This is a genomic window from Pseudomonas sp. B424, assembly GCF_055408345.1.
In genome coordinates this window covers 57672-110692 of sequence record NZ_JBUZTL010000004.1, presented here as the reverse complement: position 1 = coordinate 110692, position 53021 = coordinate 57672, and the positions used below count along the sequence as shown (strand labels likewise).

67 protein-coding genes, 1 tRNA gene and 1 pseudogene (2 of these 69 cut by a window edge) are annotated in these 53021 nt (G+C 57.7%); 48 read left to right on the top strand and 21 right to left on the bottom strand.

Annotated elements, in window-relative coordinates; all coding sequences use genetic code 11:
* Positions 1–836, bottom strand: the 5' portion of a protein-coding gene (locus ACZRMS_RS07170) for a thiamine pyrophosphate-dependent enzyme (protein WP_463994722.1). It extends 397 nt beyond the left edge of the window; only the first 836 of its 1233 coding nucleotides appear in the window; its start codon is at positions 834–836; its stop codon lies off the left edge, out of view.
* Between the two features lie 206 nt (positions 837–1042).
* Between ACZRMS_RS07170 and bkdR the strand changes: the two genes are divergently transcribed.
* Positions 1043–1531 (top strand): Bkd operon transcriptional regulator BkdR, encoded by a 489-nt coding sequence (gene bkdR, locus ACZRMS_RS07165; RefSeq protein ID WP_016781430.1) that lies wholly within the window; start codon positions 1043–1045, stop codon positions 1529–1531.
* Between the two features lies 1 nt (position 1532).
* Here bkdR and ACZRMS_RS07160 read toward each other — a convergent pair whose 3' ends face one another.
* Positions 1533–2078 carry a histidine phosphatase family protein gene (locus tag ACZRMS_RS07160; RefSeq protein WP_463994721.1) on the bottom strand — a complete coding sequence of 182 codons (546 nt, stop codon included), beginning with the start codon at positions 2076–2078 and terminating at the stop codon, positions 1533–1535.
* Positions 2079–2195: 117 nt separating this feature from the next.
* Here ACZRMS_RS07160 and copC point away from each other — a divergent pair, with 117 nt between their 5' ends.
* Both copC and copD read left to right on the top strand, forming a co-directional pair.
* A complete protein-coding gene (copC, locus tag ACZRMS_RS07155; protein ID WP_463994720.1) occupies positions 2196–2570 on the top strand; it encodes a copper homeostasis periplasmic binding protein CopC in 375 nt (124 codons plus the stop codon).
* A gap of 4 nt (positions 2571–2574) precedes the next feature.
* Positions 2575–3435 carry a copper homeostasis membrane protein CopD gene (gene copD, locus ACZRMS_RS07150; protein ID WP_463994896.1) on the top strand — a complete coding sequence of 287 codons (861 nt, stop codon included), beginning with the start codon at positions 2575–2577 and terminating at the stop codon, positions 3433–3435.
* A 112-nt stretch (positions 3436–3547) separates the two neighbouring features.
* Here the strand turns inward: copD and lpxO are convergent, their stop codons facing one another.
* From lpxO to ACZRMS_RS07110, 8 genes are all read right to left on the bottom strand, one after another.
* A complete protein-coding gene (gene lpxO, locus ACZRMS_RS07145; protein ID WP_463994719.1) occupies positions 3548–4447 on the bottom strand; it encodes a lipid A hydroxylase LpxO in 900 nt (299 codons plus the stop codon).
* Positions 4448–4668: 221 nt separating this feature from the next.
* Entirely contained in the window at positions 4669–5610 is a 942-nt protein-coding gene (locus ACZRMS_RS07140) for a PfkB family carbohydrate kinase (RefSeq protein ID WP_463994718.1), read from the bottom strand.
* Complete coding sequence (locus ACZRMS_RS07135) at positions 5603–7066, bottom strand: purine-cytosine permease family protein (RefSeq protein ID WP_463994717.1); 1464 nt, start codon at positions 7064–7066, stop codon at positions 5603–5605. The genes ACZRMS_RS07140 and ACZRMS_RS07135 overlap by 8 nt, the downstream gene beginning before the upstream one ends.
* Positions 7067–7168: 102 nt before the next feature.
* Positions 7169–8173, bottom strand: a complete 1005-nt coding sequence (locus ACZRMS_RS07130; protein WP_463994716.1) for an ADP-ribosylglycohydrolase family protein — start codon at positions 8171–8173, stop codon at positions 7169–7171.
* Positions 8170–8883, bottom strand: a complete 714-nt coding sequence (locus ACZRMS_RS07125) for a GntR family transcriptional regulator (protein WP_463994715.1) — start codon at positions 8881–8883, stop codon at positions 8170–8172. The genes ACZRMS_RS07130 and ACZRMS_RS07125 overlap by 4 nt, the downstream gene beginning before the upstream one ends.
* Before the next feature lie 156 nt (positions 8884–9039).
* Complete coding sequence (locus ACZRMS_RS07120) at positions 9040–9729, bottom strand: endonuclease (RefSeq protein ID WP_463994714.1); 690 nt, start codon at positions 9727–9729, stop codon at positions 9040–9042.
* 4 nt (positions 9730–9733) lie between these two features.
* A complete protein-coding gene (locus tag ACZRMS_RS07115) occupies positions 9734–9985 on the bottom strand; it encodes a DUF1654 domain-containing protein (RefSeq protein WP_048360888.1) in 252 nt (83 codons plus the stop codon).
* A gap of 175 nt (positions 9986–10160) precedes the next feature.
* Positions 10161–11240: an asparaginase gene (locus tag ACZRMS_RS07110; protein ID WP_463994713.1), complete on the bottom strand. Its 1080-nt coding sequence runs from the start codon at positions 11238–11240 to the stop codon at positions 10161–10163.
* Positions 11241–11616: 376 nt separating this feature from the next.
* Here ACZRMS_RS07110 and ACZRMS_RS07105 point away from each other — a divergent pair, with 376 nt between their 5' ends.
* The 7 genes from ACZRMS_RS07105 to ACZRMS_RS07075 are packed head-to-tail and all read left to right on the top strand — an operon-like array spanning position 11617 to position 18577.
* Positions 11617–12570, top strand: a complete 954-nt coding sequence (locus ACZRMS_RS07105) for a substrate-binding domain-containing protein (protein ID WP_463994712.1) — start codon at positions 11617–11619, stop codon at positions 12568–12570.
* Between the two features lie 54 nt (positions 12571–12624).
* A complete protein-coding gene (locus ACZRMS_RS07100) occupies positions 12625–14178 on the top strand; it encodes a sugar ABC transporter ATP-binding protein (RefSeq protein ID WP_463994711.1) in 1554 nt (517 codons plus the stop codon).
* Positions 14175–15152 carry an ABC transporter permease gene (locus ACZRMS_RS07095; RefSeq protein WP_463994710.1) on the top strand — a complete coding sequence of 326 codons (978 nt, stop codon included), beginning with the start codon at positions 14175–14177 and terminating at the stop codon, positions 15150–15152. The genes ACZRMS_RS07100 and ACZRMS_RS07095 overlap by 4 nt, the downstream gene beginning before the upstream one ends.
* A 3-nt stretch (positions 15153–15155) precedes the next feature.
* Positions 15156–16193: a LacI family DNA-binding transcriptional regulator gene (locus ACZRMS_RS07090; protein ID WP_463994709.1), complete on the top strand. Its 1038-nt coding sequence runs from the start codon at positions 15156–15158 to the stop codon at positions 16191–16193.
* Between the two features lie 10 nt (positions 16194–16203).
* Positions 16204–17124 (top strand): ribokinase, encoded by a 921-nt coding sequence (rbsK, locus tag ACZRMS_RS07085; RefSeq protein WP_463994708.1) that lies wholly within the window; start codon positions 16204–16206, stop codon positions 17122–17124.
* A complete protein-coding gene (gene rbsD, locus ACZRMS_RS07080) occupies positions 17121–17525 on the top strand; it encodes a D-ribose pyranase (protein WP_463994707.1) in 405 nt (134 codons plus the stop codon). Before rbsK ends, rbsD begins: the two co-directional genes overlap by 4 nt.
* Positions 17526–17548: 23 nt before the next feature.
* The gene (locus ACZRMS_RS07075) at positions 17549–18577 is read left to right on the top strand and encodes a nucleoside hydrolase (protein ID WP_463994706.1); all 1029 of its coding nucleotides are present in this window, start codon (positions 17549–17551) and stop codon (positions 18575–18577) included.
* Between the two features lie 17 nt (positions 18578–18594).
* Here ACZRMS_RS07075 and ACZRMS_RS07070 read toward each other — a convergent pair whose 3' ends face one another.
* Positions 18595–18795, bottom strand: a complete 201-nt coding sequence (locus ACZRMS_RS07070; RefSeq protein ID WP_463994705.1) for a hypothetical protein — start codon at positions 18793–18795, stop codon at positions 18595–18597.
* Positions 18796–18964: 169 nt separating this feature from the next.
* Here ACZRMS_RS07070 and ACZRMS_RS07065 point away from each other — a divergent pair, with 169 nt between their 5' ends.
* Together ACZRMS_RS07065 and ACZRMS_RS07060 are read left to right on the top strand one after the other, a co-directional pair.
* Positions 18965–19270 (top strand): hypothetical protein, encoded by a 306-nt coding sequence (locus tag ACZRMS_RS07065; protein ID WP_463994704.1) that lies wholly within the window; start codon positions 18965–18967, stop codon positions 19268–19270.
* Between the two features lie 161 nt (positions 19271–19431).
* On the top strand, positions 19432–19740 hold the full coding sequence (locus ACZRMS_RS07060) for an I78 family peptidase inhibitor (protein WP_048360898.1): 309 nt from the start codon (positions 19432–19434) through the stop codon (positions 19738–19740).
* Positions 19741–19809: 69 nt separating this feature from the next.
* Here ACZRMS_RS07060 and ACZRMS_RS07055 read toward each other — a convergent pair whose 3' ends face one another.
* Both ACZRMS_RS07055 and ACZRMS_RS07050 read right to left on the bottom strand, forming a co-directional pair.
* Positions 19810–20022, bottom strand: a complete 213-nt coding sequence (locus ACZRMS_RS07055) for a cold-shock protein (RefSeq protein WP_003179963.1) — start codon at positions 20020–20022, stop codon at positions 19810–19812.
* A 292-nt stretch (positions 20023–20314) separates the two neighbouring features.
* Positions 20315–20617 (bottom strand): hypothetical protein, encoded by a 303-nt coding sequence (locus ACZRMS_RS07050; RefSeq protein WP_463994703.1) that lies wholly within the window; start codon positions 20615–20617, stop codon positions 20315–20317.
* Positions 20618–20980: 363 nt separating this feature from the next.
* On the opposite strand from ACZRMS_RS07050, the gene thrS reads away from it, so the two are divergent.
* The 9 genes from thrS to ACZRMS_RS07005 all read left to right on the top strand — a co-directional run bounded on the left by thrS (position 20981) and on the right by ACZRMS_RS07005 (position 28434).
* On the top strand, positions 20981–22903 hold the full coding sequence (gene thrS / locus ACZRMS_RS07045) for a threonine--tRNA ligase (protein ID WP_463994702.1): 1923 nt from the start codon (positions 20981–20983) through the stop codon (positions 22901–22903).
* Positions 22903–23454 (top strand): translation initiation factor IF-3, encoded by a 552-nt coding sequence (infC, locus tag ACZRMS_RS07040; RefSeq protein ID WP_171970586.1) that lies wholly within the window; start codon positions 22903–22905, stop codon positions 23452–23454. The genes thrS and infC overlap by 1 nt, the downstream gene beginning before the upstream one ends.
* Before the next feature lie 59 nt (positions 23455–23513).
* Positions 23514–23708 (top strand): 50S ribosomal protein L35, encoded by a 195-nt coding sequence (gene rpmI / locus ACZRMS_RS07035; RefSeq protein WP_003442181.1) that lies wholly within the window; start codon positions 23514–23516, stop codon positions 23706–23708.
* 28 nt (positions 23709–23736) lie between these two features.
* Positions 23737–24093 (top strand): 50S ribosomal protein L20, encoded by a 357-nt coding sequence (rplT, locus tag ACZRMS_RS07030; protein ID WP_003442184.1) that lies wholly within the window; start codon positions 23737–23739, stop codon positions 24091–24093.
* A gap of 109 nt (positions 24094–24202) precedes the next feature.
* Positions 24203–25219, top strand: coding sequence for a phenylalanine--tRNA ligase subunit alpha (pheS, locus tag ACZRMS_RS07025; protein WP_019829200.1), 1017 nt, complete (start codon positions 24203–24205; stop codon positions 25217–25219).
* Positions 25220–25245: 26 nt separating this feature from the next.
* Positions 25246–27624, top strand: coding sequence for a phenylalanine--tRNA ligase subunit beta (gene pheT, locus ACZRMS_RS07020; protein WP_463994701.1), 2379 nt, complete (start codon positions 25246–25248; stop codon positions 27622–27624).
* Positions 27625–27627: 3 nt separating this feature from the next.
* Entirely contained in the window at positions 27628–27930 is a 303-nt protein-coding gene (gene ihfA, locus ACZRMS_RS07015; RefSeq protein ID WP_002553164.1) for an integration host factor subunit alpha, read from the top strand.
* Entirely contained in the window at positions 27911–28267 is a 357-nt protein-coding gene (locus ACZRMS_RS07010) for a MerR family transcriptional regulator (RefSeq protein WP_016781403.1), read from the top strand. The genes ihfA and ACZRMS_RS07010 overlap by 20 nt, the downstream gene beginning before the upstream one ends.
* A gap of 90 nt (positions 28268–28357) precedes the next feature.
* Positions 28358–28434, top strand: a tRNA-Pro gene (locus tag ACZRMS_RS07005).
* An 87-nt stretch (positions 28435–28521) separates the two neighbouring features.
* On the opposite strand, the gene ACZRMS_RS07000 is transcribed toward ACZRMS_RS07005, so the two are convergent.
* The 7 genes from ACZRMS_RS07000 to ACZRMS_RS06970 all read right to left on the bottom strand — a co-directional run bounded on the left by ACZRMS_RS07000 (position 28522) and on the right by ACZRMS_RS06970 (position 31835).
* Positions 28522–29634 carry a phage integrase Arm DNA-binding domain-containing protein gene (locus ACZRMS_RS07000; protein WP_127196304.1) on the bottom strand — a complete coding sequence of 371 codons (1113 nt, stop codon included), beginning with the start codon at positions 29632–29634 and terminating at the stop codon, positions 28522–28524.
* Entirely contained in the window at positions 29634–29846 is a 213-nt protein-coding gene (locus ACZRMS_RS06995) for a hypothetical protein (RefSeq protein ID WP_060693524.1), read from the bottom strand. Before ACZRMS_RS06995 ends, ACZRMS_RS07000 begins: the two co-directional genes overlap by 1 nt.
* 261 nt (positions 29847–30107) lie before the next feature.
* Positions 30108–30245 carry a hypothetical protein gene (locus tag ACZRMS_RS06990; RefSeq protein ID WP_463994700.1) on the bottom strand — a complete coding sequence of 46 codons (138 nt, stop codon included), beginning with the start codon at positions 30243–30245 and terminating at the stop codon, positions 30108–30110.
* A gap of 42 nt (positions 30246–30287) precedes the next feature.
* Positions 30288–30614, bottom strand: coding sequence for a pyocin activator PrtN family protein (locus ACZRMS_RS06985; protein WP_463994699.1), 327 nt, complete (start codon positions 30612–30614; stop codon positions 30288–30290).
* 158 nt (positions 30615–30772) lie between these two features.
* Entirely contained in the window at positions 30773–31057 is a 285-nt protein-coding gene (locus ACZRMS_RS06980; protein ID WP_463994698.1) for a phage antirepressor KilAC domain-containing protein, read from the bottom strand.
* A gap of 8 nt (positions 31058–31065) precedes the next feature.
* Positions 31066–31659: a hypothetical protein gene (locus ACZRMS_RS06975; protein WP_463994697.1), complete on the bottom strand. Its 594-nt coding sequence runs from the start codon at positions 31657–31659 to the stop codon at positions 31066–31068.
* Positions 31656–31835, bottom strand: coding sequence for a hypothetical protein (locus tag ACZRMS_RS06970; RefSeq protein ID WP_463994696.1), 180 nt, complete (start codon positions 31833–31835; stop codon positions 31656–31658). The genes ACZRMS_RS06975 and ACZRMS_RS06970 overlap by 4 nt, the downstream gene beginning before the upstream one ends.
* Positions 31836–32042: 207 nt before the next feature.
* On the opposite strand from ACZRMS_RS06970, the gene ACZRMS_RS06965 reads away from it, so the two are divergent.
* Positions 32043–32930: a hypothetical protein gene (locus ACZRMS_RS06965; protein WP_463994695.1), complete on the top strand. Its 888-nt coding sequence runs from the start codon at positions 32043–32045 to the stop codon at positions 32928–32930.
* On the opposite strand, the gene ACZRMS_RS06960 is transcribed toward ACZRMS_RS06965, so the two are convergent.
* Complete coding sequence (locus ACZRMS_RS06960; RefSeq protein ID WP_463994694.1) at positions 32917–33648, bottom strand: LexA family protein; 732 nt, start codon at positions 33646–33648, stop codon at positions 32917–32919. The genes ACZRMS_RS06965 and ACZRMS_RS06960 overlap by 14 nt on opposite strands.
* Before the next feature lie 79 nt (positions 33649–33727).
* Here ACZRMS_RS06960 and ACZRMS_RS06955 point away from each other — a divergent pair, with 79 nt between their 5' ends.
* The 26 genes and pseudogenes from ACZRMS_RS06955 to ACZRMS_RS06830 all read left to right on the top strand — a co-directional run.
* On the top strand, positions 33728–33988 hold the full coding sequence (locus tag ACZRMS_RS06955; RefSeq protein WP_463994693.1) for a hypothetical protein: 261 nt from the start codon (positions 33728–33730) through the stop codon (positions 33986–33988).
* A 337-nt stretch (positions 33989–34325) separates the two neighbouring features.
* On the top strand, positions 34326–34844 hold the full coding sequence (locus ACZRMS_RS06950; RefSeq protein ID WP_048383174.1) for a phage regulatory CII family protein: 519 nt from the start codon (positions 34326–34328) through the stop codon (positions 34842–34844).
* Complete coding sequence (locus tag ACZRMS_RS06945) at positions 34828–35055, top strand: TraR/DksA family transcriptional regulator (protein ID WP_463994692.1); 228 nt, start codon at positions 34828–34830, stop codon at positions 35053–35055. Before ACZRMS_RS06950 ends, ACZRMS_RS06945 begins: the two co-directional genes overlap by 17 nt.
* Positions 35045–37261: a VapE domain-containing protein gene (locus ACZRMS_RS06940; protein WP_463994691.1), complete on the top strand. Its 2217-nt coding sequence runs from the start codon at positions 35045–35047 to the stop codon at positions 37259–37261. Before ACZRMS_RS06945 ends, ACZRMS_RS06940 begins: the two co-directional genes overlap by 11 nt.
* Positions 37254–37610, top strand: a complete 357-nt coding sequence (locus ACZRMS_RS06935) for a PA0613 family protein (RefSeq protein WP_369781826.1) — start codon at positions 37254–37256, stop codon at positions 37608–37610. Before ACZRMS_RS06940 ends, ACZRMS_RS06935 begins: the two co-directional genes overlap by 8 nt.
* A 522-nt stretch (positions 37611–38132) precedes the next feature.
* Entirely contained in the window at positions 38133–38477 is a 345-nt protein-coding gene (locus ACZRMS_RS06930; protein WP_029611475.1) for a phage holin family protein, read from the top strand.
* 160 nt (positions 38478–38637) lie between these two features.
* Positions 38638–39246, top strand: a complete 609-nt coding sequence (locus ACZRMS_RS06925) for a terminase small subunit (RefSeq protein ID WP_463994690.1) — start codon at positions 38638–38640, stop codon at positions 39244–39246.
* A gap of 3 nt (positions 39247–39249) precedes the next feature.
* Positions 39250–41265: a phage terminase large subunit family protein gene (locus ACZRMS_RS06920; RefSeq protein ID WP_463994689.1), complete on the top strand. Its 2016-nt coding sequence runs from the start codon at positions 39250–39252 to the stop codon at positions 41263–41265.
* A 2-nt stretch (positions 41266–41267) separates the two neighbouring features.
* Positions 41268–41474 (top strand): phage head-tail joining protein, encoded by a 207-nt coding sequence (locus ACZRMS_RS06915; protein ID WP_016781386.1) that lies wholly within the window; start codon positions 41268–41270, stop codon positions 41472–41474.
* The gene (locus tag ACZRMS_RS06910; RefSeq protein ID WP_095032269.1) at positions 41474–42958 is read left to right on the top strand and encodes a phage portal protein; all 1485 of its coding nucleotides are present in this window, start codon (positions 41474–41476) and stop codon (positions 42956–42958) included. Before ACZRMS_RS06915 ends, ACZRMS_RS06910 begins: the two co-directional genes overlap by 1 nt.
* On the top strand, positions 42955–44091 hold the full coding sequence (locus ACZRMS_RS06905) for a head maturation protease, ClpP-related (RefSeq protein WP_463994688.1): 1137 nt from the start codon (positions 42955–42957) through the stop codon (positions 44089–44091). Before ACZRMS_RS06910 ends, ACZRMS_RS06905 begins: the two co-directional genes overlap by 4 nt.
* Complete coding sequence (locus tag ACZRMS_RS06900) at positions 44088–44432, top strand: head decoration protein (RefSeq protein ID WP_463994687.1); 345 nt, start codon at positions 44088–44090, stop codon at positions 44430–44432. Before ACZRMS_RS06905 ends, ACZRMS_RS06900 begins: the two co-directional genes overlap by 4 nt.
* A gap of 64 nt (positions 44433–44496) precedes the next feature.
* Positions 44497–45492 carry a major capsid protein gene (locus ACZRMS_RS06895; protein WP_463994686.1) on the top strand — a complete coding sequence of 332 codons (996 nt, stop codon included), beginning with the start codon at positions 44497–44499 and terminating at the stop codon, positions 45490–45492.
* Between the two features lie 2 nt (positions 45493–45494).
* Positions 45495–45815, top strand: coding sequence for a head-tail joining protein (locus ACZRMS_RS06890; protein ID WP_463994685.1), 321 nt, complete (start codon positions 45495–45497; stop codon positions 45813–45815).
* Entirely contained in the window at positions 45812–46477 is a 666-nt protein-coding gene (locus ACZRMS_RS06885; protein WP_463994684.1) for a hypothetical protein, read from the top strand. The genes ACZRMS_RS06890 and ACZRMS_RS06885 overlap by 4 nt, the downstream gene beginning before the upstream one ends.
* Positions 46470–46979: a hypothetical protein gene (locus ACZRMS_RS06880; RefSeq protein ID WP_463994683.1), complete on the top strand. Its 510-nt coding sequence runs from the start codon at positions 46470–46472 to the stop codon at positions 46977–46979. Before ACZRMS_RS06885 ends, ACZRMS_RS06880 begins: the two co-directional genes overlap by 8 nt.
* A complete protein-coding gene (locus ACZRMS_RS06875; RefSeq protein ID WP_463994682.1) occupies positions 46976–47569 on the top strand; it encodes a phage baseplate assembly protein V in 594 nt (197 codons plus the stop codon). The genes ACZRMS_RS06880 and ACZRMS_RS06875 overlap by 4 nt, the downstream gene beginning before the upstream one ends.
* 220 nt (positions 47570–47789) lie before the next feature.
* The gene (locus ACZRMS_RS06870) at positions 47790–48023 is read left to right on the top strand and encodes a hypothetical protein (RefSeq protein ID WP_463994681.1); all 234 of its coding nucleotides are present in this window, start codon (positions 47790–47792) and stop codon (positions 48021–48023) included.
* Between the two features lie 6 nt (positions 48024–48029).
* Positions 48030–48356, top strand: a complete 327-nt coding sequence (locus ACZRMS_RS06865; protein ID WP_463994680.1) for a GPW/gp25 family protein — start codon at positions 48030–48032, stop codon at positions 48354–48356.
* Positions 48353–49240 carry a baseplate assembly protein gene (locus ACZRMS_RS06860; protein WP_463994679.1) on the top strand — a complete coding sequence of 296 codons (888 nt, stop codon included), beginning with the start codon at positions 48353–48355 and terminating at the stop codon, positions 49238–49240. The genes ACZRMS_RS06865 and ACZRMS_RS06860 overlap by 4 nt, the downstream gene beginning before the upstream one ends.
* Positions 49237–49839, top strand: coding sequence for a phage tail protein I (locus ACZRMS_RS06855; RefSeq protein ID WP_463994678.1), 603 nt, complete (start codon positions 49237–49239; stop codon positions 49837–49839). The genes ACZRMS_RS06860 and ACZRMS_RS06855 overlap by 4 nt, the downstream gene beginning before the upstream one ends.
* A pseudogene (locus tag ACZRMS_RS06850) lies at positions 49836–50307 on the top strand (phage tail protein); the annotation flags it as partial. The gene ACZRMS_RS06855 and the pseudogene ACZRMS_RS06850, both read left to right, overlap by 4 nt.
* A 170-nt stretch (positions 50308–50477) precedes the next feature.
* Entirely contained in the window at positions 50478–50948 is a 471-nt protein-coding gene (locus tag ACZRMS_RS06845) for a gp53-like domain-containing protein (protein ID WP_463943509.1), read from the top strand.
* Positions 50949–50958: 10 nt separating this feature from the next.
* A complete protein-coding gene (locus ACZRMS_RS06840) occupies positions 50959–51348 on the top strand; it encodes a hypothetical protein (RefSeq protein ID WP_463994677.1) in 390 nt (129 codons plus the stop codon).
* 63 nt (positions 51349–51411) lie between these two features.
* Positions 51412–52584, top strand: a complete 1173-nt coding sequence (locus ACZRMS_RS06835; protein ID WP_463994676.1) for a phage tail sheath subtilisin-like domain-containing protein — start codon at positions 51412–51414, stop codon at positions 52582–52584.
* Positions 52585–52596: 12 nt separating this feature from the next.
* Positions 52597–53021, top strand: partial view of a phage major tail tube protein gene (locus tag ACZRMS_RS06830; RefSeq protein WP_095032254.1) — the 5' portion only. The gene runs 79 nt beyond the window's last position; 425 of the gene's 504 nt are visible here — the first part of the coding sequence; its start codon is at positions 52597–52599; its stop codon lies beyond the right edge, outside the window.

Below are 53021 nucleotides of genomic sequence, written 5' to 3'. Positions count from 1 at the left end.
AAGTCGTTACCGTCAACCCGCAGCGAAGCAATACCACAGCCCACGCCACGCCCGGCGAAGGTGGTGGATTCACCGCCGGCAATGGCCTGGAACGTCGAAATCGCCCATTGGTTGTTCACCACGTTGAGGATCACCGGGGCGCGGTAAACGTGGGCGAAGGTGAGGGCGGTGTGGAAGTCGGATTCGGCGGTGGCGCCGTCGCCAATCCAGGCCGAAGCGATTTTGGTGTCGCCCTTGATTGCCGAGGCCATGCCCCAACCGACCGCTTGCATGAATTGGGTGGCGAGGTTGCCGGAAATACTGAAAAAACCGTAGTCGCGTACCGAATACATGATCGGCAATTGCCGTCCCTTGAGCGGGTCACGTTCGTTGGAGAGCAACTGGCAGATCAGGTCCACCAGGGGCACGTCCCGGGCCATCAGAATGCTCTGCTGGCGATAGGTCGGGAAACACATGTCGTCGATGTTCAAGGCCAGGGCCTGGGCGCTGCCGATGGCTTCTTCGCCAAGGCTCTGCATATAGAACGACATTTTTTTCTGACGCTGGGCGACCACCATGCGGGTGTCGAAGATGCGGGTCTTGAGCATGGCGCGCATGCCGGCGCGCAGCACCTCGGTCGATACGCCTTCGGCCCACGGACCAAGGGCCTGGCCTTGGTCATCGAGCACGCGAATCAAGCCTTTGGCCAGGTCGGCCGTGTCGGCAGGTTCTACGTCGATGGGAGGTTTGCGCACCAGACCTGCATCGGTCAGGCGAAGGTAACTGAAGTCGGTCTTGCAGCCTGGGCGGCCAGAAGGTTCGGGAACGTGCAGGCGCAGCGGTGCATATTCATTCATGGCTTTCTCTACGCTCGATCTTGTCGTGTTTATTAGGCGCGGGAGCTAGGTATTACGTCGAAGATCGGTCTGATAAAAGATCGCGATCTTGTCCTACAACAATCATATTCCTGACAGTGAAGAATATTTATCTGTAGTTCGTTGTGCTTTGTGGCATTTAAGGATAAGAATTCTGCATAAACATAAAAAACAGGTGCTTTTGTCTCATGCGCAAGCTAGATCGAACCGATATAGGGATTCTCAACAGCCTCCAGCAGAATGCGCGCATCACCAATGCGGACCTTGCGCGCTCGGTAAACCTGTCGCCGACGCCGTGTTTCAACCGGGTCAAGGCCATGGAAGAACGTGGCCTGATCCGGGAGCAGGTGACCTTGCTCGACGCCGACATGCTGGGGCTGCACGTCAACGTCTTCATCCATGTCAGCCTGGAAAAACAGGTTGAAGAGGCCTTGCAGCATTTTGAGGCGGCGATTTCCGATCGCCATGAGGTCATGGAGTGCTATTTGATGGCAGGCGACCCGGACTATCTGATCCGGGTGCTGGTGCCGAGCATTCAGGCACTGGAGCGTTTCATGATGGACTTTTTGACCAAGGTGCCCGGGGTAGCCAACATTCGCTCCAGCTTCGCGCTCAAACAGGTGCGTTACAAAACCGCGCTGCCGCTGCCGCCTGGCGGGCTCACCCTGGAAGAGTGAGTCAAACCCGCAGTCGCCAGCGCTCATTGAAGCGCAGGTCAACCACCGACAGCGGTTCAACGTCAATCAGGTTGAACGAGGCCGTACTCGCTGCCAGCGCATGCAGAATGGCGGCGCGGATGACGAAGGGGTGAGTCACCACGGCAAAATGGCCTTCTTCACGGAACTCGTCGAGCCAGGCGCTGACCCGCAGGCAGAGGTCTTGCACGGACTCGCCGCCATGGGGCGCTGAAAACGGGTTGTTGATCCAGTTTGTGAGCACCTGCGGCATGCTTTGCTGCAGGTCTGACAGGCGCTGACCCTGCCAGTCGCCGACGTCGTAATCCCCCAGCGCGGGCACGATTTCAATATCGCCACCCAGTGCATGGGCGGTTTGCAAGGCCCGGGTTTCGGGTGCGCAGAGTATGCGGACCGGCTTTTTCAGCCGCGCACTCAGTTCGGCTGCCAGCAGCAACCCCTTGGGCTCTACCGGTTCGTCCAGTGCAAAGCGCCCCAGACGTTGGGCTTCAGTGCGGGCGTGACAAATAAAGCTGAGGCGGATGGGCATGCTGAGGTCCTTGCGGGGGCGACGTAGTGTTTAGTTCCGGGTTACTGCGTGCGCTCGCCCTACAGTCAGTTTAGGCGAGTATTATGACCGCGTATTTCACTCTCAAGGTACTTTGCAATGGCTGCTGCTCTCCTGAAAAAAGTCCTCAATACCGCTGCGTTGCTGACGCTGATGGCCGGTGCCAGTGCGGCGTTTGCCCATGCCCACCTGGAACAGTCGACACCGGCGGCCGACAGCACTGTCAACAGCGCTGACCAACTGCGGCTGGTCTTCACCGAAGGCGTGGAGCAGGCGTTCACCAAGGTCGTTGTTACCCATGACCAGGCACCGGTGGCGGTGAGCAGCATCAAGACCGAGCCTGCGAACAAGAAAGTCCTGATCGTTACACCGGCCCGGCCCTTGCCCGCGGGCACCTATCACGTGAAGTGGAATGCCGTGTCGGTCGATACCCACAAGAGCGCAGGCGATTACAGCTTTACGGTGAGCAACTGAGTTGATCGTCAGCGAAATGGTCATCTGCCGTTTTGTGCATTTTTGCGCTGTGTTGCTGATGTTCGGGGGCTGTGCATTCAGGCCCTTGCTGCTTGGCGCCTGGCCGGCCGGCGGGATTGACCGGGCATTGCGCACGGTCAACCGCGGGTTGGCCTGGGTGGCACTGGGCAGTGGCCTGGTCTGGTTATTGCTGACCACCCATTCGATGGCCGGTAGCTGGCCCGAAACCCTGGACCCCGCCACGTTGTGGCTGGTGTTGGGCAGTACCTTTTTCGGGCAGGTCTGGACCTGGCACTTGCTGTTTAGCGTGTTGCTGTTGATCGCCCTGTATACCCAGAGCCGTTTTTACGTAACGTGGCTATTGAGCTTCGTGTTGTTGGCCACTCTTGCCCCGGTCGGGCACGGTGCGATGCTGGATGGCTGGCGCGGGCAATTGCTGATGCTCAACCAGTTGATTCATCTGGTGTGTGTGGCGGCCTGGGTCGGTGGTCTGATGGGGTTGCTGCTGATCCTTGTGCGCCCGCCCGGGCAAGCGGTGGCCGTGGTGTTGCGGCGCTTCAGCAACCTGGGTTTCGGGCTGGTGGCCGGGATCATTCTGACGGGGCTTATCAATACCCGGGTGCTGACCGGTGCGCTCTGGCCTACGCCTTTGTTTGAAGGTTTCGCACTGATCCTGTTGATCAAAGTGACGCTGGTGGGGGTGATGCTCGTGCTCGCGCTGTTCAATCTGGTGATGAGCCGCCTGGGGCACTTCGTGCTGTTGCGCAGCAGCGTGGCGTTTGAATGGCTCTTCGGGCTGGCGGCAGTGGCGGCAGTTTCATTGCTGGGCACCATGCCGCCGCTGGTGGTGAGCCAAGTGCTTTAAATTCCTGTAGACACTCTGTTACCGGTGATGACCCCTGCTCGCGAGTGCTCTTCGTGATCAGGCTCGCTCCCACGGTTGAAGTATCTCTGTAGCCTCGGCAGCGGCTACAGGTTCAGATCAATAAAAACGCCCCCAGCAAACCGCCGAAAATCAGCCACTTCTCCAGGTAGTAACGCGTACGGTTGCGCTTTTTCAGTGCCTTGCCACGCAGGCGAATCTTGTACAACCGGGTAAATGCCCGGTTCAGGGCGCCGGTTTTATCACTGGCATCGTTGGGTGAGCTGGCGGATGCCATGACCGTGCGGCTGAACCACTGGTTGAAAGCGGTTGCCCAGCGGTATTGCATCGGGCGTTCTACATCGCAGAACAGGATGATGCGGTTTTTATCGGTGGTGTTTTGGGCGTAATGAATGAAAGTTTCGTCGAACATCACGGCTTCGCCGTCACGCCACGTGTAGTTTTGCCCGTCGACGTTGATATAACAGCCCGGGTCCTCGGGGGTGTCCAGGCCCAAATGAAAGCGCAGCGAACCCGCATAAGGGTCGCGATGACGCACCAGTTTTGAGCCAGGGGGCAACTCGGCAAACATGGCAGCCTTGATGGTGCCGATGCCGTTGAGCAACTCAATGGTCCGCGGGCACAGTTCGACAGCCGAAGGGTGATTGTCGCCATACCACTTCAGGTAAAAGCGCTTCCAGCCACTCTTGAAGAACGAATTGAACCCTACATCGTTGGGCTGCTCGGAGCGTTTGATTTCACCTGCCTGCATCAGGTTGCGCGCTTCTTCGCGGATCTCCTGCCAATGATCCAGCAAGGGCTGCAGCTCGGGGAAGTCCGCCGGCTTGAGGTACGGCTGGTTGGGCACTTTGGAGAACAGGTACAGGAAGCAGTTGATCGGTGCCAGAAAAGTCGAGTGGTCGCTCAGCTGGCGCCCCAGCTTATGGCGAACCTTGCCCCGCAGGTGGACATAGGCAATGGACAAAACATAGACAGCAATAATGATGAGTTTCAAGAGAATCGTCACAAGTCAGGAGAAACGCAGGCCGCATACATGCACGTGGCGCGACAGCTTCCAGGAGCTATCAGGGCCGGTGTCGCTTGATGGGAACCACGGTGTAATTAAAACAGCACTTGAGCCATTTTCCAGCTTTTGGGCTCGTTTTTGAACATGTTTTGTTACAGCCTTTGGTCGTGTTGCGCGTAGGGCTTTAGCCGATTCTTTGTGCTACACCACTACTCCTGCGTGCCGAAAATGCCTGATTTCGCCAGTAATGCATCGACTTCGCGGGTGCCGGGGGCAGTGGCGGGGCCTCGGCGGGTAACGGCTATAGCGGCGGCGGCATTGGCCCGTGTTGCCGCCTGTGCGGCGCTATGCCCGCCGGCCAGTGCGGCAATCATTACCCCTGTGTGAGCATCACCGGCTCCGTTGCTGTCAACGGCGTGCACCTTGAAACCGGCGATATGCTGCTGGCCATGACCATCACTGATCCAGCAGCCCTGCGGGCCATCGCGTACAACCGTGAGGCAGTCGTGGGGCAGGCGTGCCGTCAGTGCGGGCAGGGCCTTAACCAGCGAGGTGAGGCGGGTAAAGCCCTGTGCTTCCGCACTATTGCTGGTCCAGAGGTTCAGGCGCGGCAGCAGGGCGTTGAGCAGATGCGGGTCGATATCGGCCAGTAACGGACCGGGGTCGAAGGACAGGTGCACGCCGGGCGCCAGGCCCAGTATCCAGTCCAGCAGTGACTGGGCCTTGTCGGCATGGAGCAGGCTGTAGCCGCTGACATACACATAGTCATCAGGCAGGACGATGGCCTGCGCCAGGTCTTGGGCAGACAACCCGCCTTCGGCCCCGATACAGGAAATGAACGTGCGTTCGGCGCTGGCTTCTGTCAGGGCGACGCACAAACCGGTGTCCTTGTGCAGGTCGACGGGCAAGGTCATCTGTATGCCTTCGGCGTGCATGGCCGCGCGGGCCAGTTCACCGAACTGACCCTGGCCATGGCGGCCCAGATACAGGGTCGCCATCCCGTTGCGCCGGGCCGCCGCCATCACATTGAAGCCGCCACCGGCGTGAAAGCTGGCGCTATGGGCCAGTGCGTCGCCGCCGGAGCTCGGCAGGGTGTCGAGGGCCATGGCCAGGTCGACGATGACCTGACCGGTATGCAGCAGCCTAGACATGAGCGGTATCCGGAGCAGGCTGGCGACGGTCTTTCGCACCGCCCATCAGGGCATACAAACCGCCTGCCACGACGAATGTCACCACCCAGCCCAGACCGTTGTGACCCAGCCAGGAATCTGCCAGCGGCCCGGCAAACCAGTTGGCGCCCGTGCTGCCCACGCGGGTAAAGCAAAAGCCCAGCACCAGCGCCACGGTCCAGGCGCTCAATGCCCGCCATTCGATGCCCCCCTTGTACCAGTAAGCACTGCTGGCGCTGACATCCAGCAAGTCTTTGGCGCTGTAGTGCTGGCGATGGATAAGGTCGACAACAAAGATGGCCACCCACGCAGTAATCGGAATGGCCGTCAGCGAGATGAAGGTGATGAAGGGGCCGTAAAAGCTGTCGGCGTACAGCATGAAGTAAATCGAGCCACAGAAAATCGCGACAATATCGACGACAACGGCTTGCACCCGCTTGATCTTCACGCCCAGGGTCAAGGTGGTCAGGCCGGCGGAATAGACGGACAGGTGATTGGACAGCAGCAGGCCGCCAAAGGCGCTGAGCAGGTAGGGGACAGCCATCCAGGAAGGCAGCATGTTGCGGATTGCGGCAATCGGGTCGGTGGTAGCGGCCAGGTCGTGATTGCCGACGGCCAGCAAGCCGCCGAGGGTAATCAGCAGCACCAGCGGGATCCCTGCGCCCCAGGCGGCGGAGGCCACCAGTTGCGATGCGCTGACACTGCGCTTTTGATAGCGCGACATGTCAGCTCCGGCGTTGGCCCAACCGATGCCGGTGCCGGCGGCCATGATGCCAATCCCGATAATCATTGCGCTCACGGGCGCAGGTTCGGCGCTGAACACGCCTTGCCAGTCGATCGTGGCGCACAGAAAGCCGCCGACCAACAGATTGAGTGCGCCAAAAACGTAAGTGGCCCATTTTTGAATGATCAGCAGCGTCGCATGCCCCAGGCCGGAAACCGAAAGGGTCAGCAGGGTGAAAATACCGATAAACACCAGGGTGAGCATTGGCGCGTTCTTGGCTTCGGTCGGGGTGTTGAACAGGATTGAGCACAGGGCCAGCAGCACAAAAGCCGCGGTGGTGGTGTTTACGGTTTCCCAGCCGACGCGTGAAACCAGCGAAACCAGCGTGGGGCCAATGTTGCCGCGCACCCCGAAAATGGCCCGTGACAGTGTCAGGCTTGGCGCCCGGCCTCGACGTCCGGCAATGGAAATGACCCCGACCACGGCGAACGAGCCGGCCGCGCCGATCAGGGCAACGATGATGACTTGCCAGATGGCCAGTTGATGAAAGGCCACCAGGGTTGCACCCAATGGCAAGCCGAGGATGCTGATATTGGCCGCAAACCAGACCCAGAACAGTTGCAGGGGATTGCCATTGCATTCGTTTTCGGGGACAGGCTCTATGCCTCGGGTTTCCAGTTGCCCGGCACTGTGCCCGGCGTTTGGGGTGCTCATGGGGGATGGCTCCTGATGCTGTTGTTTTCGTTGCAAGCAGCGTATGTGTGGCACTGGCCTCGGGGGTGAGGCCAGTCGCTTTGCTGTTTGTGGCAGGGGCTTCTATGTGTGGCGAAGGGTTAGCAGATCGCGTACCAGGGGTTCCAGTTGCAGGCTATTGACCTCGGTTATTTGCTCGATCAGTGCAGCCGGCCATAGCTCCAGCCCGCCACAGGCACCCAGCATGGCGCCGAGAATGGCGGCAATGGTATCGGTGTCACCGCCCAGGCTGGCGGCCATGCACAGAGCATCGAAACTGTTGAGCCCGGCGCTTGCGACCCGTTGTGCCAGAGCGAAGGCCGTGACCACGGACTCCTGGGACGCGACTGATGTGCCGATCACGTCATACAGCAGGTCGCCAAGGTTGTCGGGGTTGCACTCGCTGCTTGCCTGTCGGGCCCAGCGGATGCGCGGGCCCATGCGGCCACCGGCGACCCAGTGGCCGTGGTGCTCTGCGATAAAGGCCATTTCGGTGCCCGCATTGAGGGCGTGTTCAAGTTTTTTGCCATTGATCCCGCTGGATACCACAGCCGCTACGGCGGCTGCGCTGGCAATCCCCAGGCTGGTGTTGTGCGTGACCTGACAGGCCTGAACCACGGTATTGATAAACCGTTCCGGTTGCACAATGTCGCTGGCGATGCCCACCGGGGTAATGCGCATGGCGGCGCCGTTGGTGGTTCCATAGCGCCCTGACTGCTCCGGGCTGTGGCCGGCGAGGATCATTTCGATCGCCCGCTTGGTGGAGGGCCCGAGCAGGTCTTGAGAGCCTTTGGCCTGCATGCCGGACTCCCAGGTGATCAGGCGCCGCGCAAGCTGGTTCGGGTCAATGCTGCCGTTGCCTTCGACCAGTAGCTGCCCGACCAGGATGGCTTGTTCGGTGTCGTCGGTGATCGAGCCTGCCACCATGCCCGGCGCAATGGGTTGATCGGCCGGTGCGTTCTCCAGGGTGGTGATGTGCCCGAAGCGGGTCAGGATTTGACCGCGGCTAAATGATTGGGTCGGCATGCCCAGAGCATCGCCCAGTGCCAGCCCGTAAAATGCGCCAAGGGCCCGATCAGTCGGTGTCATGACGGCGTTCCAAACGAGTGGTACATGCGAAAGTGCACAGGATCAAGCCAGCTTTCCACCAGCTCCATGAAACGGCCGTTTCGGTCGAAAGTTGTACGTAGCGCCCGGAGAAAAACGGTTCCGGCGGGGCGGCCGAGCAAGAGTGCATCTTCTTCGTTGAGGGGTTCTGCACCGATCCACTGATCGCCGCGATCACCGACAAAACCATAGGCCGCAAGGGTGATGGTGAGTGAGTCGTCTATCAGGCCTACCCGCGGCAGGCCTTCGAGGCCGCCGGTGGCGGGCATGAGTGAGCGCTCCAGGGAGATGGCGGTGCCATCGTCCCGGCGGCGTCGACGATCCAGGGTAATGAACTGGCTTAAACCGAATTGATGAAGCAGGTCCGGGCGCTCTATGGCCTGGAGTCGTAGCAGTTCTGTGTGGATGCGGGCACCGGTACTGGCCAGGGCCTGGGTCCAGCCGTTGTGCTGGTCGAGCGTTATGCCGTCATACGTAACGATGGCACCGCCTTCGGTTCGCTTGGCAATATATTTTCGCCTTTCCAGTTCGGCCAGTGCGGCACGCAGCGTACTGTGGCCGACGCCCAGCTCTTGAGCCAATTGGTCTTCACCTGGCAGTAGATGACCGTCTGTCAGAAGCCCGCTTTCGATACGGTGGACGAGCTCGTCGACCACCCGTTGTTTTTTATTGAATCGAATCTGTTTAATCATCCACAGAGTAATAGCTCAGCAATGGAGGTTCGGCAATTAATGAGCAGCTGGATGAGCCACAAATTATCAGGTGCAGCAGTGGCTTAACGATCAGCAAAGGCGCCTTGAGCCACTGTTGTCATCAGGGCTCCAGGCGGGTGCAGGCAGGGGTTGGTGTCAGCCGCAGGCCTTGAGGTTGACCGGCCCGACGAAGTCGTTGCCGCGGCCCATGACGCACGCGACCGCTTGGTTGCGTTGACGCTCCCAGGCCTGAACGGGATAGGTTTTGTCCCACGCCTCATAGAGCTGGCGGTCTTGCTTGGACAGACGCAAGTTGTAGCGCTTGCTCATGTAAAAGTAAGTGCGTGCGATCATGCCGCGGATGGAAGGGCGGGGCATGACCTTTTTCGATTTGAAATCGACCTGTGTCAGGCATGATCCATATTGGCCCTTTTGCACGGGTAGCCAGCCAAAGCTGAAGTTGCTTCTGTCCCCGTTGACTTCACCGATGCTGGGTACCAGGTTGTGCAGGTCGGCTTCGGCAACCTTGTACACAGGGTCGTTGCGGGTGCAGTTTTTGCGTCCCCCACTTTGCCAGCATTGGCGCTGATGGCCGATTTGCCAGGCGGGAACGATATGCTCCCATTCGATGCGTGCTGCGCGGTTGGCATTTTTGCGCGGGACGTAACCACAGGCTTTCAGATCGACGCGGTTACCGGTGTATTTGCATCCGCAGTAGAACTCGGTGGACTGCGGTGCATAGAGTTTCCAGGCGACTTTTTTTGCTTCACTGAAGGTTTGCGGTGCCGAAGCCTGTGCGCTTAAAACAGTGAAAAGACTGACCAGTGCCAGTAAACGAACCCTCATCGACTCAGTCTTCCTCAACTACGGTCCAGAAAACATTCACGCCGCCATCATCGCGATAGGCAATTGTGACGTTGTCGTTTTCGGAGATTTCTTCCAGCAGACGTTCCCAGAATTCCGGGTTGTCACCTTCCAGCCGCTCAAGCACCGCCATTTTGTCTTTTTGAGCTTTTGGCGAACTGATGATTTTTTGTATGCGCGTGCCGAAAATTTCGTAAGGGCTTGGTGGGGTCGGCTCTTTCGCCGCTTTTTTAGCCATGATGCGATCCTTGGTGGGCTGTATGCGCATACAGTATTTAACTGCGCCAGATTTGGCAACTGTTTGGTGCACTGGCGAGTCAAAGCGGCGTCAGATTCGCGGGAAACAAAAAGGCCGTCTCCTGATGGGGAGACGGCCTTTTCAAGTCAGTTCGCGCGTGTTTGAAGCGGGCGACTTAGTATTCCCAGAAAATGCGCTGCAGCTCTTTGCTGTCCTGGGTTTTGGTCAGAGCGACCATGGCCAGGATGCGTGCTTTTTGTGGGTTCAGGTCGTGGGCTACAACCCAGTCATTTTTGTCGTCAGGCTGTTCTGCGTTACGCAGTACGAAGCCACCGTTATTTACGTGGGAAGAACGAATGATTTGCACGCCATCCTTACGCAGGGCTTGCAAGGTCGGCACCACGCTCGATGCCACTGAGCCGTTGCCTGTGCCCGCGTGGATGATGGCTTTGGCGCCGGACTGTGCCAATGCTTTGTAGGCAGTATCGTCGACGTTGCCATACGAGTAGGCGATACCTACGTTTGGCAGGCTTTTGATGTCTTTAATGTCGAATTCGGAATCCATGGTGTGGCGCTTGGCCGGCAAGCGGAACCAGTAGGATTTGCCTTCGACGACCATGCCCAGCGGGCCCCATGGGCTTTTGAATGCTTCGGTCTTGATGTTGATCATTTTGCTGACATCGCGGCCGGACTGGATCTCGTCGTTCATGGTGACCAGCACGCCTTTACCGCGAGCCTCTTTGCTGCCGGCAACGGCAACTGCGTTGTAGAGGTTCAGCATGCCGTCAGCCGACATGGCTGTGCCCGGGCGCATGGAGCCGACCACGACGATGGGCTTGTCGGTTTTTTCAACCAGTGTGAGGAAGTAAGCGGTTTCTTCCAGGGTGTCAGTGCCGTGGGTGATCACGATGCCATCGACATCCTTGCTGTCAGCCAGTTCGGCAACGCGGCGGCCCAATTGCAGCAGGTTTTCGTTGGTGATGCTCTCGGATGCAATTTGCATCACTTGCTCGCCACGCACATTTGCCAGTTGGCTCAGTTCGGGTACGCCGGCGATCAGTTTGTCGATACCGACTTTGGCCGCGGTGTAGGTGGCGCTGTTGGCAGCACTTGCGCCTGCACCGGCGATGGTGCCGCCCGTGGCCAGAATGATGACATTCGGCTTGGTGACAGCCTCTTGTGCGTGAGCCGTTGGCAGTGCCAGGAGGAGGGCCAGCGCGCCCGGAACAATTGTTTTCAGCACAGCATTTTTCATTGTTTTTCTTCTCTTATTAATGAGTGTGCCGATGTCTGCACACCAGCACGACACGTGCCATCCTTTGGCCGCGAGCGGTGATAGGAGGCATTATTTATGCCAGTGCGTGATGCCTTTGGAGTATCAGGCAAGTAGTTGATTTATAAGTAATTTTTACTGGCTGTTCATTTGGTTTTTTTGCAGGGGCCGGTTTTCCGAACAAACAGTGATTTTGTTGTTCGGAGATTCGACCGTGCATTGCCTTTTTTCACATTGACAAACAAGAACCAGCTTTCCATAGTGAGGTTCAAGCAAACGTTTGCGCGGCGCTTTTTTGAGCAAGCCACGGCGCGAGCAGGACGTTGCTCACAATAATCATAAGATCGGAGTTACTTCCATGAAGCTGCCCTTTGCTGGACGCCTCCTTGCTGTCGCCATTCTGGCTGCGGCATCCCTTTCCCTCCCTGTCGCTTATGCAGATACGGCCCAAAAACCCAAAGTCGGCCTGGTGATGAAGTCGTTGGCAAACGAGTTCTTTGTCACCATGCAGAAGGGCGGCGAGGACTACCAGAAAGCCCATCCGCAGAGTTTCGATCTGGTCTCCAACGGGATCAAGAATGAAACCGACACCGCCGGCCAGATCGACATCATCAACCAGATGATCATCGCCAAGGTCGATGCGCTGGTGATTGCCCCGGCAGACTCCAAGGCTCTGGTTTCGGCCATCAAAAAAGCCACGGATCGCGGCATTGTGGTGGTCAATATCGATAACCAGCTGGACCCCGAAGTGCTGAAAAGCAAGGGCATCGAAGTGCCGTTTGTGGGGCCCAACAATAGAAAGGGCGCGCGTGAAGTCGGTGAGTACCTGGCGACCAGGCTTCAACCCGGCGATGAAGTAGGGATCATCGAGGGTGTGTCGACCACCACCAATGCGCAGATGCGTACGGCAGGCTTCAAGGATGCGATGACCGCCGCCGGGATGAAGATTGTGCCGGTGCAGTCGGGCAACTGGGAGATTGATGGTGGCAACAAGGTCGCGGCCGGCATGCTTAGCGAGTACCCCAACCTCAAGGCTATCCTGGCAGGTAATGACAGCATGGCGCTGGGGGCTGTATCGGCCATCCGTGCCGCTGGCAAGGCTGGGAAGGTTCAAGTCGTAGGCTATGACAACATCGATGCCATCAAGCCGATGCTCAAAGATGGCCGGGTGCTTGCCACGGCCGATCAGGCTGCAGCCAAGCAGGCCGTTTTTGGCATTGAAACGGCGCTCAAGCTGGTCAAGAAAGAGCCGGTCGAGAACCTCAAGGACGGCATCATCGACACGCCTGTCGAGCTGGTCATCAACAAGTAATTCAATTCGTTGTCGCAGGCACCTGCCCGGAGGGCGGGTGCCCGGAGAAACCCTATGTCTGCTCCAGATGCCAGCGTGGTCCTCTCGGTTAGCGGGATTGGCAAAACCTATACACAGCCGGTGCTGGCAGGCATTGATCTGTCGCTGTACCGCGGCGAAGTACTGGCCCTGACGGGTGAAAATGGGGCGGGCAAAAGCACGCTCTCAAAGATCATTGGCGGCCTGGAAGTTCCGACTCTCGGGCAGATGCAATTCAACGGTCAGGCATACACTCCGGGCAGCCGCTCCCAGGCTGAGCGCCAGGGTGTACGCATGGTCATGCAGGAACTGAACCTGCTGCCCACACTGACGGTGGCTGAAAATCTGTTTCTGGATAATCTTCCCGGCCGTATGGGCTGGATCAACCGCAAGCAATTGCGCAAGGCGGCGATTGAGGCGATGGCCCAGGTCGGTCTGGAGGCGATAGACCCTGACACGCTGGTCGGGGCGCTGGGTATCGGCCATCAGCAGATGGTGGAGATTGCCCGCAACCTGATTGGTGACTGCCACGTACTGATCCTCGATGAGCCCACCGCGATGCTCACGGCCCGTGAAGTCGAAATGCTGTTTGTGCAAATCGAGCGGCTGCAGGCGCGCGGTGTGGCGATTGTTTATATCTCCCATCGACTTGAAGAGCTGGCGCGTGTGGCGCAGCGGATTGCCGTGCTGCGCGACGGTTGTCTGGTGTGCGTAGAACCCATTGCGGATTACAGCAGCGAGCAACTGGTCAACCTGATGGTGGGGCGTGAATTGGGTGACCAGCTGGACCTGGGCGTGCGCAGCCTGGGCGATACGGCGCTCAAGGTCTCGGGGATCTGTCGAGGGGACAAAGTAAAAGATGTTTCGTTTGAAGTCCGAAAGGGCGAAATATTCGGTATTTCGGGGCTGATCGGGGCAGGGCGTACAGAGCTTTTGCGCTTGATCTACGGCGCTGATCTGGCCGACAGCGGCACCGTTGCAGTGGGTTCTGCCTTGCAGGTGGTCAGTATCCGTTCACCAGCAGATGCGGTTAAGCGGGGCATAGCCCTGATTACCGAGGACAGGAAGGGCGAAGGCTTGCTCTTGACCCAGTCGATCAGTGCCAACATCGGCCTGGGCAACATGCACCGGGTCTCCAGCTCGGGTGTGGTCAATAGCCAGCAGGAGGCAGCACTGGCACGGCGCCAGATAGATGCGATGGGGATCCGCAGCAGCGGCCCCGAGCAGGTGGTGTCACAACTCTCCGGCGGCAATCAGCAGAAGGTTGTCATTGGTCGCTGGCTGGAGCGCGACTGTACCGTGCTGCTGTTTGATGAACCGACTCGCGGTATCGACATCGGTGCCAAGTTCGATATTTACCGGTTGCTGGGCGAGTTGACACGCCAGGGCAAGGCGCTGGTCGTGGTGTCGAGCGACCTTCGTGAGTTGATGTTGATCTGCGATCGCATCGGCGTGCTGTCTGCCGGGCGTCTGATTGAAACGTTTGAACGTGACAGCTGGAGTCAGGAGCAGTTGCTGGCCGCCGCTTTTGCCGGTTATCAAAAACGAGATGCGTTGCTCACTGAAGCTGCGCCAAAGGAAGCCTCATGAAATCCACCCCCGCCGTGCGAAAAAGTTCGCACAACTACTATGGAATGGGCACCTACCTCGGCTTGGCTGGCGCCTTGCTGGCCATGATTGTTCTGTTTTCCAGCCTGAGTGATCATTTTTTCTCTTATGACACGTTGAGTACTCTGGCCAACCAGATCCCGGATCTGATGGTGCTGTCTGTCGGCATGACCTTTGTATTGATTATCGGCGGTATCGATCTGTCGGTAGGGTCCGTACTGGCCCTGGCGGCCTCCGCAGTGAGCGTGGCAATTCTGGGGTGGGGCTGGAGCATTCTGCCCGCCGCCTTGCTGGGCATGGGGTGTGCTGCCCTGGCAGGTACGATCACGGGCTCGATCACCGTGGCCTGGAAGATCCCGTCTTTCATCGTTTCCCTGGGTGTTCTGGAGATGGCCCGGGGTGCGGCCTATCAAATGACAGGCTCGCGTACGGCTTATATCGGCGACGCTTTCGCCTGGCTATCGAACCCGATTGCCTTTGGCATTTCGCCTTCTTTCATCATTGCTTTGCTGATTATTCTGATTGCTCAGGCGGTGCTTACACGGACAGTCTTTGGCCGCTACCTGATCGGAATCGGCACCAACGAGGAAGCAGTCCGTCTGGCAGGTATCAATCCCAAGCCCTACAAAATATTGGTCTTCAGCCTGATGGGGTTGCTGGCCGGGGTGGCGGCGCTGTTCCAGATATCGCGTCTTGAGGCGGCAGACCCCAATGCCGGTTCGGGCCTTGAATTGCAGGTCATTGCAGCGGTCGTGATCGGTGGCACGAGCCTGATGGGTGGGCGTGGTTCGGTGATCAGTACTTTTTTTGGTGTGCTGATTATTTCGGTATTGGCAGCAGGGCTGGCGCAAATCGGCGCGACGGAGCCGACGAAGCGTATTATTACCGGTGCTGTCATAGTGATAGCAGTGGTATTGGACACATACCGAAGTCAACGTGCACAGCGACGGAATTGAGTAATGGCAACCATTAAAGATGTCGCGGCAATGGCGGGTATTTCGTACACGACGGTTTCTCATGTTCTGAACAAAACCCGTCCAGTGAGCGAGCCGGTCCGATTGAAGGTGGAAGAAGCCATTGCGCGTCTCGATTATGTCCCCAGCGCTGTAGCGCGATCCCTGAAAGCCAAGACCACAGCGACGATCGGCCTGTTGGTGGCTAATAGCCTGAACCCTTACTTTGCCGAGCTGGCGCGGGGTATTGAGGACTGCTGCGAGCGCAATAATTATTGCGTCATCCTGTGTAACTGCGACGACAACCCTGAAAAGCAGCGTAATTACCTGCGGGTGCTGCTTGAAAAGCGGGTGGACGGGCTGGTGGTGGCATCGGCCGGCGAAGACCTGGGGCTGGCGAGCGGGCTGGTCGGGGTTCGAACGCCGATGGTCATCGTCGACCGCAGCCTCGAGGGTATCGAGGCAGATCTGGTGCGAATCGATCATGAGCTGGGCGCTTATCTGGCCACGCGCCATCTGATTGAGCTGGGGCATCGCGCTATTGCCTGTATTGGCGGCCCGGCAATCACGCGTGTTGCTCAGTTGCGTACGGCCGGGTATTTGCGGGCATTGGCTGAAGCGGGTATTCCGGCCCCCGGGCACTGGATGGTCGAAAGTGATTTCAGCAGCGTGGGGGGCTATCAGGCTGCAGTCGGTTTGCTGGCGAGCAATCGGCCTTCGGCCATTTTTGCCTGCAACGACATGATGGGCATCGGCGTATTGCGGGCTGCCGCCGAGCGCAATATCCGAGTGCCGGAGCAGTTGTCGGTCATCGGCTTTGATGATGTGCAGATGAGCCGTTATGTCTATCCATCGTTGACGACGGTCGGGCAATCGATTTTGCAATTGGGCGAAATGGCTGCGCAGTTGCTGTTGCGGCGTATTGCATTGCCCGAACGGGCGGTAGAACAACGGATCGTGAGGCCCGACATTGTGCTGCGGGAGTCCACCAGAGCCTATGCCGGGGCATCGATCAAGAAGTCCCTCCAAACAATCAATGGATGAGTGCCGATACATGCAAGCAAATGTAGTAGTGGTTGGCAGCCTGAACATGGATCTGGTCACGCGTACCGAGAGGTTGCCGTACCCCGGAGAGACACTCTTCGGGCAGTCCTTCGGCACGGTGCACGGAGGCAAGGGCGCGAACCAGGCGGTGGCAGCATCGCGTCTGGGCGCCCGGGTGGCGATGGTCGGGTGTGTCGGTGATGACGCATACGGCGTGCAGCTGCGCGAAGGGCTGCTGGCTGAACGCATTGACTGTCAGGCAGTGCGCACCGTGTCCGGTAGTGCGAGCGGCGTGGCGTTGATCATGGTCGATGCCGGTAGCCAGAACACCATAGTGGTAGTGGCAGGCGCCAATGGCTGCCTGGAACCTCAGGACATCAAGTCGTTTGATGAGCTTCTGCAGGGCGCCGAGGTGCTTGTGTGCCAGCTCGAAGTGCCGATGGAAACCGTGGGTTACGTTCTCGGCCGTGGGCGCGAGCTGGATAAGATCGTGATTCTTAATCCCGCGCCGGTCAGTGGCCCGTTGCCAGCAAACTGGTACGACACACTGGATTATTTGATTCCGAATGAAACTGAGGCATGGGCGCTTAGCGGTGTGACCGTCGACTCGCTTGAGTCCGCCGAGCTGGCTGCCCGCCGGCTTGTGGCGTTCGGGGCGCGCAAGGTCATTGTGACGCTGGGCGCGCTCGGGGCGCTGTTTGTCAGTGCCCAGCGTGTTGTGCACTTTGCGGCGCCCAAGGTCGAGGCCGTTGATGCCACGGCGGCAGGCGATACATTTGTGGGAGCTTTCTCTGCGGCGCTGGCTTCGGGCAAGGATGAAGAGGAAGCGATTCGCTTTGCTCAGGTGGCCGCTGCGCTGTCAGTCACCCGGGCCGGTGCTCAACCCTCCATTCCACAGTTGAGTGATGTTCAGGGGTTTGACGCACCATGAAAAAAACACCTTTGCTTAATATTGCGCTTTCGCGACTGGTAGCCTCGCTCGGGCATGGCGATATTGTGGTTATTGCCGATGCCGGTTTGCCGGTACCCAAGGGTGTTGAACTGATTGATCTGGCGTTGACCCAGGGAATTCCTGACCTTGCCAGCACGCTGCGTACGCTGCTCAGTGAGATGCAGGTGCAAAGCCACGTGCTGGCCCATGAGCTGCTGCAAGCGCCTTGCCCGGCACTGTCCTGTATTGAGGAGCATGCGGGCAAGGGTGATCTGGGGGACCGATGTTTGCTCACTCATGACGCTTTCAAAGAGCTCTGCCTGCAAGCAAAAGTAATAGTTCGTACGGGAGAGTGTCGACCGTACTGCAATATCGCCTTGGTTTCAGGTGTGATTTTTTAGATTAATAGTACAAGGAGTTGGATATGTTTCGTTTTACGCAGGTTTTTCGCCAGTTAATCAGGAGTGTTTCGCTTTTGTCCGTCATCACGATCTCGAGTGTTCAGGCCGCAGACAAGATTGATTTGATTATCGATACCGACCCCGGCGCGGATGATGTTGTAGCGCTGTTGATGGCCCTGGCTTCGCCCGAGCAGTTGAATGTGCGGGCGATTACCACCGTGGCGGGGAATGTGCGGCTGGACAAGACTTCGCGCAATGCCCGTCTCGCCCGGGAGTGGGCTGGGCGTGAAGACGTCCCGGTCTATGCCGGCGCGCCCCGGCCCTTGGTGCGCTCCCCTATCTATGCCGAGAACATCCATGGCAAGGAAGGCCTGACAGGTGTGCCTGTCCATGAGCCTGCAAAAGGGCTTGAATCGATTAATGCGGTTAACTACCTGATCGATACGTTGCGTGCGGCAAAGCCGGGCAGCGTGACCATTGCGATGCTCGGTCCGCAGACCAACCTGGCGCTGGCCCTGACGCAGGCGCCGGACATTGCCCGGGGGATCAAGGAGGTCGTGGTGATGGGGGGCGCCCACTTCAACGGGGGTAATATCACCCCCGTAGCTGAATTCAACATCTATGCGGACCCGCATGCCGCAGACGTGGTGTTGAAAAGCGGCGTGAAGCTGACCTATGTACCGCTTGATGTCACGCACAAGATCCTGACCAGCGAAGCGCGCATGAAACAGATCGCGGCACTGGGCAATACGGCCGGGAAATTGGTCGGCGATATTCTGAATGAATACGTGAAGGGCGACATGGAGCACTACGGGTTGCCCGGCGGGCCTGTGCACGATGCCAGTGTCATTGCCTATCTGCTCAACCCGGAACTGTTTACCGGGCGTGATGTAAACATGGTTGTGGATACCCGTGAAGGACCGACCTCCGGCCAGACAATTGCGGATTGGTACAACACCCTGAATCAGCCAAAAAATGTTTTTTGGGTCGAGGACGGGGACGCGCAGGGCTTTTTTGACTTGCTGACGTCGCGGCTGGGCCGGTTGAAGTAATTCGAGATCGCGCTGATTTATGTCAGTTTTGAGAGTTGGGTTTCTTTGTATTTTTCGAAAACCTGACTGACAAAAGCTCGGGCAGACTCAGTCCCGAGCTCTTTGACCAAGAGATCAATGCCGATGATGGCCAGCTCTTCAGGGCTGCCCGGGCTGTAAGAGCACTGTCCTTGAGGCCATTTGGCCTTGATATCTGCGTCGATGCTGACTGTTGTCATTGGGTAGCTCGTGAGGGACGTGGGCGTGGAGGAGCGATTTTAGCAAAAAGCCATTCTTAAGCTATCAAGTGACCGGTGTTATTTGCATCAAGGGTGTCTTGGTACCCTCAACTTTTCCATCAAGACCATGGTGCGTGCCACACTTGTACTTTTGAAAGCGGGGCAGTCCATGCAAATTGATTTAAATGATCCCGAGCACCTTACCCTTGCTGCGGTACGCCAATTGCTGGTGTCGGCCAGCGACGATGAACATACTCAGTTGCGCGTAACCAAGGCGGGTATTGCCTATATCTCCAGCGGTGTTGTTGGGGGTGCAGATATCGATGGGCTGCTGTTCAGGCTGGAAACCTGGGCGGCAGGTTCCGGGTATGTCGGTAAAATCGCGGCGAGTGATGAAGTGTGGGTGATGCAAATTTACAACGCCCTCAAAGATAACTGGCCTAATCCGCCATTTGACTACATTGATGTGTACTAATTCTTACACATATTTGGCAATGATTAGGCGCGCACTGTATTTGCCTGCTCGGGCAGTATTGGTCGCGCGTTAGTCAATCCGCGGGTGCCATCTGGCGCCATGCAACCTATTTGCGAAAAAGCTGTCGCAAAGGTTCAGACTTTTTATCTTAAGGAGGCTTCATGTCTTGGAAGCTAGTGTCATTGGGTTCGTTGTTGGCGGTCGTAGCGCTGTCTGGGTGCAGCACGCAAGATTCGGTTAAAGAACCCGTCTCTGATACAGGGCATAGCCGTTGCGATGCCAAGTCAGCATCATTCGTGATCGGCAAAAAAGCTTCGCCAGAGCTTTTGGAGCAGGCCCGTGTGAAGGCCGGAGCACAGAATGCGCGTCTTTTGTCGCCGCATGACGTCATGACGCTCGAGTACCGCTCAGATCGTTTGAATCTGAACATGGATGACAATGCAATCATTACCCGTGTGAACTGCGGCTAAGCAAGCTGACCATATTTCAGGCATAAAAAACCCCGTCACATGGACGGGGTTTTTTTGTTCGAGGGAGATTTACTCCGGACGAACCTGTGCAGCTTGCATACCCTTTTGGCCTTTCTCAGCCACGAAGGAAACGGTCTGGCCTTCTTTCAGGCTTTTGAAACCGTCGCTTTCGATAGCTTTGAAGTGTACGAACAGGTCGTCACCGCCACCTTGAGGAGTGATGAAGCCGAAGCCTTTTTCATCGTTGAACCATTTTACGGTGCCGGTTTGGCGATTAGACATGGTGTATCTCCAAGAAACTTATATTTTCAGTAGTACTGTGCTGCTCAGGCCAACTGGGCACACTGAGCTATCATAGTCGAAATGTGCGCTTTGGGAGCCCCCCTGAACTGCAGATTACTGCAATGTTAGCTTTTGTCTGTCGCTGGTTCTCCCCGAAACCCCCGGTTTATGGGGGTTTAAGGGCTAAAGGCAGTTCAAAAAAAAGCAGCTGCGAATGCATGTTTTTTAAAGAAAAGAGCTTTTCAGGTCGTTTTTACTCTTAAAAGGTTCAGGTTGACCGTGGAATTTGGCGTTATTTGGTTGCCCGGCAGGCTTGAATGGCGTCCAGGGCTTTGGTTCTAAGCTCGGCACTCGGCTGAGTTGTCTTGCTCATCAACTGTTTGATCTCGGCAGTCGAAAACTTCTCGGAGATTTTCTCCGCGCCGCATGCGCAATGCTGTTCGGCTGTTTTTGCGTCCACGCTTTGGCTTGCCGCCGCTACGCAGTCCTTCATGTAGTCTTTTTTTGCGCCGGCCGGCCAGTTGTCGGCCTGAGCGGTCATGGGAAGCAGTAGTGCCAAAGGTGCTGCGAAGATGAGGGCGTGGATCATGCGCATAAGTTGCTCCTTGTAAGCATTTAAACCGAGTGTGTATCACTTGGTATCTGAGAGGTTAGTGCAGCTCAAGTTCACCCTTTTGTAAAAAAGTGCCCTTTATTTTGGCTGCGGCACCGGGTGCGTAACAGAGAGAGTACATCTGTGCTAGCATGCCGCCCTTGGCTATTTTCTGCTTTGCGTGCTCTCTGGGTCGCAATGCTGTGCCATTACCCTTATTGATTTGAACTCCAGTCACTCTGGTTCGGTTTTTGGTTGGCCGCAAGGCTCCTGCCACTGTGAGGCAGGCATACCACCGAATCGCGTACTGGCTCATCCCAACCCACGTGACCTTTGGTAGGGGTCACCACTAGGAGAGGAGGCGCCATGCCAACTATTACTCTTCCCGACGGCAGTCAACGTTCATTCGATCATCCGGTATCTGTTGCTGAGGTTGCCGCCTCTATTGGCGCAGGCCTGGCTAAAGCCACCGTGGCCGGCAAGGTCAACGGCAAGCTGGTTGATGCCTGTGACCTGATTGAAAGTGACTCCACATTACAAATCATCACGCCCAAGGATGAAGAGGGGCTGGAGATCATTCGCCACTCTTGTGCTCACTTGGTCGGTCATGCGGTCAAGCAACTGTTCCCTACGGCCAAAATGGTCATTGGTCCAGTTATCGACGAAGGTTTTTATTACGATATCGCCTATGAGCGTCCGTTCACTCCGGATGACATGGCCGCTATCGAAAAGCGCATGCAGCAGCTGATCGAAAAAGATTACGACGTCATCAAGAAAGTGACACCGCGTGCCGAAGTAATCGATCTGTTTGCCGCTCGTGGCGAAGATTACAAGCTGCGCCTGATCGAAGACATGCCGAACGAACAGGCCATGGGGTTGTACTTCCATGAAGAGTACGTCGACATGTGCCGCGGGCCTCACGTCCCGAACACACGCTTCCTTAAGTCGTTCAAGCTGACCAAGCTGTCGGGCGCCTATTGGCGTGGCGATGCCAAAAACGAGCAGTTGCAGCGTATTTACGGCACTGCCTGGGCTGACAAGAAGCAGTTGGCGGCCTACGTCCTGCGAATCGAAGAAGCTGAAAAGCGTGATCACCGTAAAATCGGCAAGCGCCTTGGGTTATTCCATACCCAGGAAGAAGCGCCGGGTATGGTGTTCTGGCACCCGAATGGCTGGACGCTTTATCAGGTACTCGAGCAGTACATGCGTAAAGTACAGCGCGAAAACGGCTACCTGGAGATCAAGACTCCTCAGGTGGTTGATCGCAGTTTGTGGGAAAAGTCCGGGCATTGGGCCAACTACGCTGACAACATGTTTACCACTCAGTCGGAAAGCCGCGACTACGCGATCAAGCCGATGAACTGCCCTTGCCACGTGCAAGTGTTCAATCAGGGGCTCAAAAGCTACCGCGAGCTGCCAATGCGCCTGGCCGAGTTCGGTGCCTGCCACCGCAATGAGCCGTCGGGTGCCTTGCACGGCATCATGCGTGTTCGTGGCTTTACTCAGGATGATGCGCACATCTTCTGTACAGAAGAGCAGATGCAAGCCGAGTCGGCAGCCTTTATCAAGCTGACCCTGGATGTCTACGCTGACTTCGGGTTCAAGGACATTGAACTCAAGCTGTCGACACGTCCTGAAAAGCGTGTTGGTTCCGATGAGTTGTGGGATCGAGCTGAAAGCGCACTGGCCTCAGCCCTTGACAGTGCAGGGCTGGCGTACGATTTGCAGCCGGGCGAGGGCGCTTTTTACGGACCCAAGATTGAATTTTCTCTGAAAGATTGTCTGGGTCGTGTCTGGCAGTGTGGTACCCTGCAGCTCGATTTCAATCTGCCTATCCGTCTTGGCGCAGAATATGTGTCCGAAGACAACAGCCGCAAGCACCCGGTTATGCTGCACCGTGCGATCCTCGGATCGTTTGAACGTTTTATCGGTATTCTGATCGAGCATTACGAAGGTGCATTCCCTGCGTGGCTGGCGCCAACCCAGGCAGTGATCATGAATATCACTGATAAACAGGCAGATTTTGCTGCTGAAGTTGAAAAAACTCTCAATCAGAGCGGATTTCGTGCCAAGTCTGACTTGAGAAATGAAAAGATCGGCTTTAAAATCCGCGAGCATACTTTGCTCAAGGTTCCTTATCTCTTGGTTATCGGAGATAGGGAAGTCGAGATGCAGACTGTCGCTGTGCGTACACGTGAAGGTGCTGACCTGGGCTCGATGCCCGTCGCGCAATTCGCTGAATTCCTCGCACAAGCGGTTTCCCGGCGTGGTCGCCATGATTCGGAGTAATTATTATTAAGCGTGAAATGAGACAAGATAAACGAGCTGCACCGAAAGCCCCGATCAACGAGAATATCTCTGCACGCGAGGTTCGGTTAATTGGGGCTGAAGGCGAGCAGCTTGGGATTGTGTCAATTGAAGACGCGCTTCTTAAAGCTGAAGAGGCCAAACTGGATTTGGTGGAAATTTCCGCTGATGCAGTACCCCCAGTTTGTAAGCTGATGGACTACGGCAAATCTATCTTCGAAAAGAAGAAGCAGGTTGCCGCTGCAAAGAAAAACCAGAAACAGATTCAGGTTAAAGAAATCAAGTTTCGTCCAGGGACGGAGGAAGGGGATTACCAGGTAAAACTGCGCAACCTGGTACGTTTCCTGAGTGATGGGGACAGGGCCAAGGTATCGTTACGATTCCGCGGCCGTGAGATGGCCCACCAGGAGCTGGGTATGGAACTGTTGAAGCGGGTTGAAGGTGACCTGCTCGAATACGGTACCGTCGAACAGCATCCTAAGATGGAAGGACGCCAGCTGATTATGGTCATCGCCCCGAAAAAGAAGAAGTAATCACTAGGGCACGGCAGGCCTTTTGATTATGTTTATCAACTGAATGCGGAGTACCGAACATGCCAAAGATGAAAACTAAAAGTGGTGCTGCTAAGCGGTTTCTGAAAACTGCTAACGGCATCAAGCACAAGCACGCTTTCAAGAGCCACATCCTGACCAAAATGTCGACCAAGCGTAAGCGTCAATTGCGCGGTAGCAGCTTGCTGCATCCGTCTGACGTGGCAAAAGTGAAGCGCATGCTGCGCCTTTGCTAATTTCGGTCAAGAATAGAGGAAGTAACTCATGGCTCGTGTAAAGCGTGGCGTTGTCGCCCGTAAACGTCACAAAAAAATTCTGAAACTGGCTAAAGGCTACTACGGCGCACGCTCACGCGTATTCCGTGTTGCCAAGCAAGCGGTAATCAAGGCAGGCCAATACGCCTACCGTGACCGTCGTCAGAAAAAACGTCAGTTCCGCGCTCTGTGGATCGCTCGTATCAACGCTGGTGCACGTATTAACGGTCTGTCCTACAGCCGTTTCATCGCCGGCCTGAAAAAAGCTTCCATCGAGATCGACCGTAAGGTTCTGTCTGATCTGGCAGTGAACGAAAAAGCGGCGTTTGCTGCAATTGTCGAGAAAGCTAAAGCCACCTTGGCTTAAGTACCCCCGACAGTTACTCGGGCTTACCTGTGTAGGCCCGGGTGCTAAACGTCTTAAATAGGGGAAGAGCCTTCAAGCTCTTCCCCTATTTTGTATCTGGAGTCTGTACATGGAAAACCTGGATGCGCTCGTCTCTCAAGCACTAGAGGCTGTGCAAAGCGCTGAAGATATAAATGCCCTGGAGCAAATCCGGGTTCAATACCTTGGCAAAAAGGGCGAATTGACTCAGGTGATGAAGACCTTGGGGAATTTGCCGGCAGAGGAGCGGCCGCAGGTCGGTGCTTTGATCAACGTAGCCAAGGAGCGTGTCACAGAGGTTCTCAATGCGCGCAAGGCGTTGTTTGAAGAGGCTGATCTAGCCGCCAAACTGTCTGCCGAGTCCATTGATGTGACCCTGCCTGGCCGTGGCCAGACCTCAGGCGGTCTGCATCCGGTTACCCGGACTCTGGAACGTATCGAGCAGTTCTTTACCCACATTGGCTACGGCATCGCCGAAGGTCCTGAGGTCGAAGACGACTACCACAACTTCGAGGCGCTCAACATCCCTGGCCATCACCCGGCCCGTTCGATGCATGACACCTTCTATTTCAATGCGAACATGTTGTTGCGCACCCATACCTCGCCGGTACAGGTCCGCACCATGGAATCGCAACAGCCGCCGATCCGCATCGTCTGTCCTGGCCGTGTGTACCGTAGCGACTCAGATATCACCCACTCGCCGATGTTCCATCAGGTCGAAGGCCTGCTGGTAGATCGCGATATTAACTTCGCCGACCTGAAAGGGACCATCGAAGAGTTCCTGCGAGTGTTCTTCGAGAAAGAACTGGCCGTGCGTTTCCGTCCTTCGTACTTCCCGTTCACCGAGCCATCCGCTGAAGTCGACATGGAGTGCGTGATGTGCAGCGGTAAAGGCTGCCGTGTCTGCAAGCAGACAGGCTGGCTGGAAGTCATGGGCTGCGGCATGGTTCATCCGAATGTGCTGCGCATGTCCGGGATCGATCCGGAAGAGTTCTCAGGCTTTGCCTTCGGTATGGGTGTAGAGCGTTTGGCCATGCTGCGGTACGGCGTAAACGATTTGCGTCTGTTCTTCGACAACGACTTGCGGTTCCTCGCGCAATTTCGCTAGTCGTAACGAATTCTTAGGAGAGCAGGATGAAATTCAGTGAACAATGGCTGCGTGGTTGGGTAAACCCGCAGGTAGGTCGTGACGAGCTGGTTGCTCGTCTGTCGATGGCCGGTCTTGAGGTTGATAGCGTTACGCCAGCCGCCGGTGTATTCAGTGGCGTGGTAGTGGGCGAGGTGCTGAGCACCGAGCAACACCCCGACGCTGACAAACTTCGCGTTTGCCAGGTCAGTAATGGCTCGGAGACTTTTCAGGTAGTGTGCGGCGCGCCAAATGTGCGTCCTGGCCTGAAAATTCCGTTTGCCATGATCGGTGCTGAACTGCCGGGCGACTTCAAAATCAAGAAAGCCAAGCTGCGCGGCGTCGAATCCAACGGAATGCTTTGCTCGCAAGCAGAGCTACAAGTTGGCGAAGGTAATGACGGCCTGATGGAGCTGCCGGGTGATGCGCCGGTTGGTGAAGACATTCGTGTCTACCTGGAACTCGAAGATGCCAGCATTGAAGTAGACCTGACGCCGAACCGTGGTGATTGCCTGTCTCTGGCAGGTCTGGCACGTGAAGTCGGTGCGCTTTACGCTGCCCCCGTGAGCCGTCCTGCTGTGGCTGTTGTTCCGGCTGTGCATGACGACGTGCGTCCTGTCGAAGTGCTTGCTCCTGCAGCTTGCCCGCGTTATCTGGGTCGAGTCATCCGCAATGTTGACCTGTCCCGACCGACACCGCTGTGGATGGTTGAGCGTCTGCGTCGTGCGGACGTACGCAGCATCGATGCCGCTGTCGACATTACCAACTATGTGATGTTGGAGCTGGGCCAGCCGTTGCACGCTTTTGATCTTGCCCAGATCAATGGCGGCATACGTGTGCGCATGGCGGAAGAAGGCGAAGAACTGGTTCTGCTCGATGGCCAGGAAGTTACCTTGCGCAGCGATACCCTGGTGATCGCTGACCATCATCGCGCGCTGGCGATTGCCGGTGTGATGGGGGGTGAACACAGTGGCGTAACAGCTACGACCCGTGATGTATTCCTTGAAAGTGCTTTCTTTGATCAGATCGCTGTCGCTGGCAAGGCCCGCTCGTACGGTCTGCACACTGACGCATCGCATCGCTATGAGCGAGGCGTGGACTGGAAGCTGGCACGTGAAGCCATGGAGCGCGCCACAGGCCTGCTGCTGGACATCACAGGTGGCGAAGCTGGCCCGATCATTGAAACTGTCAACGAACAGTACCTGCCATCGATCGCGCCGATCACCTTGCGTGCTGCGCGTATCAGCCAGATGCTGGGCATGGAAATGGACTCGGCAGAAATTGAGCGTCTGCTCAGCGCCCTGGGCTTGACTATTAACGTTGACGGGGAAGGGCAGTGGCGCGTAGAAGTGCCTAGCCATCGCTTTGATATCAGTCTGGAAGTTGACCTGATCGAAGAGCTGGCGCGTCTTTACGGCTACAACCGCTTGCCGGTTCGTTATCCGCAGGCCCGGCTGGCACCGCAAGCCAAGGCTGAGGCGCGTAGCGATCTGCCTGAACTGCGTCGTCTGCTGGTTGCTCGTGGTTATCAGGAAGCAATTACCTACAGCTTTATCGATCCGAAACAGTTCGAACTGTTCAGCCCGGGCGTTGAACCCTTGCTGCTGGCTAACCCGATTTCCAATGACATGGCTGCGATGCGTGCGTCCTTGTGGCCGGGCCTGGTCAAAGCATTGCAACACAACCTGAATCGTCAGCAAGATCGTGTTCGCTTGTTTGAAAGTGGTCTGCGTTTTGTCGGTCAGTTAGAAGGTCTTAAGCAAGAACCGATGCTGGCAGGTGTTGTTTGTGGCAGCCGTCTTCCAGAAGGTTGGGCTCAAGGTCGCGATGTTGTTGACTTCTTCGACGTCAAGGCAGATGTAGAAGCAGTGCTGGGCTTTGCTGGCGCCCTGGATACGTTCACCTTCGTACCGGGCAAGCATCCTGCGCTTCACCCGGGTCAGACCGCGCGTATCGAACGTGATGGCCGAGAAGTCGGCTTTGTTGGCGCGATCCACCCTGAGTTGTCGAAAAACCTCGGCCTCGACCGCCCAGTGTTCGTCTTTGAGCTGGTTCTGGCTGAAGTAGCACTCGGTAAAATGCCTAAATTCCATGAGTTATCGCGCTTTCCTGAAGTACGTCGTGACCTGGCACTGCTGGCCGATCGTGACGTTGCAGCCAGTGCTGTACTGGATGTAATCCGTGAAAATGCAGGCGAGTGGCTCACAGACCTAAGGCTATTTGACGTTTACCAGGGTAAAGGTATTGATCCGCATAGAAAAAGCCTTGCAGTTGGCTTGACCTGGCAGCATCCATCGCGCACTCTTAATGACGATGAGGTGAATACTACGACGCAAAATATCCTCACCTCGCTCGAAAAAAGGTTGAACGCCACGTTAAGGAAGTGACGTATGGGGGCTCTGACGAAAGCTGAAATGGCGGAACGTCTTTATGAAGAGCTGGGCTTGAATAAACGCGAAGCCAAAGAATTGGTGGAGTTGTTTTTTGAAGAAATCAGGCACGCTCTTGAAGACAACGAGCAGGTCAAATTGTCAGGTTTTGGCAATTTTGATCTGCGTGACAAGCGACAGCGGCCTGGCCGCAATCCGAAAACGGGAGAAGAAATCCCGATCACGGCTCGCCGTGTGGTCACCTTTCGTCCAGGGCAGAAGTTGAAGGCCCGAGTAGAGGCTTATGCTGGAACCAAGTCATAACGACGAGCTCCCGCCGATCCCGGGCAAACGCTACTTCGCCATTGGCGAAGTTAGCGAGTTGTGCGGGGTCAAACCGCATGTCCTGCGCTACTGGGAGCAAGAGTTTCCTCAACTCAACCCTGTGAAACGTCGCGGAAATCGCCGGTATTATCAGCGCCAAGATGTGCTGATGATCCGGCAAATCCGAGCGTTGCTCTATGATCAAGGGTTCACCATTGGCGGGGCGCGCTTGCGACTTTCAGGTGATGAAGCCAAAGATGACACTACTCAATACAAGCAGTTGATCCGTCAAACCATCTCCGAACTGGAAGATGTTCTGCAGGTTCTTAAGAAGTAATTACGGCATTTAAAATACTTTCGTATTTCAAAAGCTTAGAGTATATTTCTCGAAACCTTCAGAGGTTGTGTTGTAGATGTAACGCCTAGTCGGGGCGTAGCGCAGTCCGGTAGCGCACTAGCATGGGGTGCTAGGGGTCGAGTGTTCGAATCACTCCGTCCCGACCATATTCTGTAAGGGAATCAAGGGTTTAGGCCTTTGATTCCCTTTCTCGTTTCTGCCTTGCGCAAAACTGGCGCAAAATGCGCGCAAAACTATCCGGTGATTTCACTGATATTCAGGTCCGGAATCGCATCCGACCAGATCACATCGGCGTGGTCTTTCTGGTAGTTCTTGGTCATGGTCTCGCTGGCATGGCCCGCAATTGTCTGGCCATCTTTACCGGCTCTTTTGTACAGGTGCAGCGAAAGCGCGCGCACTTCGTGAAAGCCCGGCATTTCCTCTTCTTTCCATTCCGCATAACAGCCAGCAAGTTCCCGGGCCTCTTTAAAAGAGCGCGTTAGAAAGCGATCCTCAACCTTCGTCCAGTGCTCTTTAGTCTGCGCCTGCTTCTGCAGCAGTCGTTGCGGCTTGCGATGAATCAGGAAAGGGGAGGCGATGTTGTCCTGGCAGCGGGTTATGACGGTCTGCAGCTCGTCAGTCACCTTGAAACGAATCCACGCAGTATCACTGGCCTTGGCAGTTTTCTTTTGTACCAGGTACAGGAAGCCATCCCGAACACCGTCAAAGCGCATGTCCAGAATATCGGAGCGACGTTGAGCAGTTATCAGCGCCAAGTCTATGGCGTTGCGCAGCCAGGGTGGTGCGACCTCCCTGATCGCTTTCAGGCCTTCCACGGTATGGCGTTTGCGTTGCTTCTTCTCGATACGGTTAATGGTGCTCGATGCCGGATTGTCGGGGCATAAGCCCTTGGACGCTGCGTGATTGAAAATATCTACCAGCAGAGCGCGACTTTGATTGGCGCTCCTTGGGGTTAGTGTGTCCAGCAATTCGGCAACCATACGAATGGTTATTTGATCGACGGCTTTGCCCTCAAAATGCTTTCGGAAGCGTCTGAAGTGAACGGCGTACAGTCCGAGGGTACCCTTGGCCAACTCTCGGGGAGGCAAGATCTCGGCTTCGTATTTATCCAGAAAACCCGCAAATGAGCCCGATGGATTGCCCATCACAGAGCGGACCAGATCGGCGCCTTGCATAAAGGCCAGGTTGAGCTGCTTTGCGGCATCAATGGCCCTGATCCGATCGGTACCGAATTGAAACCACTTACCGTCGCTGGGGCGACGGTAGCGGTAGGTCGAGCGGCGTGGATCAAAGTACAGGTTCTGTGGCAGGTGCTTGTTCGCACTATTGCGTGGCCGTGGAGCCATCAGGCAACTCCTCTTAGCACCATAGCGACCAGATCGTTGCCGTCAGCTATGTTCAGTGCGTTCCAGTCCACATACCAGAGCGAGCCTATCTGCTCGCCCGGCAGCTTTCCGTTGCGGATGTAATTGCGTATGGCTTGCGAGCAGAGCGGTGTCCCGTTCTCACCCCAGCGGCGGCGTTGGTATTCGCTAATTTTGATCAGCTCTTTACGCATGGCCATCCCCTTTGGTAGCGATGCCTGGGTGCGTATACCCCAACACAAGCTGCGCGAGCGTGCGATTTTTAGCGTTTAGCGGGGCATCAAGGTGGGCTGCCTCGCGCAGCTTTATGTGGGGTATAAGCATCCCTGCAGTGGCGCGAAAAGCTTTAGTAATGCCTGCTGCTGCGCAGCAGAGACTGTTTTTTACAGGCGTGTCGATCCCACTGGTGTTGCGGAGCAAAGCGGGCAGGAGCAAGCGATTCGTCATTGAGTGCGTCATGCCGCTTTTCTCCGGGTGCGGGGTTCGGGGTGATGCTTGCGGCCATCGGACAGGCCGTTGCGGTAGCCGAGCCAATAGAGCAAGGCCGTGCTCAATATCAAAAAGATCAGCGCACTGATCTGGGTAGGGGGCATGTGGTGTGCTCCTGGTGCGGCGCTGGTGGTGGCAGCGCTTGGCTAGTCGTCTTTATCCGGTGAGTCGCTTTGCGGTCTGGCCAGCTCCTCGTCAGCCTTGTAGGCGCGAATATCAATCAGCGCTGCAACGTGGCGGATGTGAGCGAACTTCGGCGCCTTGCGGCTTCTGTCGAGTGTGATCACGGGTATTTGAATCCGGCCGCTGATGATCTCTGCCGCAAACGACTGCTCGTTGAGGTGGCGAAAGTACTGCACGCGCAGCTTGTCGAGGGGGATCAGCACGTCACCAAAATTGCGGTACAGCAGCTCTACGGTGTCCGCATCCGGTGCTGGCAGCAGCCGTAGAGGGCTTTGGTTGGCATTAGTCATGGGCTGGTGTGCTCGGTTTTGGTTGGAGCCGGGCCGGGTGGTTCCAGGCATTCAAGCAGTGTCGCTTGGTCAGTTCGCGCAAATGTTCCGGCACTTCAAGGAGCGCAGCGTTGCGCTCCTCGCGTGTCGGCATGGCCACTATTTGCCGAGCGTATTCCCTAGGCCACGTCACGGTGATCTGCCGGAATTGCAGGAAGGGTCAGGCCCAACTGTTCGGCCAGCCAAGCGATGCCGGGCTGACGTACCCGGGTTGATTGGCTGTACTGCATGCCGAGTTCAGCGTGGAACCAGTTGCTATCCTTTATCCGTAAATACTCGCGGTCCCGAACGGGGAAGGCGGGCAAGTTGCGCTCGTTGATCAGTCCTTTTTCACGCATCAACTTGATCAGTTTTGGCCGGGTCGTACCCAAGCGTACGGCGGCTTTGGCGAGGGTGCGTTCCATAACACCCCCTAAGCTGCGAGTGCGGCAGGAGCGGCCGACGCAGCCAAGTGATCGAGCGACTGCAGCAGCCGATCAAAGCTGTGCTGATCGTTGCCATAGGCTGTAAAGCACTGAGTGCGCGGGCAACTGTCGCCGGTTACCAGAATCGCCGTGATGCCTTTACGGCTTTGCGTGCGATGCACTGCCAGGCTGACAGCCTCATCCAGACCGATATCGAGCTTCAACGAGCCGCCTTGGCGCACCAACTGGTGCAGCTGCTCTTGTTGATTGGCATTCAGTAGCTGGCCGCGGTCGACAATTTCAGCACGCACGCGCGGTGTTGCCGGCTCGGCAGTATCCATGCGGCCAGTGGCGATGGACTCAATAAAGTCAGCGAGCACCAGGTGCTTGTCTTTTTCGGCGTCGTTCACCGTCAGGCTGTGCTTCTCGTCGTCTGTAACAATGGTGAAAAGCGTGCTGGTGGAGCTGCGCTCAACTTGCAGCACGAAGATCAACGGCAGGTTGGTATTCTTGAAACTGCACGCGTGGTTAAACGTGCCGTTCAAATTGACCTGCGCAGCCAGCAGGCGAAGGGTTTTATCAGCCAAAGAAAACCGGTTCATGCAGCATGCCCCCCGTTGTTCGGATCGAACGGGGCAGGGTGCTTGCTGTGCGGGACCAGTCGGGGTTTGCTGTTGTGGAGGATGACCAGGCAGCCGGTGGTGGCTTGCAGCTGCTCGATCAGTCGACGGTTACTGGCGCACGCTGGGTGGACGTGCAGGGTTGCTGTGGTGTGCATGGTGTTGCCTCGCTCTGTGGTGGGAGAGTGAGGCTAATATCAACTGCAATCAATCAAATGTCAACCAGCGGTTGATATTTACCTTTTGTAGTACTAAATGGCTATCATTGGGTTGTAAAGCCCTGACTGATCCTTACCGGATTACTGAATTTGTTGAGTTTTACGGGGAGCTAGTATTTTGAATATAACTAAAATGGAGTGTCACTGGTGGAATTTTCAAATATAAAACGCCTTTGGTGGGAAGTGATTGTTGGGATTTGCATAGTTATTATTACAGTCGCTGCCGCGATAAAATTATTTAGTGGGGATATAAGATTCAGTGTCGATGCGCCTACACTGTTATCAATTTTATTGGCTTTGTTTTCTGTTGCGTTATCTGCTTTATTTTATTTTAAAGCGACAGAATCAAGTAGTATGTTCTATGACAATACTTATAAGTACACAACTGATATTTCTCAGTTGCTAGTTAAAATGGAAAGTAGTTTTGGTGAAAAACTAAAGGTTTTAGAGACTGGATATGCAGACATAAAAGTCTATTTGCGCACGCCAGTAAAGACAAGCTCGGAGCTTGATGAGGCTACTGCGCTTATTAAGATTGAGAAGGAAGCGTTAGAAAAAGCGGTAGAAGAGAAGGATAAGATAATTAAAGATGTTTTAGATAGCTCTTCAATCGAGCAGACGGAGAAGGATAGAGTGCTTTCTGAACTGAAAGAAAAGAACCTCCAGATCCGTCAATTGACCGAAGAAATGGCACGCCTGAATGATCTGAAGGATAATGAGTTGGCTAAGAGGAAAAGGTCCCCTGGTGCTTTATTTGACGCTGATTTGGACCTTGATTTTGATGTGCCGAGCAGAGTGCTTCAGCACACAAAAGTTATTGTGATTAAAAGACTCGGCGGACCTGCTAATGTTCTAAAGTTGAGCACAGAAGAGGTTGCTAAGGGGTTTTCGCATCATGCAGATAATCTTAATAATTCCTATCTAACTGATCTGGATGCATTGGGTTTTCTGGACGAAGATGGGTTGACTCTCAGTGGGGCGAAATTTATAAAGTATGTTGCCCGGACAATGGTTAAAGCCTCTATTCGGGGATAAATGACCCAACCACCTTCCCGCAAATTTGCGTCTCTTCCGTAATATCAATGATTGGATATTGCGGATTGATGGGTCGTAAATAAACCCTACCTGCATCTGAATCCAGCACTTTGAAGGTCACTTCATTAGTACGCGGTACCCGTGCAACTACTCGATCACCATTATTGGCCTGCGTTTCTGGATCAACAAAGATGATGCAGCCAGTCGGATAGCTTCTACCTGGCCCAGGGTTGGTCATTGAGTCACCCAAAACCTTCAGCGCATAGCCGCTTTGGCTTATTGGCACGGGGCAGGAAACCCATGCGTCAGCGTCGAAAGGCTCAAAATTGCAGATGGCTTCACACCAGGCACCTGCTTGCACCCACGATATAAGTGGAACCTTACCGAAGCGTTTAGTCATGCCACTGACGTTACTTTCTTCGCCAACCTGGAATTGTAGAGCGCCGCTGTCTGTGGGCTGCTCTTTTGGTAAAACCCCATACTCAAGCCATTCACGGCGGACTTTCAACCAGTCGCATAGGGCCACCATGCTGTCAGCTTCAGCCATAGCCTCGCCATTCAGCCACTTGCTGATGGCCTGGGTGGTTTTGTGAACCCCCACGCTTTTCAGGCGTTTGTGAATGTCCACTCCGCGTCCACGGCTACGGATGCCGGCGTCGTCGAGTGCTTCGTGTAGGCGCGAGCTGAACTCTGCGCGTAATTCGTCTTTATCAACCATGAGTTGAGACTCTCATAGAGCTTGCACAATTGTCAGTTGATGTTTAATATCAACCGCGAGTTGATAATCGGAGCTTCCCATGCTGAACCCCGCGGATTTTCCGAATGCCATTGCGTTCGCGTTTGAAGCTGTAGGTGGCATCGGTGCTGCAGCCAAGGTGTGTGAGCGTAGTTACCAGGCGCTGAATAAATGGCGTCTGGCGGCGTGTTTGCCCCGGACTGATTACACCGGTGAAACCCGTTATGCAGAGCTACTGGCAACAGCGGCACAGAAAAACGGCCAATCGTTTGAGGCCACTTGGTTGCTCGAAGCATCTTTGCCCCATAAGGCTGCAGCATAGTTTAGAAAGAAAAAAGGCGACCAATAAGGCCGCCCAGTTCCTCCCGGCACACACCACCACAGTGTCGCCGGGTCGCGGTAGAGGTAGGCGGGCACACCACATGCAATTCCGCCCCCCTATACCGCGCTTTCCAAGGCTCGGAAGCTTTGGGTTGCTGCCTTCTCCACCACAGATCTGGCAGCTGTTGCGCCAGAGGTGAGCGACGGATCGCTCGCCTCGGCACGGTGCCGGTTTTGGTCTTGCGGACCTGGCCGGCTTTTGGGCCCTTTCAAGCCACGCGGCAAATGTACCACCACAGCACGCCGCGCGGCACTGGCAACATTCAAGGATTAATGCCATGAGCCGTATTGCTCTTAGTTGCACTCAACGAGCGCGCCGCGAAATTCTGCCGCTCGATCTGGCCCTGTATCACGCTGCCCGCGACTACCCGGGTGGCGCTGCTGCCATCGCTGCCACCACCGGCCGCAATCCCACCACGTTGCAGCACAAGCTATCCCCGACCCACCCAAGCCACACGGTGAATGTTCAAGAGTTCGCTGAGATCTTGGAGTTGACCAAAGACCGCCGCATCCTGGATGCGGTGCATGCGTTGGTGGGCGACACGATCTGGCAGGAGCTGGCCGAGGCCTATACCGACGATATGCCCGAGACGCTGACCACTGGCCTTGCCGTGTATTTCCGTCAGGTAGCAGATCTGGCCGACACCTGGGCCAAGAGCATTGGCGACGGGGTGGTCAACGACCGCGAACTGGCCGAGATCCGCCTGCAGGTGTTCCGCGGTATTCAGGGGCTACTGGGCATGTTCAATCGCGCCTGCTACGTCAACTCGACTACGCGGGGTGCTGACCGTGGCTGATATCGCAGATTTTGCTAATGACCTGGTGCAGGAGCGTATCGACCTAGCGCTGGCAGCGCGAAAAGCGCAGCCGGTGTTTGCGTCTTACGAGTTTTGCGTGGACTGCGATTCATCAATTCCCTTGGCCCGCCGCATGGCTGTCACCTGTTGCACGCGCTGTGCAGCCTGCCAACAACTGAATGAACAAATAGGTACCCGTTATGCTCGATGACGTTCTCGGTCAATTCGCTGACCACGGCCTTGAGCCTGCGCAACCACTCACGTTCGGCAAGCTGACCCGCTGCAAGACCACGCAGGACAAAGGCAAAGAGAAAAACGGCTGGTACGTGATCCATGAGCACCGCACCGAGAAAAACGAGACGCTGATTTTCGGCAGCTTCGGTGACTGGCGTTCGGGCGACAGCAACAAGATCAAGGTTAAGGCCGGCCGCATGAGTCAGGAAGAACGCGACGTTATGCGCGCTCGTCAGGGAGAAGGCAAACGCCGCGCCGCCGAGATTGCCGCGAACGCCGCACGCCGTGCTGCCAATCGTGCATCGGGCCTGTTCACACGCATGCCGGAGAGGGGCCGCAGCGCCTATCTGGATCGGAAACAGATTATCGCGATGGGAGTGCGATTCGCGCCGCGCTCTGGTGCGGTGCTGGTCCCGATGAGCAATGTACGGGATGAGATCATCGGACTTCAGGTCATCTACCCAGAGAAGCAGGCAGATACTGGCCGAGATAAATCCTACTGGCCTTACGGCATGTCCAAAGTGGGTGCCTTCCACCTTATTGGCCCGCACCCTGAACCGGGCGAACCAGTGCTGGTATGTGAGGGTTATGCCACCGGCGTAAGCCTGAATATGGCCACCTCGCTGACGGTAGCTATCGCTTTTGACGCGGGCAATTTGAGCGTGGTGGCCAAGGCCATGCGCGAGCGTTTCCCGGGCCGCGCTTTGATCGTGTGTCGAGACGATGACTGGAAAACCAAGAGCCCCAATGGTGAGCCTTGGAACCCTGGTGAAGAGAAGGGCAGCAACGCCGCTTTGATCGTTGGCGGCCAGGTGGTTGGTCCGGTCTTTTCAGGCGAGCGTGAGATCAAATGGACCGACTTCAACGACCTGCATTGTTCCGAAGGGTTGGACGCGGTTCGCAGGCAGGTACTGGCGGTCGTCAAACCACCCGCAGCTGGCGGCTGGAAAGATCAACTGGCCCGCACTGAAAACGGCTCTTTGATCGCACACATGCAGAACATTGAACTGATATTGGGCAACGATGAGCGCTGGGCAGGCGTCATCAGCTTCAGCGCTTTCAGCTCCAAGATCGTCAAATTGCGTACGCCTCCTTATGGCGGCGGCACCGGGGACTGGGGTGATATCGATGACATACGCGTTATGAAGTGGCTGGCTCAGCAATACAATCTGCGCGTCAAAGCCTTCAGCGTGATTGAGGCGGTCAGCGTTGTGGCCCACGACAACTCCTTTCACCCTGTACGCAACTACCTGAACAAGCTTGAATGGGACCGCGTGCCCCGCCTCGATACCTGGCTGACCACGGTCATGGGTGTGGCCCAAAGCGGTTACAGCGCCAAGGTCGGCAAGCGCTGGATGATCTCGGCGGTTGCCCGGGTGATGCGCCCAGGGTGCAAGGCTGACTCGGTAATGATCCTTGAAGGCGGGCAGGGCGAAGGCAAGTCCACGGCCATGAGCATCCTCGGCGGCGACTGGTTTATGGATACGCCGTTTGCTCTGGGCGACAAGGACGGCTTTCAGGCGATCCGTGGCAAATGGATCATCGAACTGGGCGAGCTGGACAGCTTCAACAAGGCCGAAAGCACCAAGGCCAAACAGTTCTTCTCTGCATCCACCGACACCTACCGCGAAAGCTACGGCCGCAGAACCAATGACGTGCCACGCCAGTGTGTGTTCGTGGGCACCACCAACCAGGACGAATACCTCAAGGACGCCACGGGCAACCGCCGTTATTGGCCGGTGGCCTGCACCAAGGTCGATCTGGAGCAACTGCGCGAGATCCGTGACCAACTCTGGGCTGAGGCGATGTTCTGCTACAAGGCCGATGAGATCTGGTGGGTTAACCGCGACGAAACCGCGATGTTCTCCGAAGCCCAGGACGAGCGCTTTGTGGTGGATGAATGGGAAGGTCCGATCCTGACCTGGCTGGAAGAATCGCAGATCGGCGAAACCACCAGCGGCAGCGAAGTATTGGCCAGCGCACTCATGCTCGACTTCGGCCACTGGGGCAAGCCAGAGCAAATGCGTGTCGGCGCAATCATGCACCGACTTGGATGGCGTCGTGTGCGCCTGCCAGCCCTGGCCAAAAGCGGGCAGCGTCCCTGGGCTTACAAGAAGCCTGATAACTGGGGCGGCCAGTCAGCCCTGCAGGTGCAGAAGATCGAGGAGCCTTGCTTTGATTAAGCACATCGACGCCATGCTCAAACTCTGGGCAGAGGATCTTCACAGCGCAGCGCCCGAAGGCACTGGCAGCGGCAACATGATTGCCATGCTGATGGAAACCAAGGGCGAGCTGATTCGCGGCACGCGGGGCAGTCGGGTACTGCTCGATGAGTCGGCCGACATTGAGTTGATCGTCAATAAACACCTGCCGCCGCAGTTGTCGGTGGTGGTGCGTGAACACTACTGCAACCACGACAGTTTCCTGTCGCAGAAGTACACCCACTGCGGTTGCAGTCGTGACACCTACTACCAGCGTCTGCACGACGCGCACCTGTGCATTGCTGGCTTGCTGATGGGGAAGGCTGCGTGATCCCCGGCACTACTCCAATCATCGTCCTTGTCTTGGCCCACCGCGTCCCACTGCTTTGCAAGGCAGTGGGTTACGCACAGGCCGCGCCGTTACTGAGCTGTCCCACAGTCCCACCTGTAAATGCCCCTCGCCCATGTGAGCGTAGCGGGCAGCAATACGCGCGTTTCACGCGCATGCGTGTTCTTAATAATCTTTCTATATACGAGGAAAAAGTAAAAGAAGTAGGACAGTGGGGCACAGCCTTTGATTTAGGCTCTCTCCCTTGCCCCACCTTGATCCTGAGCAGTGGGGCAGGGCAGACAGCCCCCAAAAGCGCTAGCCGGGATGATGTATTCGCCGACATTCGCCGGGCGTTCAGCTGCCTAACCCACTTATTCGCCGGTGGCATTAAAACTCGCTTGCTGCCACCGGAATCCACCTGTAAAAAGTAGTCATCTTCGATAGGTGCGACCGCAGAGAGCGGCCGACACCCACCACTGAACCCGGCCATTGCGCCGGGTTTTTTGCGTTTAGGGGCAGGCAATGACAACAGAGCAACAAGCGTTAGCGGATATGCCGATCTGGCTGGTGATTGCACTGTCCTTGATCGGCGGGGTGTCGGGTGAGATGTGGCGAGCGGACAAGGACGGCGCCCGGGGTTGGTCGCTGGTGCGGCGCTTGGCTTTGCGGTCAGGTGCGTGTATCGGCTGTGGACTGTCCACGATGATGCTGCTGCACGCCAACGGCGTGTCGATCTGGGCGTCATCGGCGGTGGGCTGCCTCACGGCGATGGCCGGGGCGGACGTTGCCATCGGCCTTTACGAGCGCTGGGCCGCCAAGCGCCTCGGGGTTTGTGAAATTCCACCCCGTTCTGACCAATCAGAATAATTCTCATCTCTCAAATCCTGCCGGGGACCCTGGGGGATTTCCGGGGGTACGGGGCAGGAAACCCGCGGGAAATCGTTAGCCGCTGGGCTGGCAGCTTATTGAAATTCAATCCATTGAAATTGAAAGGCTTGCATTGAAAAGCCGTTGAAAAGGAGGGCTTGTGACAGACCCCATCTTTCTGTCGAAGAGCGCCTTTGCGGCCTACATCGGCAAGGCGCCGAGTTACATCACATGGCTTAGAAAGAACAATCGTCTGGTCCTGTCGGCGGATGAAAGACAGGTCAATGTTGAAGAGACCATCGCGCTGATCCGCCAAACAGCTGACCCCACCAAGGCCGCCGTCGCGGCTCGGCATCAAGAGGCCCGGGTGCAGCGCGACGTAACCAGCCAGCTGTCACCGATGGTCGAATCCACGCCGAACATGGCTGCGCCGCAGCCTGCCATCGGCCCGGCTGGCAAGCAACCTGACTTCCAAAAAGCCCGTGCCCACCGCGAGTACTACCTGGCGCAGTTGGCCGAGGCTGAATTCCACAAGGTCCAAGGCTCGCAAGTCGAGCTGGAGGCGGTCAAAACCGGCGCATTCAGCGCTGGTCGCCTGCTGCGCGATCAGTTGCTGGGCATGCCGCCGCAACTGGCACCCGAACTGGCGGCCATGACCGATCCCTGGGAAATCGAACGCCGTTTGACGGCTGCCATCCGCGCCTCGCTGGAGGACGCCGAGCGCATGTCTTCGGCTGACCTGGTTCACGCCCTCAACAACAAGAGTTAACTCATGCACACGGAAATCCCGAACGGTGCAGAGGTGTACCGCGAGGCGTATTTCCGTGGGCTACGGCCTGACCCATCATTGTGGGTCGACCAGTGGGCTGACGAGTACATGCGTATCCCGCGTGACGCCGGCGCCGCCGAGCCCGGCCAGTACCGCACTTCGCGTACACCTTATGCCCGCGAGCCCATGCGCTGTTTGTCGCCGGCTCACCCATGCAAGCGCGTGGTCACCATGGTGGCCTCGCAACTTATGAAAACCCAGATCGCGTTGAACTGGATTGGCGGCTTGATCCATATGGTGCCGTCCAACATCTTGACCCTGCTGCCCAGCCTTAGCTTGGCCAAGCGGGTGTCATCACGGATCAGCAAGACCATCACGGCGACACCGGTGTTGCGCGAACGCGTTGCAGCCAACCGCTCCCGTGGCCCACGCAACACGATGGACACCAAGGAATTTGAAGGAGGCTCGCTCTACATCACCACTGCAGGCTCGGCAGCCAACCTGGCCGAACTGTCGGCACGCTATATCTACGGCGATGAAATCGACCGCTGGGATGTGGACGTGGGCGAAGAGGGCGACCCTATCGAATTGGCCGAAACCCGGGGCAGTACGTTCGGGCGAAACGCCAAGTTCTACTTTTCCAGCTCGCCCACGATCAAAGGCGCCTCGCGCATCGCTGATCTGTTTGAGAGCAGTGACCAGCGTTACTACTACGTGCCATGCCCGCACTGCGGCCACATGCAAATTTTGGAATGGGAAAACCTGCTCTACTCAGCCGACTACAGCCTGGTGCATTACAAATGCGCTGCGTCCGGGCTGGATTGCGATGTGTTGATTGAGGAGCACTACAAGGGGCAGATGCTGGCCCAGGGCGAATGGCGATCGCACGCGTTGGGCGACGGAGAAACCATCGGTTTCCACCTCAACGCACTGTATGCGCCACTCGGCTGGACCGACTGGCGCTCACTGGCCAAGCAGTTTGAAAAGGCCAAGAAGGCGCAGAACCGCGGTGATCTTGAGCCCATGCAGGTGTTCTACAACACCCGTCTGGCCAAGGTCTGGGACAGCGCTCAAGAGCAGACCAAAGCTGAAGTGCTGAAAGAACGCGCCCGCCGTGAAACCTACGGTCTTGGCTCAATGGCACAACGGGTGCTGATGCTCACGGCCTCTGTCGACGTGCAGGCCAACCGCCTGGAACTGATGGTCATGGGTTGGGGTGTTGGCATGGAACGCTGGATCATCGACTACCAGGTGATTTGGGGCGACCCGGCGGACGAGCGCACCTGGGCCGTGCTCGATGACAAGCTCAAGGTGCGCTACCCGCACCCATGCGGCGTCGGTCTGGGGATTCTGGCCACAGCCGTCGACTCCGGCGGTCACCACACTGACGAGGTCTACCAGTTCTGCCGCCTTCGCCGGTGGCGAAACATCTTCGCCATCAAAGGAGCGAGCAAGCCGGGTAAGCCGGTGATTGCGCAACGTCCATCGATGGTCGACGTGACCTGGAAGGGCCAGACGGAACGCAACGGCGCCGAGCTGTGGTTTGTTGGTACCGACACCGCCAAGGACTGGATCTACAACCGCTATCCGTTTGAAGACGGGCCGGGCGCTTTGCACTTTGCCAACGACTTGCCGGATGACTTCTTCGACCAGTGCGTGGCCGAGCGCAAGGTGGCGCGCTACGTCAAAGGCTACAAACGCATCGAATGGGTCAAAGGAAAGGCCGAGCGCAACGAAGCGCTCGACCTGATGGTGTACAACCTGGCGATGGCGCATTACCTGGGCCTGAATCGCTACAAGGAACATGACTGGGAGCGCATTCGCCAAGCCCTGGCGCAGGCCGGGTTGTTCGATGAGAAGCCCGTTCAGGCTGAACGTCTTGCACTTCCGGCCGCAATACCCGCGACACAACCTGTTGAAACGTCTGCACCCGAAATAATGCCGGCCGCACCACCGCAGCCTGTTGCACGACCCCCTCAACGTCGCAGCTCCAGCAGCGGCTATCTCAAGAGACGCTGATTATGTCCTTTACCCAAAAGCACCTCGACGCTGTTGAGGCGGCCATCGCACGTGGCGAGAAAACCGTGCGCTATGCCGATCGTACCGTGGAGTACCGCACGGTTGATGAGCTGCTCAAGGCCCGCGATCAGATCCGCACTTCCCTGGTCGCGTCTGCCGGGCCGCGCTCAAAAGTGGTGAGGCTCTACCACGGAGGCAAGGGACTCTAATGGCACGACAATATCCAACCCTGACCCGCAACGGCTTCTTGCTGCCGGAGCGGATCAAAGCCAGTTACGAAGGGGCCGGAGAGGGCAGGCGTTCAGCCAGTTGGGACGCGCCCGATATCGGCATCAACAGCATCAATACCCCAGCATTGCGCAATCTGCGGTCTCGTTCGCGGGCGGCAGTGCGTAATGACCCGTATGCCTTCAACGTCATCGACAAACGTGTCAGCAACCTGATCGGTACCGGCATCACCCCGCGACCCAAGATCGAGGACGACGCCCTGCGCAAAGTGCAGCAGGAGTTGTGGGAGGACTGGGTCGACGAATCAGACGCCGATGGCCTGACCGACTTCTACGGCCAGCAGGCGCTGATCGCCCGCACCGTCGAAACCGCCGGAGAGTGCTTTGTGCGCTTGCGGCCACGCGGTCTGGAAGAGGATCTGGCGGTACCGCTGCAGCTCCAGGTACTGGCGCCGGAGTTTGTGCCGCACGACAAATTTGAGCCAGCCAAAAACGGTAACACCATCCGTGCGGGGATCGAGTTCAACCCGGCCCACCAGCGGGTTGCCTATTGGATGTATCGGGTTCATCCCCGGGACGCCTCATCCCTCAACGCCGGTTACAACCAACTGGTGCGTGTACCGGCCGAGCAGGTGCTGCATATCTTTGAGCCGGTCGAGCCAGGGCAGTTGCGTGGCGTGCCGCGTTTGGCGCCGGTGCTCAAACGCTTGCGCAGCCTGGACAACTACGACGACGCGGTACTGTTTCGTCAGGAGGTAGCCAACCTGTTTGCAGGGTTTATCTCCCGCCCACCGCCGGAGGGCAGACAGCAACCCCGCGATCCGGTCACCGGTCAGTTGTTGACCGAAGACCGCGACGGCTTCACGCCGATGGTCGCGCTGGAGCCCGGCACTATGCAGGAACTGGGGCCGGGCGAAGAAGTGGAGTTTTCCAAACCACCGGACGCCGGCAACAACTACCCGGACTTTATGCGGCAGCAATTGATGGCTGCTGCCGCCGGTACCGGCACGCCTTACGAAATCCTCACCGGCGATATGCGCGAGGTCAACGACCGGGCGCTGCGGGTCGTGCTCAACGAATTCCGCCGTCGCCTGGAGCAACTGCAGTTCGGTGTGTATGTGCACCAGTTGTGCCGGCCTGTGCGCGCCGCTTGGATGGATATGGCGGTGTTGGCCGGCCGCCTCAAGCTGGACGACTACGCGCAACGGCGCCGCGAATACCTGCGCACGCGCTGGGTACCGCAGGGCTGGGCCTATATCCAGCCGGTACAGGACATTCAGGCGCGAATGATGGAGGTCAACGCGGGCTTCAACTCCCGCAGCGAAATGGTCCTGCGCTCGGGCTATGACGCCGAAACCGTCGACGCCGAAAACGCTGCCGATCAGGCCCGCGCCCGCGAATTGGGCCTCAACTACAAAACGCTCGTCGACGTGCCAGAAGAGCCTGCCGACAAGGAGAAACCATGAACAGGCTACGCATTTTCAACAAGGCCGGTGACCCACCGGCGCAGCAAAACAAGCATTGGTACAGCGTGAAGGCCAGCGGCGAAGCCGAGGCTCGCAGCATCGAGGTCTATGTCTACGGCGAGATCGGTACCTGGGGCATCACCGCCAATCAGTTTGTCCGTGACCTTGCCGCCATCGATGACGGCGTGTCGCCGATTGTGGTGGCGTTTAACAGCATCGGCGGTGACCTGTTTGACGGCCTGGCAATTCACAACGCGTTGTCGCGTCTGGGCGAGCGTTGCACCGGCCGCGTTGACGCCCTGGCAGCCAGCGCGGCCAGTGTTGCAGTGTGTGGCGCTCACCGCGTGGTGATCGCGTCCAATGCCATGCTGATGATCCACAACCCGTGGACCTACGCCGCAGGTGATGCCGAAGACTTACGCAAGGTGGCCACGGCGTTGGATCAGGCGATGGAAGCCATCATCGCGGCCTACAAGGCCAAGGCACCCAACATTGACGAAGTTGAACTCCGGCGCATGGTCAATGCTGAAACCTGGCTCACGGCCAGCGAAGCGGTGGCCTTTGGCTTGGCCGACGAAGTGGGCGAGGGCGTTGCCGTCAAAGCTTGCCTGGGGCAGGGCGGTGCACTGCAGCGCTACCAACATGCACCCCAGGCATTGTTGGCCCAGCTGGATGAATCGCCCGAGCCGGAGCCAGCCCCAGAGCCAACACCGGAGCCGATTCCGCCCGAGCCTGAAAAACCAGCCATCGTGGACTCGACCAAGCTGGCCTTGTTGATCACCCAAAGCTGCACGGCAGCCGGGATCAGCAATCTGATCGAGCCACTGATCAGCACCACCAAATTGGCCGACGAGGCCACAGTTAATGCCGCGCTGACCAACGCCAAGGCCGTGCGCGACCTGTGCGTTGCTGCGCGTCTGCCGGAGTTCACCCAGGAGTTTGTCGCGGCCGGGCTCAGTGCTGAAGCCGTGCGTGGCCGGCTGTTCGACAAACTGGTCAGCGGCGGCGGTTTTGAAATCGACAACAGCTTGCCGATCAACGATGACCCGGCGCCGAAAACCCAGGCCAAACAGCCTGACACCAATGCGATCTATGCGGCCCGTCGCGCCGCCCAGACAGGGGTAAAAGCATGACCATTAAAAAAGAGCCGATCCACGCGGGCGAATTCCTGCTGTCCGAAGGCGCCGGCAATATCTCCCGCGAAGCCATCAACGTGGCCGCTGGCCCGGCGCTGTATCCGGGCCAAGTGCTGGGGCTGGTGACCGCTTCGGGTGAGTTTGCGCCCTATGTGGCCACCGCTGAAGACGGCACCCAGAGTGCTGTTGCCATTCTGTACGGCCCACTGGGCGAGTCAGACATCGTGCGCCGTGGCCGTGCGGTAGTGCGCCTGGCGGAGGTGAGCGAAGCGCACCTGACCGGGCTTGATCCCGAGGGTGAAAAATCCCTGGCCGAACACTTTGTGATCGTGCGCTAAGCCGACCGCCTTTTTTATTGCACCCCGCCATCGAGCGGGGTTTTTACATTCTGGAGAGTCCCCAATGGCCGACATCGCCATCTTTGACGACGAAGCATTTTCGGTTTCGTCGCTGACCGCTGCCATCAACGAACAACCCTACCAGCCCGGCCGCTTGAGCAGCCTTGGCCTGTTTCAGGAAGAAGGCATCACCACCCTGACCGTGCAGATCGAGAAGGACGGCGACACGCTGGCCCTTGTGCCGGCAGGTGAGCGCGGCACCTCGGGTCTGATCGTCGGTGCCAGCAAACGCACGCTGATCCCGTTTAACACCGTGCACCTGCCGGAACGCTTCACCATCAAGGCCGACGAGATTCAGGGCATTCGTGCCTTCGGCACCCGCAGCGAACTGCAAGCCGTACAGGATGTAGTCAATGCACGCTTGCTCAAGGCGCGTCGTCAGTTGGACGTCACCCACGAATTCCAGCGGGCCGGCGCCTTGAACGGTCAGATCCTCGACGCGGACGGCAAGACGGTGCTGCTCGATCTGTACAAAAGCTTCGGCGTTGAACGGCAAAAAATGTCGATGGGACTGACCGTTGCAGACACTGACTTTCGCGTTAAATGCGGTGAAGCCTTGGACATGCAAGAGGATGCGCTGGGTAGTGTCACCAGCACCGGTGCCCGTGCGTTCTGTGGCAAGAATTTCTGGAACAAAATGATGGGCCTCGAGGAGATCAAGGCCACCTACCTCAACTCCGCGCAAGCCGCTGCGCTGCGAGGTGATGCACGCGAAAGCTTCGAATATGGCGGCATCGTCTGGGAACGCTATCGCGGCAAAATCGCCAGTGTTGCATTTGTCCACGACGACAAAGCCCTTCTGGTCCCCGAAGGGGTGCCAGACCTCTATATCTCGGCCTTTGCCCCGGCCGACTACATGGAAACAGTCAACACCCAGGGCATTCCGTACTACAGCAAGATTGAGCCGATGCCGTTCAACAAAGGCATGGCCGGCGAAGCGCAGTCCAACCCGCTGCACATCTGCACCCGACCGCGCGCGCAGATCCTGCTGGAACTGTAGGCGTGGGCATCCGCGATCTGGTGGCCGACATCGACAGCGTGATCTTCGACGTGCTGGCCGACACCGGCCACATCGAAGGCCGCGCCGAGCCGGTGCTGGGCATGTTCTCTGCGCCGTGGAAACAGCCACAAATTGGCCGTCTCAATACCGGCCTGCGCGAACCGCATTTTGTCGTACGGGTCGCGGACTCGGACGGCCTGAACAAAGGCCTGAAAGTCACCATCGACCTGCCTGCGCTGGACGGTGGCGGCGATTACGACCTGTTGCAACTGGAACCCAACGGCGACGGGCTGGTGTCTCTGATCTTGAGGAAACGCCCATGAGTATTGGCAGTTTTAGCGAGGTGAAAAAGAACAGCGGCATGCTGCATATTCAGCCCTCAGCCGAAGACCTCAAAGCCTTCGCAGATTTGGCCACTCTGGTGCCCGGCGCTGCGGCCAAAGCGCAGCGCCGGGCGATCAACAAAACCCTGGGCTGGTTACGCACCCACATCGCGCGAGCCGTGGGCAAGCAGGAACGCATCGCCGTCAAGGCGGTGCGCCAACGCTTGCGCAGCTACCCGGTGGACGGCGGCGCGTTGCGCGGCAAGTTGTGGTTCGGCATCAACCCGTTGGAAGCCAGCCGGGCAGGGCGCGCCCGGCAGACAAGGGCCGGGGTGTCAGTGGCCGGGCGGCGCTACAGAGGCGCCTTCTACAAAAAGGTCTACGGCAATCAGGCCGAAGTGTGGATTCGTACCGCGAGCAAACACTTCGACCCGGCGGATTACCCTGACAGCAACGTCACCTCACAGACCGGGCCCAGCTCCGGGTTTGTCGGTGAAAACAGTGACCGCTTTCCGCTGGCCAAAGCCAAAATCTCACTAGAGGCAGTACGTCCGCATTTTGAAGCCTGGAGCCGCAAAGCCGACGACCGTTTGATGCAGATCCTCAAGCAAGAGATGAACTTCGAACTGCAAAAATACTTGAAGGGGACGCGCCGTGTGTGAGCAACCCTTTAGCCTCGACCAGCTCTATAAGGCCATCGAGCAACACATCCAGCAGCACTTGCCGGGTGTGCAACTGGTCAGCTTCTGGCCGGACATTGCTCACCATATCCCGCTGCCGGCCGTGTTTCTCGACATTGGCGAGATTGAACCGGCTCAGGAAGCCGGCACCGGCAAAACCACCCTGACCATCACCTTCGAAGCGCGGGTGATTGTCGACGTAATCTGCGCCGATCATTACCGGCAGGCGGTGCAACTGGCCACGCAACTGGCGGTGTTATTGCGGGCTCAATACTGGGGTTTGCCCGTGCAGGCGGCTGAATTCAAGCGCTCGACTCAGGACTGGACGCGCCCAGAACTGGACGGCTACACCGTATGGTTGGTCGAGTGGACCCAAATCATCTACCTCGGCGAGGAGGCATGGCCGTGGCCCGACGAACCGCCTGGCTCGTTGATAATCGGCGTCAATGGTGAAGATCCCGTGACCCCGGAGGATCTGCCATGAGTTACCCGGTCGCCGAACATGACCGCATGATCGCGGCCATGTTGATCCCTTGTTACGTGGTCGCCGTGGACTTGACCGCATCACCCCCGGCCTGCCGTGTGTCCACAGGCGACTGGACCAGCGCCTGGGTGCGTTGGCACAGCGTGGCAGCGGGCAAGGCGCGGCACTGGCGCTCGCCCAGTCTTGGCGAGCAGGGCGTGCTGTTTAACCCCAGCGGTCAGGCGGGCATGGGCACCTTTGTCCCGGGCCTGTACGGCGATGCCGGGGCACCCCCGGACAACCGCGACCACGTCGAAGTGTGGCGCTTCGATGACGGCGGCTCGCTGGTCTACGACTGGCAGGCCAAGAGCTACACCATCACCTTGCCCAGCGGCACCGTGACCATTGCGGTCGGGGGCAGCTCGGCGGTGGTGACCGACAGCGCCATCACCGCAAAGGCCGGGGCGATCACCCTCACCGGGGATATCACCCTGAATGGCGCAGTGATTATCAACGGGTCGAGCTTGACCCATAACGGGGTGAATGTCGGCTCCACACATACCCATGCAGGCGTGATGCCTGGCCCAGGAATCACAGCCATACCCTTTTGATGCACCTTGCCTCGGCGCAAAGTTGTTCACTTAAGTGATTTCTGCCTCTGTGGGAGCGGGCTTGCTCGCGATGGTCGTAAACGATGACGCGTATTTACTGAGTAAATGTGGCGCTCTGAAGACCATCGCGAGCAAGCCCGCTCCCACAATTGAGTAGCGTTGCACTTAAGTGAACAGCATTGCTCGCTTCGGCGGGGCTTTTTAATACCTGGAGAAACCCATGAGCAAAACACCAGACGACAAAGTCACCGATTCCATCGCACCGGTTTTACAAAAAACCGTCCCGATGGCGAGCCCGGCCCGCACCTTCCGCGACAAGGTCTACACCTCACGCACCCTGATCCTGCCCGGCGGCGCCACGTTGCCCGTTGCCCAAGGTCGCGTCAGCGCAGTGGACGACGCCCAGTTTCAATACCTCAACATCCACCCGGACTTTGAGCCCCTCACGGAGTAACCCCGGATGATCGGAATGGATCGCCACACCGGCGTGGCCCTTTCCGGCGTCGAGCATTTGCGCCAATCCATCGCCGATATCCTCACCACCCCGGTGGGCAGTCGGCGCATGCGTCCGGCCTACGGCTGCCAACTGCGCCGGTTTGTCGATATGCCCGTCACCGCTGGCTGGAAAAGTGCGGTACAGGCCGAGGTCGCACACGCGCTGAACCTGTGGGAGCCGCGCTTCAAGTTGCAGGCGGTGCGGGTCACGGCGGTACTCAATGGCGAGATCAGCTTTGAGTTGAAAGGCGTGTACCTGGGCGACAGCGTAGCAATGGAGGTCAGTGCATGAGTACCGTGGATCTATCGGCCCTGCCGCCACCGGAGGTGCTGGAGACGTTGGACTTTGAAGACGTCTATCAAGAAGAACTGGCCGTGTTCCGGGCCTATATGGGCGACAACTGGAACGCGGCGCTCGAGAGCGATCCGGTGGTCAAGCTGCTGGAACTGGGCGCCTATCGTCGGCTGCAAACCCGGGCCCGAATCAATGATGCGGCCAAGGCGTTGCTGCTGGCCTATGCCCAGCGTACTGACCTCGATCACCTTGCGGCCAACGTGCGGCTCAAGCGCCTGGTGATACAGGAAGCGGACAGCCAAAGCGTACCGCCGGTGCCGCAGGTGATGGAGCTGGACGATGCCTTACGTGAACGCATTCAGTTGGTCTACGAGGGGCTGACCACCGCCGGGCCGCGTAACAGCTACATCCTGCATGCGCGCAACGCCTCGGCGCTGGTGGCCGATGCCCAGGCCGAGAGCCCAAGCCCGGCCCATGTGGTGGTCACGGTGCTGCACCTGGAGGGCAACGGCGTGGCAGACCAGCCGTTACTGGACAGGGTGTTGCACCACTTGAGTGACGAGAACCTGCGCCCCGTGGGGGACCGGCTCGCGGTGCAAAGCGCCGAGGTGCTGGAATACCGGATTGAAGCGGTACTGCATATGGCCGGTACCGGCTCGGAAAACGAAGCGATTCTGGCCGAAGCCATCCGCCGCCTGCAGGCGTGGATCAACCCGCGTCGGCGCTTGGGCGTAGAGGTGTCGCGCTCGGCGATTGACGCTCAGTTGCATATCACCGGCGTCAGCCGTGTGGACTTGCCGGGCTGGCAGGACATCCCCCGGGCCAAGCATCAAGCGGCCTACTGCACCGGGTTCAACGTGACCCAAGGCGGTACCGGATGAGCCTGCTCCCCCTCAACAGCACCCAGTTGGAACGCGGCATCGAGCAAGCCATTGACGATGCGCCAACGCTCCATATTCGCACCTTGTACAACGCCCGGACCTGCCCGGCGCACTTGCTGCACCAGTTGGCCTGGGCCTGGTCGGTGGACCGCTGGGACAACACCTGGAGCGAGCAGGTCAAGCGCGCCGCCATTGAGTCGGCGTTCTACATCCACGCCCACAAAGGCACCATCGGCGCGCTGCGCCGGGTGGTGGAGCCGCTGGGCTATTTACTTGAGGTAATCGAGTGGTGGCAGACCGTGCCGCTGGGCGAGCCGGGCACCTTCGCGCTCAAGGTCGGCGTGCTGGAAACCGGCATCACCGAGGACATGTACCGGGAGCTGACGGCCCTGATCGACGATGCCAAACCGCTTAGTCGCACTCTGACCGAGCTGGTGATCAGCCTCGAAAGCACCGGCAACCTCAACATTTACTCCTGCCTGTACGAGGGCGAGGTGATTGACGTGTATCCGCCTGCGCCGCGCGACATCGAGGTCACGGGCCACTTCGGTCCGGTTGGCCGGGAACATCAAATCGAAACCCTGGACGTGTACCCATGATTGATCAAAACAGCCAGTTTATGGCGATCCTCACCGCCGTGGGGGAGGCCAAACAATCCAATGCTGATGCCTTGGGTGTGCCGTGGACGTTCGCGCAAATGGGCGTCGGCGATGCCGGTGGCGCCGACCCGATCCCCGATCGCGCCCAGACCAAGCTGATTAACGAGCAACGCCGGGCGCCGCTGAATCAGGTCAGGATCGACCCGAAAAACAGCAATGTGATCATTGCCGAACAGGTGATCCCGGAAAACGTCGGCGGCTGGTGGATTCGTGAAATCGGCCTGTATGACGCGGACGGTGATCTGGTGGCGGTGGCCAACTGCGCGCCGAGCTTCAAGCCTCTGCTCGCCCAGGGCAGCGGCAAGACCCAAGTGGTGCGGATGAACTTCATCGTCACCAGTGCGGCCAATGTGGTGCTGAAGATCGATCCTTCGGTGGTGTTGGCTACCCGGCAATATGTCGATGATTCAATCATTGCCGTGCTGCCACCCACCCGCCAGCCGGGCAGTTATCGTCAGATCACGATCAATGAGCGGGGCATTGTGCAGTCGGGCAGTAACCCGACAACTCTGGAAGGCTACGAGATTGAACCTGCCTCGCAAAAAGAGGCGGAGGCCGGAGCCGACAACGCCAAGCCCATGACCGCGCTGCGAGTGGCGCAAGTATTTGCCAGACGGCTTATTCAGGCTACCGAAAAGCTGCTGGGTCTGGCGAAGGTCAGCACTCAAGAACAGGTCAACACCGGGGCTGATGACAGCACCATCGTGACACCGAAAAAACTGCGTTTGGGCTTTCAGATTGTTTCCGGCACCGTGGGTTATATCGTATTCCCTACCTGGCTGGGGAGCTGGATTGTGCAGTGGCATGCAGGGATGACCTTGCAAGGCTCGACCACCAACATCACCCACTTTCCGATCCCGTTCCCTAACAGGCTGGGGTCAGTCGTTGTGGGCGGTTATAACAATGCGGCAATAGGGAACAACTACCTGGTGTACTTGAGCGATGGCGTTGGGGGCGCTGAGGGAGCCGTGAGTGAGGCATGGTTTAAAACGATGAATAACGGTGTCACAGGATCTGCCGGGCTCAGTTATATCGCGGTAGGTAAATAGGAGTGAACCCATGAAATACGCCACATTCAACCCGGACGGCACCCTGAACAGCCGGCTTATTGAAGGCGTTCACACGATCCCCAAAAATGCAGTCGAAGTCACCGAAGCGCTGTGGCTGCGACTGGTGAGCGAGGACGACGGGATCTGGACATTGGCCAACGGCATCATCAGCAAGCAGCCGCTGCCGCCCACAGTGCCCAGCGCTGAAGTGGTTGAGCGTCAGCGCCTGATGGCATACGCCGACCTTGAGACAGGCTCGGATCGCTACTTTTCCGAAGCCACACGGATGCAGGCCATGAATGAACCCGGCTGGGAGGCCATACGCGAGAAAGCCGTTATCCGCTTCCATGAAATTCAGGCGCTGTACCCGTGGCCCGAAGAAGCCGCCCGCAAGAAATAAACAACCTGTAATCCCCCACAAGCCCCGCACTGCGGGGCTTTGTCGTTTCTGGAGAATGCTTTTATGAGTACAGCAAGCCGTTTTCACGGCGTCACCGTCGCACTGGTCGATACCGGGGCGCGCACCATTGCGCTGCCGTCCACTTCGATCATCGGCCTGTGTGACACCTTCACCGTCAGCCCGGCCGCATCGGCCAAACCCAACGACCTGGTACTGCTCACCAGCGAACGTGAAGCCATCGCCGCATTCGGCGAAGACTCGGCCATCACCCGCGCCGCCAAGGCCGTATTTATCCGCGCCAAGGCCGTGATCGTTGCCTGTGGCGTCGCCAAGCTGGAAGACCCGGCGCTGCAAACCTCGGCCATTATCGGCGGGGTATTGGCCTCGGGTCAGCGTACCGGCCTGCAAGCGCTGCTCGACGGTAAAAGCCGGTTCAACGCCCAGCCACGATTGCTGATCGCGCCCCAACATTCCGCCACCCAGGCCGTGGCCACCGCGATGGATGCCCTGGCGGGCAAGCTGCGCGCCATTGCCATCGTCGACGGCCCCAACACCACCGACGAAGCCGCGCTGGCCTATGCCAAGGAGTTCGGCAGCAAGCGCGTGTACATGGTCGACCCGGGCGTGCAGCAGTGGGACACGATTACCAGCGCCACGATTGATTCGCCGGCCTCGGCCTTTGCCGCGGGCCTGTTTGCCTGGACCGACACCGAGTATGGCTTCTGGGCTTCACCGTCCAACAAGGAGCTGGTCGGCATCACCGGCACCACACGCCCGATCGAGTTTTTGGATGGCGATGAAACCTGCCGCGCCAACCTGCTCAACAACGCCAATATCACCACCATCATCCGCGATGGCGGCTACCGCTTGTGGGGCAACCGCACGTTGTCGTCCGACCCGAAATGGTCATTCGTCACTCGCGTGCGCACGCTCGACATCGTGATGGACGCGATCCTGGCGGGGCACAAATGGGCGGTCGACCGCTCAATCACCAAGACCTACGTCAAGGACGTTACGGACGGCCTCGACGCGTTTATGCGCGACCTGAAGAACCAGGGTGCGGTGATCAACTTCGAAGTCTATGCCGACACTGTGCTGAACACGGCCAGCCAGCTGGAGGAGGGCAAGGTGTACTGGAACATCCGTTTCACCGACGTGCCGCCTGCCGAGAACCCCATTTTCCGTGTGGAAGTCACCAACCAATGGTTGACCGAAGTGCTGGAAACCGCCGCCTAAGGAGGCCGCTTAATGATTCCTCAAGTGCTATATGACACCCACCTGTTTATGGGCGGGATCAGCTTTGCCGGCGACGTACCGTCCGTGACCTTGCCCAAACTCACCGTTAAAACCGAATCCTTTCGGGGCGGTGGCATGGGCGGTGAAATCGAACTGGACGTGGGCCTGGAAAAACTCGAAGCCAGCTTCGTCACCATTGGCGTGCGCCGCGAGGCCATGAAGTATTTTGGCCTGGCCGACCAGACCAGCGGCAACGCTGTGTTTCGCGGTGCCTTCAAAGGCCTCGGCGGCAAAGTCACTCCGGTCATTGCGACCATGCGCGGCCTGCTCAAAGAGCTCGATATGGGCGACTGGAAGCCCGGCGAAAAGGCCGAAAGCAAGTACGCGATGGCGCTCCAATATTACAAATTGGAAGTCGAGGGTCGGGTGATGTACGA

Excerpts from the sequence above, each read along its gene's own strand:
- ACZRMS_RS06960 (WP_463994694.1), bottom strand. The coding sequence starts at position 33,648 with ATGGTTGATAAAGACGAATTACGCGCAGAGTTCAGCTCGCGCCTACAC.
- ACZRMS_RS07125 (WP_463994715.1), bottom strand. The coding sequence starts at position 8,883 with ATGATTAAACAGATTCGATTCAATAAAAAACAACGGGTGGTCGACGAG.
- ACZRMS_RS06955 (WP_463994693.1), top strand. The coding sequence starts at position 33,728 with ATGCTGAACCCCGCGGATTTTCCGAATGCCATTGCGTTCGCGTTTGAA.
- ACZRMS_RS07060 (WP_048360898.1), top strand. The coding sequence starts at position 19,432 with ATGTCTTGGAAGCTAGTGTCATTGGGTTCGTTGTTGGCGGTCGTAGCG.
- thrS (WP_463994702.1), top strand. The coding sequence starts at position 20,981 with ATGCCAACTATTACTCTTCCCGACGGCAGTCAACGTTCATTCGATCAT.
- ACZRMS_RS06950 (WP_048383174.1), top strand. The coding sequence starts at position 34,326 with ATGAGCCGTATTGCTCTTAGTTGCACTCAACGAGCGCGCCGCGAAATT.
- ACZRMS_RS06940 (WP_463994691.1), top strand. The coding sequence starts at position 35,045 with ATGCTCGATGACGTTCTCGGTCAATTCGCTGACCACGGCCTTGAGCCT.
- ACZRMS_RS06865 (WP_463994680.1), top strand. The coding sequence starts at position 48,030 with ATGATCGGAATGGATCGCCACACCGGCGTGGCCCTTTCCGGCGTCGAG.
- rbsD (WP_463994707.1), top strand. The coding sequence starts at position 17,121 with ATGAAAAAAACACCTTTGCTTAATATTGCGCTTTCGCGACTGGTAGCC.
- rpmI (WP_003442181.1), top strand. The coding sequence starts at position 23,514 with ATGCCAAAGATGAAAACTAAAAGTGGTGCTGCTAAGCGGTTTCTGAAA.
- ACZRMS_RS06970 (WP_463994696.1), bottom strand. The coding sequence starts at position 31,835 with ATGCACACCACAGCAACCCTGCACGTCCACCCAGCGTGCGCCAGTAAC.
- ACZRMS_RS06915 (WP_016781386.1), top strand. The coding sequence starts at position 41,268 with ATGTCCTTTACCCAAAAGCACCTCGACGCTGTTGAGGCGGCCATCGCA.
- ACZRMS_RS06885 (WP_463994684.1), top strand. The coding sequence starts at position 45,812 with ATGAGTATTGGCAGTTTTAGCGAGGTGAAAAAGAACAGCGGCATGCTG.
- ACZRMS_RS06840 (WP_463994677.1), top strand. The coding sequence starts at position 50,959 with ATGAAATACGCCACATTCAACCCGGACGGCACCCTGAACAGCCGGCTT.
- ACZRMS_RS06860 (WP_463994679.1), top strand. The coding sequence starts at position 48,353 with ATGAGTACCGTGGATCTATCGGCCCTGCCGCCACCGGAGGTGCTGGAG.
- ACZRMS_RS07105 (WP_463994712.1), top strand. The coding sequence starts at position 11,617 with ATGAAGCTGCCCTTTGCTGGACGCCTCCTTGCTGTCGCCATTCTGGCT.
- ACZRMS_RS06845 (WP_463943509.1), top strand. The coding sequence starts at position 50,478 with ATGACCGCGCTGCGAGTGGCGCAAGTATTTGCCAGACGGCTTATTCAG.
- copC (WP_463994720.1), top strand. The coding sequence starts at position 2,196 with ATGGCTGCTGCTCTCCTGAAAAAAGTCCTCAATACCGCTGCGTTGCTG.
- rbsK (WP_463994708.1), top strand. The coding sequence starts at position 16,204 with ATGCAAGCAAATGTAGTAGTGGTTGGCAGCCTGAACATGGATCTGGTC.
- ACZRMS_RS07095 (WP_463994710.1), top strand. The coding sequence starts at position 14,175 with ATGAAATCCACCCCCGCCGTGCGAAAAAGTTCGCACAACTACTATGGA.
- ACZRMS_RS07065 (WP_463994704.1), top strand. The coding sequence starts at position 18,965 with ATGCAAATTGATTTAAATGATCCCGAGCACCTTACCCTTGCTGCGGTA.
- ACZRMS_RS07000 (WP_127196304.1), bottom strand. The coding sequence starts at position 29,634 with ATGGCTCCACGGCCACGCAATAGTGCGAACAAGCACCTGCCACAGAAC.
- ACZRMS_RS07130 (WP_463994716.1), bottom strand. The coding sequence starts at position 8,173 with ATGACACCGACTGATCGGGCCCTTGGCGCATTTTACGGGCTGGCACTG.
- ACZRMS_RS07115 (WP_048360888.1), bottom strand. The coding sequence starts at position 9,985 with ATGGCTAAAAAAGCGGCGAAAGAGCCGACCCCACCAAGCCCTTACGAA.
- ACZRMS_RS06835 (WP_463994676.1), top strand. The coding sequence starts at position 51,412 with ATGAGTACAGCAAGCCGTTTTCACGGCGTCACCGTCGCACTGGTCGAT.
- ACZRMS_RS07090 (WP_463994709.1), top strand. The coding sequence starts at position 15,156 with ATGGCAACCATTAAAGATGTCGCGGCAATGGCGGGTATTTCGTACACG.
- ACZRMS_RS06895 (WP_463994686.1), top strand. The coding sequence starts at position 44,497 with ATGGCCGACATCGCCATCTTTGACGACGAAGCATTTTCGGTTTCGTCG.
- ACZRMS_RS07050 (WP_463994703.1), bottom strand. The coding sequence starts at position 20,617 with ATGCGCATGATCCACGCCCTCATCTTCGCAGCACCTTTGGCACTACTG.
- ACZRMS_RS07100 (WP_463994711.1), top strand. The coding sequence starts at position 12,625 with ATGTCTGCTCCAGATGCCAGCGTGGTCCTCTCGGTTAGCGGGATTGGC.
- ACZRMS_RS06995 (WP_060693524.1), bottom strand. The coding sequence starts at position 29,846 with ATGCGTAAAGAGCTGATCAAAATTAGCGAATACCAACGCCGCCGCTGG.
- ACZRMS_RS06910 (WP_095032269.1), top strand. The coding sequence starts at position 41,474 with ATGGCACGACAATATCCAACCCTGACCCGCAACGGCTTCTTGCTGCCG.
- ACZRMS_RS06975 (WP_463994697.1), bottom strand. The coding sequence starts at position 31,659 with ATGAACCGGTTTTCTTTGGCTGATAAAACCCTTCGCCTGCTGGCTGCG.
- rplT (WP_003442184.1), top strand. The coding sequence starts at position 23,737 with ATGGCTCGTGTAAAGCGTGGCGTTGTCGCCCGTAAACGTCACAAAAAA.
- ACZRMS_RS07160 (WP_463994721.1), bottom strand. The coding sequence starts at position 2,078 with ATGCCCATCCGCCTCAGCTTTATTTGTCACGCCCGCACTGAAGCCCAA.
- pheT (WP_463994701.1), top strand. The coding sequence starts at position 25,246 with ATGAAATTCAGTGAACAATGGCTGCGTGGTTGGGTAAACCCGCAGGTA.
- ACZRMS_RS07135 (WP_463994717.1), bottom strand. The coding sequence starts at position 7,066 with ATGAGCACCCCAAACGCCGGGCACAGTGCCGGGCAACTGGAAACCCGA.
- ihfA (WP_002553164.1), top strand. The coding sequence starts at position 27,628 with ATGGGGGCTCTGACGAAAGCTGAAATGGCGGAACGTCTTTATGAAGAG.
- ACZRMS_RS07055 (WP_003179963.1), bottom strand. The coding sequence starts at position 20,022 with ATGTCTAATCGCCAAACCGGCACCGTAAAATGGTTCAACGATGAAAAA.
- ACZRMS_RS06900 (WP_463994687.1), top strand. The coding sequence starts at position 44,088 with ATGACCATTAAAAAAGAGCCGATCCACGCGGGCGAATTCCTGCTGTCC.
- ACZRMS_RS07110 (WP_463994713.1), bottom strand. The coding sequence starts at position 11,240 with ATGAAAAATGCTGTGCTGAAAACAATTGTTCCGGGCGCGCTGGCCCTC.
- ACZRMS_RS06930 (WP_029611475.1), top strand. The coding sequence starts at position 38,133 with ATGACAACAGAGCAACAAGCGTTAGCGGATATGCCGATCTGGCTGGTG.
- ACZRMS_RS07070 (WP_463994705.1), bottom strand. The coding sequence starts at position 18,795 with ATGACAACAGTCAGCATCGACGCAGATATCAAGGCCAAATGGCCTCAA.
- ACZRMS_RS06920 (WP_463994689.1), top strand. The coding sequence starts at position 39,250 with ATGCACACGGAAATCCCGAACGGTGCAGAGGTGTACCGCGAGGCGTAT.
- ACZRMS_RS06855 (WP_463994678.1), top strand. The coding sequence starts at position 49,237 with ATGAGCCTGCTCCCCCTCAACAGCACCCAGTTGGAACGCGGCATCGAG.
- ACZRMS_RS06980 (WP_463994698.1), bottom strand. The coding sequence starts at position 31,057 with ATGGAACGCACCCTCGCCAAAGCCGCCGTACGCTTGGGTACGACCCGG.
- ACZRMS_RS06985 (WP_463994699.1), bottom strand. The coding sequence starts at position 30,614 with ATGACTAATGCCAACCAAAGCCCTCTACGGCTGCTGCCAGCACCGGAT.
- ACZRMS_RS07120 (WP_463994714.1), bottom strand. The coding sequence starts at position 9,729 with ATGAGGGTTCGTTTACTGGCACTGGTCAGTCTTTTCACTGTTTTAAGC.
- bkdR (WP_016781430.1), top strand. The coding sequence starts at position 1,043 with ATGCGCAAGCTAGATCGAACCGATATAGGGATTCTCAACAGCCTCCAG.
- ACZRMS_RS06875 (WP_463994682.1), top strand. The coding sequence starts at position 46,976 with ATGAGTTACCCGGTCGCCGAACATGACCGCATGATCGCGGCCATGTTG.
- ACZRMS_RS07140 (WP_463994718.1), bottom strand. The coding sequence starts at position 5,610 with ATGTCTAGGCTGCTGCATACCGGTCAGGTCATCGTCGACCTGGCCATG.
- ACZRMS_RS06990 (WP_463994700.1), bottom strand. The coding sequence starts at position 30,245 with ATGCCCCCTACCCAGATCAGTGCGCTGATCTTTTTGATATTGAGCACG.
- ACZRMS_RS06870 (WP_463994681.1), top strand. The coding sequence starts at position 47,790 with ATGAGCAAAACACCAGACGACAAAGTCACCGATTCCATCGCACCGGTT.
- ACZRMS_RS07010 (WP_016781403.1), top strand. The coding sequence starts at position 27,911 with ATGCTGGAACCAAGTCATAACGACGAGCTCCCGCCGATCCCGGGCAAA.
- ACZRMS_RS06905 (WP_463994688.1), top strand. The coding sequence starts at position 42,955 with ATGAACAGGCTACGCATTTTCAACAAGGCCGGTGACCCACCGGCGCAG.
- ACZRMS_RS07075 (WP_463994706.1), top strand. The coding sequence starts at position 17,549 with ATGTTTCGTTTTACGCAGGTTTTTCGCCAGTTAATCAGGAGTGTTTCG.
- pheS (WP_019829200.1), top strand. The coding sequence starts at position 24,203 with ATGGAAAACCTGGATGCGCTCGTCTCTCAAGCACTAGAGGCTGTGCAA.